This window comes from Achromobacter sp. 46006 (assembly GCF_059761975.1).
The window spans coordinates 1-41,453 of record NZ_JCBANN010000050.1; the positions used below are offsets into that span (position 1 = coordinate 1).

At 70.5% G+C, this 41,453-nt stretch carries 41 protein-coding genes and 1 pseudogene; 23 read left to right on the forward strand and 19 right to left on the reverse strand.

What is annotated here, in order from left to right; translation table 11 throughout:
* Positions 1 to 53: 53 nt before the first annotated feature.
* The gene (locus AC6LKG_RS20100; protein ID WP_498167333.1) at positions 54 to 941 is read right to left on the reverse strand and encodes a DMT family transporter; all 888 of its coding nucleotides are present in this window, start codon (positions 939 to 941) and stop codon (positions 54 to 56) included.
* Positions 932 to 1,666 (reverse strand): GNAT family N-acetyltransferase, encoded by a 735-nt coding sequence (locus AC6LKG_RS20105; protein ID WP_498167335.1) that lies wholly within the window; start codon positions 1,664 to 1,666, stop codon positions 932 to 934. Before AC6LKG_RS20105 ends, AC6LKG_RS20100 begins: the two co-directional genes overlap by 10 nt.
* 112 nt (positions 1,667 to 1,778) lie before the next feature.
* On the opposite strand from AC6LKG_RS20105, the gene pdxR reads away from it, so the two are divergent.
* On the forward strand, positions 1,779 to 3,320 hold the full coding sequence (gene pdxR / locus AC6LKG_RS20110; protein WP_498167337.1) for a MocR-like pyridoxine biosynthesis transcription factor PdxR: 1,542 nt from the start codon (positions 1,779 to 1,781) through the stop codon (positions 3,318 to 3,320).
* A 97-nt stretch (positions 3,321 to 3,417) separates the two neighbouring features.
* On the opposite strand, the gene AC6LKG_RS20115 is transcribed toward pdxR, so the two are convergent.
* On the reverse strand, positions 3,418 to 4,050 hold the full coding sequence (locus AC6LKG_RS20115; protein WP_498167340.1) for a LysE family translocator: 633 nt from the start codon (positions 4,048 to 4,050) through the stop codon (positions 3,418 to 3,420).
* 299 nt (positions 4,051 to 4,349) lie between these two features.
* Between AC6LKG_RS20115 and AC6LKG_RS20120 the strand changes: the two genes are divergently transcribed.
* Positions 4,350 to 5,180: a DUF72 domain-containing protein gene (locus AC6LKG_RS20120; protein ID WP_498167343.1), complete on the forward strand. Its 831-nt coding sequence runs from the start codon at positions 4,350 to 4,352 to the stop codon at positions 5,178 to 5,180.
* 63 nt (positions 5,181 to 5,243) lie between these two features.
* Here AC6LKG_RS20120 and gorA read toward each other — a convergent pair whose 3' ends face one another.
* Positions 5,244 to 6,602 (reverse strand): glutathione-disulfide reductase, encoded by a 1,359-nt coding sequence (gene gorA, locus AC6LKG_RS20125; RefSeq protein ID WP_498167345.1) that lies wholly within the window; start codon positions 6,600 to 6,602, stop codon positions 5,244 to 5,246.
* Positions 6,603 to 6,813: 211 nt separating this feature from the next.
* Between gorA and AC6LKG_RS20130 the strand changes: the two genes are divergently transcribed.
* A complete protein-coding gene (locus tag AC6LKG_RS20130) occupies positions 6,814 to 7,437 on the forward strand; it encodes a LysE family translocator (RefSeq protein ID WP_498167348.1) in 624 nt (207 codons plus the stop codon).
* A gap of 8 nt (positions 7,438 to 7,445) precedes the next feature.
* Here the strand turns inward: AC6LKG_RS20130 and aceE are convergent, their stop codons facing one another.
* On the reverse strand, positions 7,446 to 10,103 hold the full coding sequence (gene aceE, locus AC6LKG_RS20135; RefSeq protein WP_498167351.1) for a pyruvate dehydrogenase (acetyl-transferring), homodimeric type: 2,658 nt from the start codon (positions 10,101 to 10,103) through the stop codon (positions 7,446 to 7,448).
* Positions 10,104 to 10,360: 257 nt separating this feature from the next.
* On the opposite strand from aceE, the gene AC6LKG_RS20140 reads away from it, so the two are divergent.
* Together AC6LKG_RS20140 and AC6LKG_RS20145 are read left to right on the forward strand one after the other, a co-directional pair.
* Positions 10,361 to 10,816, forward strand: a complete 456-nt coding sequence (locus AC6LKG_RS20140) for a MarR family winged helix-turn-helix transcriptional regulator (RefSeq protein WP_498167352.1) — start codon at positions 10,361 to 10,363, stop codon at positions 10,814 to 10,816.
* A 16-nt stretch (positions 10,817 to 10,832) separates the two neighbouring features.
* On the forward strand, positions 10,833 to 11,534 hold the full coding sequence (locus tag AC6LKG_RS20145) for an aspartate/glutamate racemase family protein (RefSeq protein WP_498167355.1): 702 nt from the start codon (positions 10,833 to 10,835) through the stop codon (positions 11,532 to 11,534).
* A 42-nt stretch (positions 11,535 to 11,576) separates the two neighbouring features.
* Here AC6LKG_RS20145 and AC6LKG_RS20150 read toward each other — a convergent pair whose 3' ends face one another.
* Positions 11,577 to 12,287 carry a Crp/Fnr family transcriptional regulator gene (locus tag AC6LKG_RS20150; protein ID WP_498167357.1) on the reverse strand — a complete coding sequence of 237 codons (711 nt, stop codon included), beginning with the start codon at positions 12,285 to 12,287 and terminating at the stop codon, positions 11,577 to 11,579.
* 460 nt (positions 12,288 to 12,747) lie between these two features.
* Between AC6LKG_RS20150 and AC6LKG_RS20155 the strand changes: the two genes are divergently transcribed.
* The 5 genes from AC6LKG_RS20155 to AC6LKG_RS20175 all read left to right on the forward strand — a co-directional run bounded on the left by AC6LKG_RS20155 (position 12,748) and on the right by AC6LKG_RS20175 (position 18,950).
* Complete coding sequence (locus AC6LKG_RS20155) at positions 12,748 to 14,385, forward strand: acyl-CoA synthetase (RefSeq protein WP_498167359.1); 1,638 nt, start codon at positions 12,748 to 12,750, stop codon at positions 14,383 to 14,385.
* A 39-nt stretch (positions 14,386 to 14,424) separates the two neighbouring features.
* On the forward strand, positions 14,425 to 16,194 hold the full coding sequence (locus AC6LKG_RS20160; protein ID WP_498167361.1) for an acyl-CoA dehydrogenase: 1,770 nt from the start codon (positions 14,425 to 14,427) through the stop codon (positions 16,192 to 16,194).
* 199 nt (positions 16,195 to 16,393) lie between these two features.
* Positions 16,394 to 17,407: an ABC transporter substrate-binding protein gene (locus AC6LKG_RS20165; protein WP_498167364.1), complete on the forward strand. Its 1,014-nt coding sequence runs from the start codon at positions 16,394 to 16,396 to the stop codon at positions 17,405 to 17,407.
* Complete coding sequence (locus AC6LKG_RS20170) at positions 17,404 to 18,222, forward strand: ABC transporter permease (protein ID WP_498167367.1); 819 nt, start codon at positions 17,404 to 17,406, stop codon at positions 18,220 to 18,222. The genes AC6LKG_RS20165 and AC6LKG_RS20170 overlap by 4 nt, the downstream gene beginning before the upstream one ends.
* Positions 18,210 to 18,950 (forward strand): ABC transporter ATP-binding protein, encoded by a 741-nt coding sequence (locus AC6LKG_RS20175; RefSeq protein WP_054515850.1) that lies wholly within the window; start codon positions 18,210 to 18,212, stop codon positions 18,948 to 18,950. Before AC6LKG_RS20170 ends, AC6LKG_RS20175 begins: the two co-directional genes overlap by 13 nt.
* 21 nt (positions 18,951 to 18,971) lie before the next feature.
* Here AC6LKG_RS20175 and AC6LKG_RS20180 read toward each other — a convergent pair whose 3' ends face one another.
* The gene (locus AC6LKG_RS20180; protein ID WP_498167368.1) at positions 18,972 to 20,168 is read right to left on the reverse strand and encodes an MFS transporter; all 1,197 of its coding nucleotides are present in this window, start codon (positions 20,166 to 20,168) and stop codon (positions 18,972 to 18,974) included.
* Positions 20,169 to 20,373: 205 nt separating this feature from the next.
* Here AC6LKG_RS20180 and AC6LKG_RS20185 point away from each other — a divergent pair, with 205 nt between their 5' ends.
* Positions 20,374 to 20,832 (forward strand): winged helix-turn-helix transcriptional regulator, encoded by a 459-nt coding sequence (locus AC6LKG_RS20185; RefSeq protein WP_498167370.1) that lies wholly within the window; start codon positions 20,374 to 20,376, stop codon positions 20,830 to 20,832.
* A 56-nt stretch (positions 20,833 to 20,888) separates the two neighbouring features.
* Here the strand turns inward: AC6LKG_RS20185 and AC6LKG_RS20190 are convergent, their stop codons facing one another.
* From AC6LKG_RS20190 to AC6LKG_RS20205, 4 genes are all read right to left on the reverse strand, one after another.
* A complete protein-coding gene (locus AC6LKG_RS20190; protein WP_498167373.1) occupies positions 20,889 to 21,908 on the reverse strand; it encodes a pyridoxamine 5'-phosphate oxidase family protein in 1,020 nt (339 codons plus the stop codon).
* A gap of 43 nt (positions 21,909 to 21,951) precedes the next feature.
* A complete protein-coding gene (locus tag AC6LKG_RS20195; protein WP_498167376.1) occupies positions 21,952 to 22,614 on the reverse strand; it encodes a glutathione S-transferase family protein in 663 nt (220 codons plus the stop codon).
* Positions 22,615 to 22,682: 68 nt separating this feature from the next.
* Entirely contained in the window at positions 22,683 to 23,570 is an 888-nt protein-coding gene (locus tag AC6LKG_RS20200) for a LysR family transcriptional regulator (protein ID WP_498167417.1), read from the reverse strand.
* Position 23,571: 1 nt separating this feature from the next.
* Positions 23,572 to 24,522, reverse strand: a complete 951-nt coding sequence (locus tag AC6LKG_RS20205; protein ID WP_498167419.1) for a LysR substrate-binding domain-containing protein — start codon at positions 24,520 to 24,522, stop codon at positions 23,572 to 23,574.
* A gap of 97 nt (positions 24,523 to 24,619) precedes the next feature.
* Between AC6LKG_RS20205 and AC6LKG_RS20210 the strand changes: the two genes are divergently transcribed.
* On the forward strand, positions 24,620 to 25,957 hold the full coding sequence (locus AC6LKG_RS20210) for an MFS transporter (RefSeq protein ID WP_498167379.1): 1,338 nt from the start codon (positions 24,620 to 24,622) through the stop codon (positions 25,955 to 25,957).
* An 86-nt stretch (positions 25,958 to 26,043) separates the two neighbouring features.
* Here AC6LKG_RS20210 and AC6LKG_RS20215 read toward each other — a convergent pair whose 3' ends face one another.
* The 8 genes from AC6LKG_RS20215 to AC6LKG_RS20250 all read right to left on the reverse strand — a co-directional run bounded on the left by AC6LKG_RS20215 (position 26,044) and on the right by AC6LKG_RS20250 (position 33,953).
* A complete protein-coding gene (locus AC6LKG_RS20215) occupies positions 26,044 to 26,982 on the reverse strand; it encodes an alpha/beta hydrolase family protein (RefSeq protein WP_498167381.1) in 939 nt (312 codons plus the stop codon).
* A 121-nt stretch (positions 26,983 to 27,103) separates the two neighbouring features.
* On the reverse strand, positions 27,104 to 27,922 hold the full coding sequence (locus AC6LKG_RS20220) for a helix-turn-helix transcriptional regulator (protein ID WP_498167384.1): 819 nt from the start codon (positions 27,920 to 27,922) through the stop codon (positions 27,104 to 27,106).
* A gap of 64 nt (positions 27,923 to 27,986) precedes the next feature.
* On the reverse strand, positions 27,987 to 28,946 hold the full coding sequence (locus AC6LKG_RS20225) for a proline dehydrogenase family protein (protein ID WP_498167386.1): 960 nt from the start codon (positions 28,944 to 28,946) through the stop codon (positions 27,987 to 27,989).
* Between the two features lie 86 nt (positions 28,947 to 29,032).
* Positions 29,033 to 29,947 (reverse strand): DMT family transporter, encoded by a 915-nt coding sequence (locus AC6LKG_RS20230; RefSeq protein WP_498167388.1) that lies wholly within the window; start codon positions 29,945 to 29,947, stop codon positions 29,033 to 29,035.
* Between the two features lie 148 nt (positions 29,948 to 30,095).
* Positions 30,096 to 31,343: a D-amino acid dehydrogenase gene (locus tag AC6LKG_RS20235; protein ID WP_498167390.1), complete on the reverse strand. Its 1,248-nt coding sequence runs from the start codon at positions 31,341 to 31,343 to the stop codon at positions 30,096 to 30,098.
* 142 nt (positions 31,344 to 31,485) lie between these two features.
* The gene (locus tag AC6LKG_RS20240; RefSeq protein WP_498167391.1) at positions 31,486 to 31,923 is read right to left on the reverse strand and encodes an Rrf2 family transcriptional regulator; all 438 of its coding nucleotides are present in this window, start codon (positions 31,921 to 31,923) and stop codon (positions 31,486 to 31,488) included.
* A gap of 60 nt (positions 31,924 to 31,983) precedes the next feature.
* On the reverse strand, positions 31,984 to 33,201 hold the full coding sequence (gene hmpA, locus AC6LKG_RS20245; RefSeq protein ID WP_498167393.1) for an NO-inducible flavohemoprotein: 1,218 nt from the start codon (positions 33,199 to 33,201) through the stop codon (positions 31,984 to 31,986).
* 110 nt (positions 33,202 to 33,311) lie between these two features.
* Positions 33,312 to 33,953, reverse strand: a complete 642-nt coding sequence (locus AC6LKG_RS20250) for a 4'-phosphopantetheinyl transferase family protein (protein ID WP_498167396.1) — start codon at positions 33,951 to 33,953, stop codon at positions 33,312 to 33,314.
* A gap of 178 nt (positions 33,954 to 34,131) precedes the next feature.
* On the opposite strand from AC6LKG_RS20250, the gene AC6LKG_RS20255 reads away from it, so the two are divergent.
* The 11 genes and pseudogenes from AC6LKG_RS20255 to AC6LKG_RS20305 form a co-directional block, all read left to right on the forward strand.
* Positions 34,132 to 34,803, forward strand: coding sequence for a beta-ketoacyl synthase chain length factor (locus AC6LKG_RS20255; protein ID WP_498167398.1), 672 nt, complete (start codon positions 34,132 to 34,134; stop codon positions 34,801 to 34,803).
* Entirely contained in the window at positions 34,779 to 35,699 is a 921-nt protein-coding gene (locus AC6LKG_RS20260; protein WP_498167401.1) for a lysophospholipid acyltransferase family protein, read from the forward strand. The genes AC6LKG_RS20255 and AC6LKG_RS20260 overlap by 25 nt, the downstream gene beginning before the upstream one ends.
* Positions 35,680 to 35,940, forward strand: a complete 261-nt coding sequence (locus AC6LKG_RS20265) for a phosphopantetheine-binding protein (protein WP_498167403.1) — start codon at positions 35,680 to 35,682, stop codon at positions 35,938 to 35,940. Before AC6LKG_RS20260 ends, AC6LKG_RS20265 begins: the two co-directional genes overlap by 20 nt.
* 16 nt (positions 35,941 to 35,956) lie before the next feature.
* The gene (locus tag AC6LKG_RS20270) at positions 35,957 to 36,214 is read left to right on the forward strand and encodes an acyl carrier protein (RefSeq protein WP_049077956.1); all 258 of its coding nucleotides are present in this window, start codon (positions 35,957 to 35,959) and stop codon (positions 36,212 to 36,214) included.
* Positions 36,211 to 36,759: a COG4648 family protein gene (locus AC6LKG_RS20275; RefSeq protein WP_498167405.1), complete on the forward strand. Its 549-nt coding sequence runs from the start codon at positions 36,211 to 36,213 to the stop codon at positions 36,757 to 36,759. Before AC6LKG_RS20270 ends, AC6LKG_RS20275 begins: the two co-directional genes overlap by 4 nt.
* Before the next feature lie 3 nt (positions 36,760 to 36,762).
* Positions 36,763 to 38,466, forward strand: coding sequence for an ApeI family dehydratase (locus AC6LKG_RS20280; RefSeq protein ID WP_498167407.1), 1,704 nt, complete (start codon positions 36,763 to 36,765; stop codon positions 38,464 to 38,466).
* Positions 38,453 to 39,205: a glycosyltransferase family 2 protein gene (locus AC6LKG_RS20285; protein ID WP_498167408.1), complete on the forward strand. Its 753-nt coding sequence runs from the start codon at positions 38,453 to 38,455 to the stop codon at positions 39,203 to 39,205. The genes AC6LKG_RS20280 and AC6LKG_RS20285 overlap by 14 nt, the downstream gene beginning before the upstream one ends.
* On the forward strand, positions 39,202 to 40,125 hold the full coding sequence (locus tag AC6LKG_RS20290; RefSeq protein ID WP_498167410.1) for a lysophospholipid acyltransferase family protein: 924 nt from the start codon (positions 39,202 to 39,204) through the stop codon (positions 40,123 to 40,125). The genes AC6LKG_RS20285 and AC6LKG_RS20290 overlap by 4 nt, the downstream gene beginning before the upstream one ends.
* On the forward strand, positions 40,118 to 40,561 hold the full coding sequence (locus AC6LKG_RS20295; protein ID WP_498167412.1) for an acyl-CoA thioesterase: 444 nt from the start codon (positions 40,118 to 40,120) through the stop codon (positions 40,559 to 40,561). The genes AC6LKG_RS20290 and AC6LKG_RS20295 overlap by 8 nt, the downstream gene beginning before the upstream one ends.
* Positions 40,558 to 41,154: an outer membrane lipoprotein carrier protein LolA gene (locus AC6LKG_RS20300; protein ID WP_498167414.1), complete on the forward strand. Its 597-nt coding sequence runs from the start codon at positions 40,558 to 40,560 to the stop codon at positions 41,152 to 41,154. The genes AC6LKG_RS20295 and AC6LKG_RS20300 overlap by 4 nt, the downstream gene beginning before the upstream one ends.
* Positions 41,138 to 41,453: pseudogene (locus tag AC6LKG_RS20305) on the forward strand (hypothetical protein); the annotation flags it as partial. The gene AC6LKG_RS20300 and the pseudogene AC6LKG_RS20305, both read left to right, overlap by 17 nt.

A 41,453-nucleotide genomic window follows, 5' to 3' on the forward strand; every position in this document is an offset into this window, starting at 1 on the left:
CCTCGACTGCGCGAATGTAATTAAGCACCACGCTCGTCCGCCCGGCCGGCCCTTCAGGCCGGAGGCGGGCCCCCCAGGTCCAAGACGATCAGCGCCGCCCCCGCCAGCACCAGCGCGAAGCCCCACCAGTCGGCCACGGCGGGGCGATCGCCCACCAGCGCCATCGCGCCCAGCACGCCGACCACCGGCACCATCAGCGTGGTCAGGGCCGCCACCGTGGCGCTGACCCGTTCGCTCAGCACGAACCACAGCCAATACGCCACCGCCGTGCCCAGCACGATGTGGAACGTCAGCGCTGCCGCCACCCGCGGGCTCCAGCCCTGCGTTGGAAAGGTCTCGCCCGCCAGCAGCACGCCGGCCAGCGCGCAGGCCGCGCCCACCGCCAGTTGCCACGCCGTCACCACGATGCGGTGTCCCATCACCGGCCAGCGCTTCAGGTAGACCGTGCCGGCGGCCCACCCGAAGGCGGCGGTGAGCGGAAACGCCAGGCCGCGCGCGGCGGCCAGGTCGTGATCGGCGAAGATGGCGCGCAGCACCGGCCAGGCCAGCACCGCCACGCCCAGCCCGCCCAACAACAGCGCCAGGCCGCGGCGGCGGTCCAGCCGTTCGCCCAGCACGGCCCAGGCCAGCAGCGCCGACATCATCGGCATGGTGAAGGTCAGCACCGCGGCGCGCGAAGTGCTGGTGCTGAGCTGGGCCCAGGCCACCGCCAGGTTGAACACCGCCACGGCCAGGATGCCGCCGATGACGATGCCCCGCCACGAGGCGCGCGGCGGCAATAGCGGCAAGCCCTTGGCGCGCGCCAGGACCAGCAGCAGCACGGCGCCGCTGCCCAGGCCCAGCAGCCGCAGGGTGAACGGCGGACAGATCGACAGCACGATCTTGACCGCCGGCCAGTTCAAGCCCCAGAACAGCGCCAGCGCAACCGGGATCAGGCGCACGCGGCCCTTTCCCGGGCGATCAGGTCGGCCAGGCCCTGGCGCTGGTTGCCTTCGGCGTCGAAGTTGGCGGGATCGAGCCAGCTTTCGTAGGCGGCGCGCAGCGCCGGCCATTCACTGTCGATGATGGAGAACCAGGCGGTGTCGCGGCTGCGGCCCTTGTAGACCGTGGCCTGGCGGAAGATGCCTTCAAACTGGAAACCCAGCCGCGCGGCGGCGGCGCGCGACGGCGCGTTCAGGCTGTCGCACTTCCATTCGTAGCGGCGGTAGCCCAGCTCGTCGAAGGCGCGGCGCATCAACAGGAACTGCGCCTCGGTGGCGATACGGGTGCGCTTGAGCAGCGGCGAGAACGCCACGAAACCGACTTCGATCACGCCGTTGGCCGGGTCGATGCGCATCAGCGACAGCGAGCCGATCGCGCGGCCGCTGGCCAGGTCGATGACCGCATGGTGCATGGGATCGCTGACGGCATGGGCCTGCGCCTGCTCGGCGAACTGGCGGTAGGCGGCGGCGTCGGCGAACGGGCCGACGCTCATGTAGGTCCAGTCACGGCCGTCGGGCGCCTGGCTGAAAGCGGCATACAGGTCCGCCGCGTGGCGCTCGGCCGACAGCGGCTCCAGCCGGCAATATCGGCCCTTAGCGGGCGCCACGGGCGGGCGCGGGCGCGGGGTCCAGCCGGGCAGGTCGGGGCCGACGGGTTGTTCGAATGCGTTGACGCGGGGTTGCATGCTGCGAGGCCTCTCCAGGTTGGGGACGCCGCCGCCAGCGACGGACGCCCGCCAGGGGAATGCCGTGACGCCGGCCCCCTCTGGCACAGGCTCACAATAGCCAAAGCGTGGCATGATAAAAAGCACCACGTTCCATTTATTTAATAGAGCCATGACCGATCCAGCCGCCCTGCTCTCCAGCCCCCTGGCGCGCGGGCCGGGTGCCCTGCCGCGCCAGCGCCAACTTATCCAGCGGCTCAAGCAGGCCATCCTGGCGGGCCAACTGCCCGCCGGCGGCAAGCTGCCGGCCTCGCGCGTGCTGGCCGACGAACTGGACATCTCGCGCAATACGGTGCTGATCGCCTACGAGCAACTGACCGCCGAAGGCTATGTCGTCGCCGACCGCCAGGGCACCCGCGTGGCGCCCTTGTCGGCCGCCGCCGCCAGCGCCGCCAAACAGGCCTTGCGGCAAGCCGCCGCGCAAGCGGCCGGACAGTCGGGCACAGCCGACGCGCCGGCCTTGCGCACCGCCACGCGGCTGTCGCGCATCGTCTCGACGCGCGCCCCCAACGACGGCTCGCTGCCGCTCACGCCCGGCACGCCGGCGCTGACGCAGTTTCCCATCAATGCCTGGCGCCGGGCCCAGGACCGGGCGCTGCAGGCCGCCCCCGCCGCCACGCTCGCCTATGGCCCGCCGGCCGGCGAGCCGGCCCTGCGCGAAGCCATTGCCCAGTATCTGCGGGTATCGCGCGGCGTGCGCTGCAACGCCTCGCGCATTGTCATCACCGAGGGGGCACAGGGCGCGCTGGCGCTATGCGTGCAACTGCTGACCAATCCGGGCGACACCGCCTGGCTGGAGGAGCCCGGCTACCGCGGCGCCAAGTCCGCCTTCCACGCTGGCGACCTGAATGTGGTGGCGATGCGGGTCGACGGCGACGGCATCGCCATTACCGAGGACGACTGGCGCACCCGGCCGCCGCGCCTGATCCAGACCACGCCGACGCACCAGTACCCGACCGGCGCCGTGCTGTCGCTGGCGCGCCGGCTCGACTTGCTGGCGCGGGCGCGCCGCGCTGGCGCCTGGATCATCGAAGACGACTACGACAGCGAATTCCGCCACCAGGGCGAGCCCATCGCCGCGATGCAGGGACTGCTGCCGGACGCCCCGGTGCTGTATGTCGGCACCTTCAGCAAGACCATGTTCCCGGCGCTGCGGCTCGGCTTCCTGGTGCTGCCCGAGGCGATCGCCGAACCGGCCATGCCGTCGATCACCGAGATGCTGCGCGGCGGCCACCGGCTGGAACAACTGACCATGGCCGCCTTCATCGAAAACGGCCAGTTCTCGCGCCACTTGGGCCGCATGCGGCGCCTGTACCGCGAGCGCCAGGCGGCCCTGCGCGAGGCGCTGGCACAGCACCTGGGCATCGATCACGAAGTGCTGGGCGGCCATAGCGGCCTGCACCTGACGGTGCGGCTACCGCCCGAGGTGCCGGACCGCGCCATCGTCGAACAGGCCCGCAGGCTTGGCATGAATCCCAATGCCCTGTCGGCCTTCGCCATCGCCCCCCGGCCACAGGACAATGGCCTGGTGATCGGCTACGGCAACACCGGCGCCGACCGCTTTCCGGCGCTGGTCCGGCAGTTGGGCAAGCTGGCGGCGGCGCTGCGCGCCTGAATCGCGGCCGGCGGCCCGACGGCCCCGATCCGTGGCCGACGGCTTGCCGGGTGCAGCAGACCGGAAGCGCCAGGGCGCGGTGGCGCAACGCCCCGTTTCAGCGGCGCGAATCCAGCGCCATGCGCACGGCCAGGCCGGCCAGCACGGTGCCCATCAGCCAGCGCTGGATCGCGATCCACAGCGGCCGGCCCGCCAGGAAACCGGCGATGGAGCCGGCCATGAGGGCGATGGCGGCATTGACCGACAGGCTGATGGCCACCTGCGTCAACCCCAGCGCGAGCGACTGGGCGAACACGCTGCCGTGGTCGGGTTGGATGAATTGCGGCAGCAGCGACACGTACAGCACCGCGATCTTGGGATTGAGCAGATTGGTCACCAGGCCCATCGTGAACAGCGTGCGCGCACTGCTGGCCGGCAACTCGCGCACCTGGAACGGCGAGCGGCCGCCCGGGCGCACCGCCTGCCAGGCCAGGTACAGCAGGTAAAACGCGCCGCCGAAGCGCAGCGCATCGTAGGCATAAGGCACCGACATCAGCAGCACGGTCAGGCCGAAGGCCGCGCACAGCACGTAGAAGACGAAACCCACCGCCACGCCGGACAGCGAAATCAGGCCGGCCTTGGGGCCTTGGGAAATCGAGCGCGACACCAGGTAGATCATGTTGGGCCCGGGCGTGAGCACCATGCCCAGGGCGACCAGGGCGAACGTCAGGAGATTGGCGATGTCGGGCATGATGCGCCGGCGCGGGCCGGTCGGTGGTGGGGGGGGAAGATGCACCACGTTATCTGAAATCTGTATCGGAACAGCGGGATTTCTCGCGGCCGCGACGCGCGTGTTGCGCGCCCGCCGCAGGCCGCACCGAGCGGGCGGCGACGGCCCGCGGCGCGGCCCGGATACAACAGCCGCGCCGCAATTAAATGTGGCCGGATGGGAGTGGCGGCCGTACCGGGATACAGTGGTCGGATCGCCCCGCCCGCAGGGCCCGCGCGCGGCGCCGTTGACTGTCGACACGTCCCAGGAAAGGTCCGCCCATGCCACCACGACATCCCTCCCCCGCCGTCCCGCGCGCCGGCGCCATCCGCGTCGGCATCGGCGGCTGGACCTACGCGCCGTGGCGCGGCCCCTTCTACCCCGAAGGCCTGCCGCACGCGCGCGAGCTCGAATACGCCAGCCGGCAGCTCACCGCCATCGAGATCAACGGCACCTATTACAGCAGCCAGAAGCCGGCCACCTTCGCCAAATGGCGCGATGAAACGCCCGATGATTTCGTGTTCTCGCTCAAGGCCTCGCGCTACGCCACCAACCGGCGCGAGCTGGCCGGCGCCGGCGAATCCGTGCACCGCTTCGTGCACGGCGGCATCGCCGAACTGGGTCCCAAGCTGGGGCCGATCGTGTGGCAGTTCGCGCCCACCAAGGCGTTCGACGCCGAGGACTTCGGCGCTTTCCTGGCGCTGCTGCCGGACCAGGTCGACGGCCTGCCGCTGCGCCACGTGATGGACGTGCGTCACGCCAGCTTCGCCTGCCAGGCCTACCTGGCGCTGGCGCGGCGCCACGGCGTGGCCACGGTCTACACCGACAGCGAGGACTTCCCGTCGCTGGCCGACCGCAGCGCCGATTTCGTCTACGCGCGGCTGATGCGCGCCAGCACCGCCTTCAAGGCCGGCTATGCGCCCAAGGTGCTGGATGCGTGGGCAGAGCGCCTGAATACCTGGGCGCGCGGCGGCGACCCGGCCGACCTGCCGCGGGTGGACGCGCGCAAGCCCGCCGCCGCGGCGCGCCCGCGCGATGTATTCGCGTTTTTCATCAACGGCGCCAAGGAACGCGCGCCGGCGGCGGCGCGCGCCATGATCGAACGACTGTAGCCGGCGCGCCATGCCGGCCTGGCGTGGCGCCCCAGGCCGGCCCCGGCCAGGCCGGCAACCGCCTCAGCCGGCGACCGGCGTGCGCAGCGTCACGAACTCTTCGGCCGCGGTCGGGTGGATGCCGATGGTGTCGTCGAACACGCGCTTGGTGGCGCCGGCCTTGAGCGCGATGGCGATGCCCTGCACGATCTCGCCGGCTTCCGGGCCGACCATGTGCACGCCCAGCACCTTGTCGGTGTCGGCGTCGACGATCAGCTTCATCAGGGTCTTTTCCTGCGATTCGGTCAGCGTCAGCTTCATGGGGCGGAAGCGGCTTTCGAACAGCTTGACCGTGTGGCCGGCGGCGCGCGCCTCTTCGGTGGTCATGCCGACGGTGCCGATGTTGGGCAGGCTGAACACGGCGGTCGGGATCAGCTTGTAGTCGACCTTGCGGTATTCCTCGGGGCGGAACAGGCGGCGCGCCACCGCCATGCCCTCGGCCAGCGCCACCGGCGTCAGCGGCACGCGGCCGATGACGTCGCCCAGCGCCAGGATCGACGGTTCGCTGGTGCGGTATTCGTCGTCCACCGCGATGAAGCCCTTCTCATCCAGCTTGACGCCGGTGTTCTCCAGGCCCAGGTTGTCCAGCATCGGCCGGCGGCCGGTGGCGTAGAACACGCAATCGGTCTCGATCACGCTGCCGTCCTTGAGGGTGGCGGCCAGGGTGCCGTCGGCGCGCTTGTCGATGCGCGCCACGTCGGCGTCGAACTTCAGGTCGATGCCCTTCTTGACCAGTTCATCGCGCAGGTGCTCGCGCACCGCCTGGTCGAAACCGCGCAGGAACAGCGGGCCGCGGTAGACCTGGGTGGTCTGCGCGCCCATGCCGTTGAAGATGGAGGCGAACTCGACCGCGATGTAGCCGCCGCCCACCACCAGCACCCGGCGCGGCAGCGCCTTCAGGAAGAAGGCCTCGTTCGAGGTGATGGCGTGTTCCTTGCCGGGGATGTCCGGCACCTGCGGCCAGCCGCCGGTGGCCACCAGGATGTGGGCGGCGGTATAGGACTTGCCATCGACCTCGACGGTGTGCGGGTCCTTGATACGGGCGTGGGCTTCCAGCAGCGTGACGCCGCTATTGACCAGCAGGTTGCGGTAAATGCCGTTAAGACGCTCGATCTCGCGGTTCTTGTTGGCGATCAGCGTGGGCCAGTCGAAGCGGGGTTCGTCCACGCTCCAGCCGAAGCCGTGGGCCTGCTCGAAGTCTTCGCTGTAGTGGGCGCCGTAGACCAGCAGCTTCTTGGGCACGCAGCCCACGTTGACGCAGGTGCCGCCCAGGTAGCGGCTTTCGGCCACCGCCACGCGCGCGCCGAAACCGGCCGCGAAGCGGGCCGCGCGCACGCCGCCGGAGCCCGCGCCGATCACAAACAGGTCGAAATCGAATGCCATGGTGTTTCCTTCGCCGTCCCGCTGCCGGGACGCGTTCACTGTCGGGAGAAGCGCTATTTTGCACCAGTGCGCCGGTGGCCGCCGGCTTGCCCCTGCTATCGGCAGGCCGTCGCGGCGTCGGATTTCGCCGCGGGCACCACAGACGCGCTGCCTTGGGCTACAGTGACCGCCTGGGGCGCCGTTGTCGCCCCGCCTCACCGGAGCACATCCCATGTCGCTTGAAACCTGGTTGGCCTTCCTTGGCGCATCCGCCCTGCTGCTGATGCTGCCCGGCCCCACCATCCTGACCGTCATCAGCTATTCCCTGACCCATGGCAAGCGCGCCCGCCTGCCGCTGGTGCTGGCGGTGGCGCTGGGCGACTCCACCGCCCTGGCGCTGTCGCTGCTGGGCCTGGGCGCGCTGCTGTCGGCGTCGGCCTTCTGGTTCACCGTGGTCAAGACCGTGGGTGGCCTTTACCTGCTGTACCTGGGCTTCAAGCTGCTGCGCGCCGGCGTTTCGCCCGCCACGCTGCCGCAGGCCGGCGCGGCCGGATCGCGCTGGAAGCTGTTCGCCAACACCTACCTGGTGACGGCGCTGAACCCCAAGGGCATCATCTTCTTCGTGGCCTTCCTGCCGCAGTTCATCGACCCGGCCGGCGACGTCACGCGCCAACTGTGGATGCTGTCGGCCACCTTCGTGACCTGCGCGGGCATCAACGCCGCCGCCTACGCCCTGTTCGCCGGCTCGGCGCGCCGCCTGCTGGCGTCGCCGCGCGCGCAGCGCGGCTTCAACCTGGGCGGCGGCACACTGTTGTCGGCCGCCGGAGTCTGGGCATTGCTGGCGCGTCGCGCCTGACACCTACTTCAAGGCAAGGCCGCCGACGCCGCTTCCGGATCCAGGCCGTAACGCCGGATCGCCTCGGCCGCCCGCTCGGCCGGCAATGCGCCCTCGTCCGCCAAGGCCTTGAGCGTGGCCAGCACGATATGGTGCCGGTCCACCTCGAAGAACGCCCGCAGCGCCTGGCGCGTGTCCGAACGGCCGAAGCCGTCGGTGCCCAGCGTCACATAACGGCGCCCGACGAAAGGCCGGATCTGTTCGGCCACGGTTTTCATGTAGTCGGTGGCCGCGATCACCGGCCCCCGCGTATCGGCCAGGCTCGTCTGGACGAAGCCCTGGCGCGCCGCGTCCAGCGGATGCAGGCGATTCCAGCGCTCGGTCTCCTGGCCATCGCGGCGCAGCTCGGCATAGCTGGTGACGCTCCAGACGTCGGCCGCCACGCCGAAGTCCTGTTGCAGCAGGTCGGCGGCGGCCAGGGTCTCGCCCAGGATGGCGCCGCTGCCCAGCAGTTGCGCGCGCCGCTCGCCCGGCGCGCCCTCGCGCAGCCGGTACATGCCCTTGAGGATGCCGGCCTGGGCGCCTTCCGGCATCGGCGGATGCGCGGTCTTCTCGTTGATCAGCGTCAGGTAGTAGAAGATGTCTTCTTCCTCCTGGTACATGCGGCGCATGCCGTCCTGCACGATCACGGCGATCTCGTAGGCATAGGCCGGGTCGTAGGCAATGCACGACGGGATCACCGAGGCCAGCACGTGGCTGTGGCCGTCGTCGTGCTGCAGGCCCTCGCCTTCCAGCGTGGTGCGGCCCGAGGTCGCGCCCAGCAGGAAGCCGCGCGCGCGGATGTCGCCGGCCGCCCAGGCCAGGTCGCCAACGCGCTGGAAGCCGAACATCGAATAGAAGATGTAGAACGGAATCGTTGCCACGCCGTGGGTGCTGTAGGCGGTGGCGGCGGCGATCCACGAGGCCATGGCGCCCGACTCGTTGATGCCTTCCTGCAGGATCTGGCCGCGCCGGTCCTCGCGGTAGACGCTGAGCTGGTCGGCGTCCTGCGGCGTGTACAACTGGCCCACGTGCGAATAGATGCCGACCTGGCGGAACATGCCGTCCATGCCGAAGGTGCGCGATTCGTCGGGCACGATGGGCACCACGCGCGCGCCGATCTGCGGGTCCTTGAGCAGTTGCGCCAGGATGCGCACGAACGCCATGGTGGTGGAGAATTCGCGGCCGTCGCTGCCCTTCAGGTGCGCGGCAAAGGCTTCCAGGCCCGGCGTGGCCTGCGGGCCGGGGCCGGCCGGACGCAGCGGCAGGTGGCCGCCGGCGCGGCGGATGGCGGCTTCCAGGTAGGCCTGTTCGGGGCTGCCGGGTTCCGGCTTGATGTACGGGATATCCTCCAGGCGCTCGTCCGGCACCGGCAGGTCGAAGCGGTCGCGGTAGGCGCGCACCGCCGGGTCGGCCATCTTCTTCTGCTGGTGGTTGGTGTTGGCGGCCTCGCCGGCCGCGCCCATGCCGTAACCCTTGACCGTCTTGGCCAGGATCACCGTGGGCTGGCCGCGATGCGCCAGCGCCGCGGCGTAGGCGGCGTGCATCTTGACCGGATCGTGGCCGCCGCGATTGAGCGCGCCGATCTCCTCGTCGCTCAGGTGCGCCACGCGTTCCAGCAGCACCGGGTCGGCCCCGAAGAAGTGTTCGCGCACATAGGCGCCGCCGCGCGCCTTGAAGACCTGGTATTCGCCGTCCACGCATTCCATCATGCGGCGCCGCAGGCGGCCGTCGTGGTCCTGCGCCAGCAGCGCGTCCCAGCCGCCGCCCCAGATCACCTTGATGACGTTCCAGCCGGCGCCGCGATAGACGCTTTCCAGCTCCTGGATGATCTTGGCGTTGCCGCGCACCGGGCCGTCCAGGCGCTGCAGGTTGCAGTTGACCACGAAGATCAGGTTGTCGAGTTTTTCGCGGCCGGCCATGGCGACGGCCGCCAGCGTCTCGGGCTGGTCCTGCTCGCCGTCGCCCAGGAAGCCCCAGACGCGCCGGTCCTGCGCCGCGATCAGGCCGCGGTCTTCCAGGTAGCGCATGTAGCGCGCCTGGTAGGCCGCCATCAACGGGCCCAGGCCCATCGACACGGTCGGGAACTGCCAGAAGCCGGGCATGGTGCGCGGGTGCGGATACGACGCCAGCCCGCCGCCGATCTCGCGGCGGAAGCGGTCCAGCTCCGCTTCGGACAGGCGCCCTTCCAGGTAGGCGCGGGCGTAGATGCCGGGCGCCGAATGGCCCTGGATGTAGAGCATGTCGCCCAGGTAGTCCGGCGTGGCGGCGCGGAAGAAATGGCGGTAGCCGGTTTCGTACAGCGTGGTGGCCGAGGCGTAGGTGGCGATGTGCCCGCCCACGCCCGAATGCTTGCCGGCGCGCAGCACCATGGCCATGGCGTTCCAGCGCAGGTAGGCATCCAGCCGCGCCTCGATGCGGGTGTCGCCGGGGAACGGCGCCTGGGCCGGCAGGCCGATGGTGTTGACGTAGGGCGTGACGCCGGCCGCGGCATAGCCGCCGCTGCGGGCGCGGTCCTGCTCGATCAGGCGGTCCAGCAGGTAGTGCGTGCGCGGCAGGCCTTCGTGCGCCAGCACCGCCTGCATCGCGTCCAGCCACTCGCTGGTTTCTTCGGGGTCGATGTCGACGCAGTCGATCTCGGGTTCCATGGGCATCCTCCTTGTGGTGCGCAAGCGGCGCCTGGACACGGAAAGGTCGGCGCCATCATTTCACATCGTGAATTGCATTTGCATAATGTGCAATTGCAATCGTAGGGAGGTTTTCGAACAATTGCAAGTGCAACTATTAAGGAAAATGGCGGCTCGCGCGCGGCATGAATGCGCGTGACGGCCCGCCCGCCGCGCGCCACGGCCGCCGGGCCTCTACAATCCGGGACAACGAAATCCCTGGAAAAGGAAGCGACCGCATGGCCACGGGCAAGCCCGACGCGTGGAGCCTCTTTCTCACCGCGCATGCGCTGGTGGTGGAAGAGATCGAAAAACGACTGTCCGCCGCCGGCCTGCCGCCGCTGGCGTGGTACGACGCGCTGTGGGCGCTGGAACGCGCGCCAGACGGCACCGCGCGCATGTTCGAGATGGCCGAGCGCATGGTCATCGCGCGCTACAACCTGACGCGCCTGATGGACCGCATCGAGGCCGCCGGGCTGGTCGAGCGCTTCCGTTCCGACGAGGACCGCCGCGCCACCTACGCCCGCATCACGCCGCAAGGCCTGGCGCTGCGCCGCAAGATGTGGAAGGTGTATGGCCCGGCCATTGACGAACTGTTCCTGTCGCAACTGCCGCCGGCGCAGCAGGACGCCATGGCCGAGCAGTTCCGCCAGATCGCCCGCCACGTGCGGGCCTTGTCCAGAACCACGACCTGACCGCCACGGAGTCCGCATGCCCGCCCGTCCGCCCCTGCACATCGGCATCGTCGCCTGCTCGGCCGAGGGCGCGGCGCTCTGCTACCGCACGATCTGCGCCGAAGGCGCGCAGCGCCTGGGGCCGCACGCGCACCCCGAGGTGTCGCTGCACAGCCTGTCGCTGGCGGACTACGTGGCGTGCCTGGAGCGCAATGACCTGGCCGGCGTCGGCGCGCTGATGCGGACCTCCGCCGACCGGCTGGCGCGCGCCGGCGCGGATTTCCTGATCTGCCCCGACAACACCATCCACCAGGCCCTGGGCCACGTGCTGCCGCAATCGCCGCTGCCGTGGCTGCACATCGCCGAGGAGGTCGCCGCCCGGGCTGCCGCGCGCGGGCTGCGCCGCATCGGCATCCTGGGGACGCGCTGGCTGGTCGACAGCCAGGTCTACCCCGACAAACTGCAGGCGCGCGGCCTGGACTTCGTGCGCCCCGCGCCGGCCGACCGTGACCTGCTGGCGCGCGTCATCATGAACGAACTGGTCTACGGCGTCTTCAAGCCCGAATCAGTGGCCTTGCTGCAAGGCGTGGTGGCGCGGTTGCGCGATGCCGGCTGCGACGCGGTGGTGCTGGGCTGCACCGAACTGCCGCTGGTGCTGAACGACGCCAACTGCGTCTTGCCGACGCTGGACTCGACCCGCATCCTGGCGCGCGCCGCCCTGGACCGCGCGCTGGCCTGACGCCTGAACTGGCGTCCCGCGCCCTCCGGGCCCCGCCCGGGGTCAGAGCTGGTCCAGCCCGTACTGGCGCAGGCGATCCAAATCCACCACCTTGATCTGGTTGTACGACAGCGCCAGCACCCCCTGGTCCGCCAGCGTCTGCAGCGCCTGGTTGACGCGCTGGCGCGACAGGCCGGTCAGGTAGCCCAGTTCTTCCTGTGAAATCGCCAGCGTCAGGTCGGTGGACGGATACAACTGCGGGTTGAACAGTTGCGCCAGCGACTGCGCCACGCGCGCATCGGCGTCCAGCAGGCGATGGTTCTGGATCGAGGCGATGAACTCGCCCATGCGGTCGTTCAGCTGGCCGATGACGAAATGCGAGAACGGCAGGCTGGCGGCCAGCAGCGCATGGAAGGTGGCGGCCGGCACCAGCAGCACCAGCGACGGCTGGATCGCCACCACGTCGTACTTGCGCAGCTCGCGCTTGATGACGCTGCCCTCGCCGAACCAGCCGCCCGGCGGCACTCCCGAGAACGTGCAACTGCGCCCCGACTCGTTGTAGATCGCCAGCTTCAGCAGGCCGCTGTGCACCCCCAGCCAGTAATCCGACGGCGCGTTGCGGCGCGCGATCCAGGCGCCGCTGGCCACATGTTCGGCGCGCGCCGTGGCCAGCACCAACTCCTGGTGCGGCGCGTCCAGCGCGGTGAACCAGGCGCAGCCGCGCAGCAGTCCGGCCAGCTCGGTCGGGGAAACAATGTTTGAAACATCGGACATGGAAAGAACCGTGTAAAACTGCGGATTGGACGCCCGGAAAAAGGTCTGTCATGCAGGCGACAGACACCATTTTCCGGCGGCCGATAAGCTAGGGGGCACCAACCTTCACAGGAGCCTCGCACAGGCAGGTAATCGGCCGCCAGGCCAGGCGTGGTCGCCGCCGCGTGGCTTTGCCACGCAAGGTGAGCGCAACGACGCCTGGCGGCCGATTACCTGCCTGCCCGTAGGGTGAGCGCCAAAATGAGCGCCTCTCTACGTTGCGAATGCTCGCCGTGGTCCCGCCACGACTGCGCTTCGCGCCTTGATAGTCGCTCATTTTGGCACTCATGCGAGGCTCCTGTGAAGGTTGGTGCCCCCTGGCAAGCAGCGGGATTCGCATCCACGATCAAACCGGCGATCCAGATCAAGTTTCCCGCACAAAAGCATATCCGGGCGCCCCCGCGCCCCACAGGAGACAAGCATGAGCAGCCTGTTCGACCACGGCCTGGCACGCCGTGACGCCAACTACGAGCCCCTCACCCCGGTCGACTTCATCGCCCGCGCCGCGCAGGTCTATGGCAACCGCCTGGCCGTGGTGCACGGCGCCGTGCGCCGCACCTGGGCCCAGACCTACGAACGCGCGCAACGCCTGGCCGGCGCGCTGGCCGCCGCCGGCGTCCAGCGCGGCGACACGGTGGCGGTGATGCTGCCGAACATTCCCGCCATGGTCGAGGCGCACTTCGGCGTGCCGATGCTGGGCGCCGTGCTCAACACCCTCAACACGCGCCTGGATACGCCCAGCGTGCTGTTCATGCTGGGCCACGGCGAAGCCCGCGCGCTGATCGTCGACACCGAATACGCCGAGCTGGCGCAGCGCGCCCGCGCCGAATTCCCGCACCTGAAAGTGATCTCGGTGCACGACCTGGACGGCGCCCCGGCCACCCTGCCCGGCGCCACCGACTACGAGGCCTTCCTGGCCGCCGCCCCCGCCACGTTCGACTGGCGCCCGCCGGCCGACGAATGGGACGCGATCGCGCTGAACTACACCTCCGGCACCACCGGCGATCCCAAGGGCGTGGTCTACCACTACCGCGGCGCGTATCTGAACGCCGTCAGCAACATCCTCGAATGGGACATGCCCAAGCATCCGGTCTACCTGTGGACGCTGCCGCTGTTCCACTGCAACGGCTGGTGCTTCGCCTGGACCGTGGCGGCGCGCGCCGGCGTCAACGTCTGCCTGCGCAAATTCGATCCCAAGACCGTGTTCGACCTGATCCGCGCCGAGGGCGTGACCCACTACTGCGGCGCGCCCATCGTGCAAAGCGCGCTGGCCAACGCGCCGGCCGAGCTGCGCGCCGGCATCAGCCACACCGTGCGCACCATGGTGGCCGGCGCCGCGCCCGCGCCGGCGGTGATCGCCAAGATGAAGGAAATCGGCTTCGAGCTGACCCACGTTTATGGCCTGACCGAAGTCTACGGCCCGGCCGCCGTGTGCGCCCCGCAGGAAGCCTGGAACGACCTGGAGGACGAGCAGCGCGCGCTGCTGACCGCGCGCCAGGGCGTGCGCTACCACCTGCAGGCCGGCGTCTCGGTGCGCAACCCCGACACCATGGAGGAAGTGCCGGCCGACGAGCAGACCGTGGGTGAGATCATGTTCCGCGGCAACATCTGCATGAAGGGCTACCTGAAGAACGAACGCGCCACCGACGAGGCCTTCAGCGGCGGCTGGTTCCACACCGGCGACCTGGGCGTGATGACGCCCGACGGCTACATCCGCATCAAGGACCGCAGCAAGGACATCATCATCTCCGGCGGCGAGAACATCTCCAGCATCGAGGTCGAGGACGCCCTCTACCGCCATCCGGCCGTGGCCGCCGTGGCGGTGGTGGCCATGCCCGACCCCAAATGGGGCGAGACGCCCTGCGCCTTCGTCGAACTCAAGCCCGGCCACAGCGCCACCGCCGAAGAGATCATCGCGCACTGCAAGCTGCTGCTGCCCGGCTTCAAGGTGCCGCGCGCGGTGCGCTTTGGCGAACTGCCCAAGACCTCGACCGGCAAGATCCAGAAATTCGAACTGCGCGCCGCGGTGGGTTCCACCCGCGCCATCGACGCCACCTGATTCCCGTTTCCCAGATACCTCGCCCGGAGCTCCGACGCCATGACGTACCAAGCCCCCGTGAAAGACATGCTGTTCGTGCTGAACCATCTTGCCGGCCTGCCGCAGGTGGCGGCGCTGCCGCAATATGCCGAAGCCACGCCCGACACCGCCCAGGCGGTGCTCGAGGAAGCCGCCACCTTCGCCGGCGACGTGCTGGCGCCGCTGAACCACCCCGCCGACCGCGAGCCCAGCGCCTGGCGCGACGGCGCGGTCACCACCTCGCCCGGCTTCAAGCAGGCCTTCCGCCAATACGCCGAAGCCGGCTGGCAAGGCATGACGCACCCGGTCGAATACGGCGGCCAGGGCCTGCCCGGCCTCCTGGGCGCGCCCTGCTCCGAAATGCTCAACGCCGCCAACCTGTCGTTCGCCTTGTGCCCGCTCTTGACCAACGGCGCGGTCGAGGCGCTGCTGACGGCCGGCTCGCCCGAACTGCGCGAACGCTTCATCGGCCCGATGCTGTCGGGCCGGTGGACCGGCACCATGAACCTGACCGAGCCGCAGGCCGGCTCCGACCTGGCGCTGCTGCGCAGCCGCGCGCAGCCGGTTGGCGACGGCACCTACCGCATCTCCGGCACCAAGATATTCATCACCTACGGCGAGCACGACCTGGCCGAGAACATCGTCCACCTGGTGCTGGCGCGCCTGCCGGACGCGCCCGAGGGCGTCAAGGGCATCTCGCTGTTCCTGGTGCCCAAGTTCCTGGTCAACGACGACGGCTCGCTGGGCGCGCGCAACGACGTCGCCTGCGTGTCGATCGAGCACAAGCTGGGCATCAAGGCCAGCCCCACCGCCACGCTGCAGTTCGGCGACGCGGGCGGCGCCATCGGCTACCTGGTGGGCCAGGAAAACCGCGGCCTGGACGCCATGTTCATCATGATGAACGCGGCCCGCTTCGCCGTCGGCGTGCAGGGCATCGCGGTGGCCGACCGCGCCTACCAGCACGCGCTGGCCTACGCCGCCGAACGCGTGCAGAGCCGCCCGGTGGACGGCTCCTCGCGCGACGCCGTGCCCATCATCCGGCACCCGGACGTGCGCCGCATGCTGGGCACCATGCGCGCCCTGACCGAGGCCGGCCGCGCGCTGGCCTACTACACCGCCGGCCACGCCGACCTGGCGCACGCCAGCGCCGATCCGGCGGCGCGCGCCCGCCACCTGGCGGTGCAGGAATTCCTGGTGCCGATCGTCAAGGGCTGGTGCACCGAAGCATCCATCGACGTCGCCAGCCTGGGCGTGCAGGTGCACGGCGGCATGGGCTTCATCGAGGAAACCGGCGCCGCCCAGTACTACCGCGACGCCCGCATCCTCACCATCTACGAAGGCACCACCGCGATCCAGGCCAACGACCTGGTCGGCCGCAAGACGCTGCGCGATGGCGGCGCGGTGGCGCAGGCGCTGATCGAAGAGATCCGCCAGACCGAAGAGGCGCTGCAGGCGCGCAGTGAACCGGCCGCCCGCCTGGTGCTGACGCCGCTGCGCCAGGGCCGCCTGGCGCTGGCCAATACGGTCGATTTCGTGGTCGCCAACGCCGCCGCCCATCCCAACGCGGTATTCGGCTCGGCCGTGCCGTACCTGCTGCTGGCCGGCACGGTGCTGGCCGGATGGCAGATGGCGCGCGCGCTGCTGGTGTCGCTGGACCGCCAGGATGAAGACCCCGCCTTCCACCAGGCCAAGATCGCCACGGCGCAGACTTATGCGTTGCACAAGCTGACCCAGGCGCCCGGCCTGGCGGCGGTGGTGGCCGGCTCGCTCGAATACGCCGTGCAGCCCTGACGCCACCGCGCTTTCCCGCCATGCAAAAGACCGCCCCGGCGGTCTTTTGCATTGGAATGTGGCCCGATTAAACATATAACCAGAAAGAATAAAGAAAATGAGTGAACATATCTAAAATAAATAAGCGGACAAGGGAAACCCTTGCCCGCGGGCAAGCCGCCAGCCGCATCAAGGCGTCGTCGTTCAGGACCTCTCTTCCATGCTCCGCAAGCTGTTCACCGCCGCGCTCGTCGCCGCCACCACGTCCCTCGCTCCCGTCCATGCTGCGCCACCCGCGCTCGAAATCGGCTACCTGCCGATCCTGCCGGATGCGCAATTGTTCGTGGCGCTGGAAGAAGGCACGCTGCAGGCCAAGGGCGCGCCCGCGCCCAAGCTGGTGCAATTTCAGAGCGGCCCTGCCCTGACCCAGGCGCTGCTGGCCGGGCAATTGGACGTCGCCTACGTCGGCATCGGCCCGGCGCTGGTGGCCAGCGCCAAGGGCGCGGGCATCAAGGTGGTGGCCTCCAACATCGTCGAGCAGGTCAATGTGGTGGCGCTGGGCGCGCTGGCGCCGTACTTCGCCTCGGGCGATCCGGCCACCGCCTTCGCCCGCTTCGCCAAGGACAAGGGCAGGAAGCCCGTCATCGCCAGCTATCCCAAGGGCGCGGTGCCCGAAGCCGCCCTGCAATACTGGCTGCGCAACCGCCTCAAGGCCGATCCGGCCAGCCTGGACCTGATCTACCAGGGCGAGGCGCAGATCCAGCAATCGCTGCTGACCGGCGCCATCGACGGCGCCGCCATTCTCGAACCCACCGTCACCACGGTACTGACCCGTCTGCCGCAATCGCGCGTGGTGGCGCGCGGCTCGCAGTTGTTTCCGAACCAGCCCGGCGCGGTGCTGCTGGTGCGCGACAAGCTGATCGCCGAACATCCCGAAGCGGTACAGCAACTGGTCGATGCCCAAGTGGCCGCCACCGCCCTGCTGCGCGACGACCCGGCGCGCACCGCGGCGCACGTGCAGAAATACGTCGGCGGCGGCCGCCTCGACCGCGCGCTGGTGGAAAAGGCCATCCGCAACTCGCATGACCAGTTCGTGGCCGACCCGCACGCCATCGTCGACGCCACCGCCGAATTGCAGACCTTCCAGGCCAGCCTGGGCACGGTCGACACGGCCACCGTCGACGTCAAGCGGCTGTTCGACACCCGCTTCTACGACAAGGCCAAGCAGCCATGAGCCAGACCGCCCCGGCCCTGGCCGCCCCCGCGCCGCAGGCCCGCAAGGGCACACCGCCCTGGTTCGCCGCCGCGCGCCGCGCGGCCTACGGCATCGGCGGGTTGGCCATCTTCATCGCCATCTGGAAGGCCGCGCTGATCTGGCAATGGGCCCCCCCAGGCACCCTGCCCGATCCTTTCGCGCTGCCCGCCACGCTGATCCAGGAATGGCAGTCGGGCCGGCTGCTGCCGGCCATCGGCTCCAGCCTGGTGCACTACTTCTGGGGCCTGGCGGCGGGCACCGCGCTGGGCTTCGGCGTGGGCCTGGCGGCCGCCACGCTGCCGCGCTTCGACCTGGCGCAAGCCTATCTGGCGCGCATCCTGCGGCCGATCCCGCCGCTGGCCTGGGTGGTATTCGCCATCGCCTGGTTCAAGGTCAGCCATGCCGGCGCCGCCTTCGTCATCGCCATCGGCGTGTTCTGGGTCAACTACTTCGCCACCTACAGCGCGGTGCGCAACGTCGACCCGCGCTACTACGAACTGGCGCGCGCCTTCGGCCACGGCGGCTACCTGGCGCGCGCGCTGGGCGTGACGCTGCCGGCCATCGCGCCCGGCGCGCTGTCGGGCGTGCGCACCGGCATCGGCCAGGCCTGGATGACGCTGATCGCCGCCGAACTGCTCGGCGTGCCCGGCATGGGCCAGGAAATGAATGCCGCCGCCGGCGTCGGCGCCTACGACGCGGTGGTGGTCTACATGCTGATCATCTCGCTGGTCTACACGCTCTGCGATCTGGCGTTCTCGACGGTCGAAGGCAAGGTGCTGCAATGGCGTCCGTGATTGAATTCTCGAAACTCTCGTACCGGCATCCGGGCGCCGACGCGCCCGTGATCCAGGGCCTGTCGCTGGCGATCGAGGCCGGCAGTTTCGTGGCCGTGGTGGGCGGCTCGGGCGTCGGCAAATCGACGCTGCTGCGCGCGGCCGCCGGCCTGGCCGACCCCGCCAGCGGCGAAGTGCGCTTCCAGGCGCCCGCGCGCCCTGGCCGCCGCAGCCGCGCCGTGGTGTTCCAGGACAGCCGCCTGATGCCCTGGCGCACGGTCGGTGGCAACGTCGGCTATGGCCTCGAAGGCCTGGGGCTGGATCGGCAGGAACGGCAGCAGCGCATCGACGCCGCGCTGCAACTGACCGGCCTGGGCGACTACGGCCGCCGCTGGCCGCACCAGTTGTCCGGTGGCCAGGCGCAGCGCGTCGGCATCGCCCGCGCCTTGGCGGTCAAGCCCGACCTGCTGCTGATGGACGAACCCTTCAGCGCGGTCGACGCCATCACCCGCCGCAACCTGCAGCAGGAGCTGATCCGCGTGTGGCAGGCCTCCGGCGCGGCGGTGCTGTTCGTCACCCACGACATCGAGGAAGCGGTGTTCCTGGCCGACAAGGTGGTGGTGCTGGGCGGCCGCCCGGCCAACATCGCGGGCAACTACGACATCGACCTGCCGCGCCCGCGCGACCGCGCCGATCCGGCGTTCGCGCGGCAGGTGGCGGCCATCGCCCATACGCTCGAACATCACTGAGCGGACCGCGCCGGCGTCCCTTCACGCCCGGCGGGCAACCGCGCAGCCGGGCGCCGGGGCCGACCGGCGCGGCAGCGTCAACGCCCAGAACAGCATCGCCGCCAGGCTCAGGCCCAGGCCCAGCGCGCATACACCGAGCCAGCCGGCCCGCGCGTAGACGAAGGTCGAGGCGATCGACCCGAGTCCGCTGCCCACCGCGTAGAACATCATGTAGCCGCCGACCAGCCGGCTATGCGCCTGCGCGCTGATGGAAAAGATCATGGCCTGGTTGGTTACGTGCAGCGCCTGCGCCGCGATGTCCAGCGCCAGCACGCCCAGCACCAGCGCCCACAGGCTGCGGTCCAGCAAGGCGATCGGCGCCCACGCCAGGCACAGCAGCGCCAGGCCCGCGCCGGTGGTCAGTTGCGCATGGCCGCGATCGGCCAGCCGCCCCGCCCGCGCCGCCACCAGCACCCCGGCCACGCCCACCAGCCCGAACGCGCCCACCGCGGTGTGCGTCAGTGAATGCGGCGGCGCGCTCAGCGGCAGTACCAGCGCCGTCCAGAATGCGCTGAAGACGGCGAACATCAACAGCGCAATCATGCCGCGCACCTGCAGGACCCGTTCGGTTGCCAGGAGCGTGACCATCGAGCGCAGCAGCGCGCCGTAGCCCAGTCCCGCGGTCGGCAAGGCGCGGCGCGGCAGCCAACGGGCCAGCGCCAGGGCCAGCAGCGCGGCCAGGCCGGCCGACACCAAGTAGACCGCGCGCCATCCCCACAGGTCGGCCACGGCGCCCGCCAGCGTCCGCGCCAGTAACAGGCCGATCACCACTCCGCCCTGCACCGCGCCGACGACCCGCCCGCGCTCGTGCGGCGCGGCCAGCGCGGCCGACAGCGCCAGCAAGCCCTGGGTCATCGCGGTGCCGAGCAGGCCCAGCGCCAGCATCCCGGCCAGCAGCCAGGGCGCGGCGGACGCCAGCGCCACCGCGGCCAGCGCCAGCACCAACAATCCCAACTGCGCCAGCATCAGGCGGCGCCGGTCGAGCAGGTCGCCCAGCGGCACCACCAGCACCAGCGCCAGCGCGCAGCCCAACTGCGTCGCGGTGACGACGATGCCCACCGCGCCCTCGTCCAGGCGGAACTCGCGGCCCATGGCGTCCAGCAGCGGTTGCGCGTAGTACACGTTGGCCACGCTCAAGGCACAGGCCATGGCCAGCAGCAGCACCAGGGCGGCGGGCATGCGGCCGAAGGATGCGGACGCAGATGCCGCGGATGCCGGAGATGAAGGAGATGGCGGAGCAGCAGGGGCAGGATCAGTTCGATCTGGCATCATGGTCTCACGTGGTTTTATTAAAAAACCAGAATGCTAGACCTTGAGGTTTTATAATGCAACCAAACATTCGACATCTCTCCCCGCCGCGATACGCGGCAAAGGTCAGGACGACATGGTCAAACGCACCAGGCTCGAAGGCGCCGCCTGCCCGGTGGCGCGCGCGCTCGACGCCATCGGCGACTGGTGGTCGCTATTGATCGTGCGCGACGCCTTCGACGGCGTGCGCCGCTTCGGCGAATTCCAGAAAAGCCTCGGCGTGGCCAAGAACATCCTCAGCGACCGCCTGCGCACGTTGGTGGCGCACGGAATCCTGGCGGCGGCGCCGGCCTCGGACGGCAGCGCCTACCAGGAATACGTGCTGACGGAAAAAGGCCAGGCGCTGTTTCCCGTCATCGTCGGCCTGCGCCAATGGGGCGAAGACCACTACTACGGCCCCGCCGAGCCACACTCCACGCTCATCGACCGCAAGCGCGGCCAGCCGGTGCAGCGCCTGGAGATCCGCGCCCAGGACGGCCGCGTGCTGGCGCCGGACGACACCGTGGTGCGCAAGGTCGGCGCCGACCGCGCCTGACCCTGGCACACGCCCCCTGCCATTGGCCGACCCGGCGATCGGCCGGCGGCCCCGCATCAGGCCGTGGCGGCCTGCGGCCACTGCCCCGTGGCCAGCGCGGTCGGCGCATAGCCGCCGAAGCGCCAACGCAGCGCCAGCGCGCCCGGCCGGGCCCGCACCCGCCGCACGCGCACGCGCCACAACCGTTCGGCGCCCGCGAAGGCGGCGATCTCCGGACTGTCCAGGATGACCTCCGCGCGGCCCGACACCTGCAGCACGTCGCCGCGCTCGAAATCGATGAACAGCAGTCCGGCGCGGGGATTGAGCATCATGTTGCCCAGGGTGTTGAAAAAGCGGTTGCCGGAAAAATCCGGGATCGTCAGCGTGTCGCCATCGACCCGCACGAACCCCGGCATGCCGCCGCGATGCGAGACATCCACCCGGCGGCCGGCCTCGTCGGTGTCGGCGTACGTCGCCACGAACAACGTATCGGCGCGCGCGATCAGCGCCCGGTCGGCCTCGCCCAGCGCCGTCCGCTCGCGCACCGGCCCAGCAAAACGCAGGGACGGCGAGCGCGAGAAATGGAAATCGCGCGCCTGGATGTACTGCGGGCAGTTGCCGAACGACTCGGCCACCGTGACCGCGAAACGCCTGCCGTCCCACGCGGTGATGCGGCCATTCATGCGGTTGCGGCGGCGCGTATGCAGTTCGATGCCCAGCAGCCCCACCGGCTGGTCCGGCCCCAGGCCGGCGCGCAGCGGATCATCGGCATCCGGCAGCACGGCCACCTGCAGGGTCTGCGGGTCCGGCGACACGGCGAAGCCCGGCTCGCCCTCCAGCACGCCGGCCCAGGGATCGCCCTGGCCGTCGACCGCACCCGCCACCAGAAACGGCAACTGCGCGAAGAAGGCGCGGTGCTGGTCCGGCATGTACGGGCGGATCACCTTGGCGCCCACCTGCGCCATGCGCTCGGCCATGCCGATATGCGCCTGCAACTGGCGTTCGCCGGCGTGCCAGGGCGCCGGTGCGATGACGGCCGGACCGCCAGCCAGCCCGGCATCCGCGGGGCCCGCCGGATTCGTCGTGCTCACGTTCATGTCAGACTCCTTGTGCGCGGGCGCGCCGCGCCCGCCCGGTAACTCACGCCGCCCGCAACCCGACGGGCGACACCGCCATCGGCACGAAGCGCGGCAATGCCTCGATCCGCGCCAGCCAGTCGCGCACCCGCGGATAGGCCGCCAGCGATACGTTGCCTTCCGGCGCGTGCGCCACATAGGTGTAGCAGGCCACGTCGGCGATGGTCGGCGCGGCGCCCGCCAGATAGCCGGTGGCCGCCAGTTCGTGCTCCATCACCGCCAGCAAGGCGTGCGCCCGCGCCAGCGTGGCCGGCACGTCATGCGCGGCGCCGAACACCGTCACCAGCCGCGCCGCGGCCGGGCCGGCCGCCAGCGGGCCGGAAGCGGCCGATAGCCAGCGCTGCACCGCCGCCGCGCCCACCGCGTCCTCGGGCAGCCAGGCCTGGCCGCCGTAGCGCTTGCACAGGTACACCAGGATGGCGGTGGAATCGGCCACCACCACGCCGTTGTCGTCGATCACCGGCACCTGGCCGAAAGCATTCAGCGCCAGGAAGTCGGGGCGCTTATGCGCCCCGCCGCGCAAGTCGACCTCGACATCGCGGTGCGGCACGTCCAGCAGGGACAGCATCAGGGCCACGCGGTGCGAATGGCCGGACAGGGGAAAACTGTAGAACGTCAGGGGAGCGATGGACACGGCACGATCTCGTGAAAGGAAACAGGCGTCCATCTTGAACCCGCGCCGCACGCCGGGGAACGGCCGCGGCGCGCAAGACACCATTGCCGCCCGTGAAAGGATTACGCCGGCAAAGCCGCCAGGTCGCGGCGCAGCGCGTCGACGCAGAAGTCGACAAAGCTGCGCACCTTGGCCGAGCTCTTGCGCCCTTCCGGATACACCACGTGCACCGGCAGCGGCGCCATTTCGTAGTCGCGCAGCACCACCTGCAAAGCGCCGCTGGCCAGGTCGCGCGCCACCTGGTAGGACACCACCTGGGTCAGCCCCCAGCCCTCGCAGGCCGCCGCCACCGCGGCCTGGAACGAGGTCACCGTCAACTGCGAATCCAGCGGCAGGCGCCGCGGCTGGCCGTCCTGCAGGAAACGCCATTGCGCGCCGCGCCCTTCCATCGCCGCCGTGATGGTGCAAAAGCGCGCCAGCGCGTCGGGACTGTCGGGCGTGCCATGGCGCTGCAGGAAGTCGGGCGAAGCGCACACCACGCGCCGCACCTGCCCCACCGGCACCGCCGTCAACGTGGAATCGGGCAAGGCGCCAATCCGCACCGCCACATCCACGCCTTCGTCCAGCAGGTTCACCACGCGGTCCACCAGCAGCGCGCGCACCGAGACCTCGCGATGTTGCCGCAGGTAGCCCATCACCGCCGGCATGACATGCAATTCGCCGAAACGCGCGGGCGCGGTGACATGCAAGGAGCCGCGCGGCGCGGCCATGGCGTCGGCGGCGGCGTCGTCGGCCTGCTCCACCGCTTCGAGGATGCGGCGGCAGTCGGCGGCATAGCGCGCGCCAGCCTCGGTCAGGCGCAGGCTGCGGGTGGTGCGCACCAGCAGCAGCGTGCCCAGCCGGCGCTCCAACGCCGCCACGCTGCGCGTCACGCTCGGCGCCGACATCGCCAGCCGGCGGGCGGCGGCGGCAAAGCCCTGCGCCTCGGCCACCGCCAGGAAGACGCTCATTTCATGAAATCGATTCAAGGCGCTCGGCCTCCTCGGAAGGAATGCGCACCGGCGGCACCGGCATGGCCGGCAGCGCCGCGACACTGTCGCGCACGCAGTGCCGCAGGATATCCGCCAGGGCCGCCACCACCGAAGCGGGCCGGCCTTGCGCGTGGTACAGCGACAGCGCCAACGGCGGCAACGACGGCAGGCCCTGCTCGCCCGGCGCCATCACCCGCAAACCGGCGGGCAACCCCAGCGGCGTGCGCACCATCAGCCCCAGCCCCGCGCCAACCGCCGCCCACAGGCCCGCCAGGCTGGGGCTGATGAAGGCAGAGGTCCAGGCGATGCCCGCGCGGTCCAGCGCATCGGTGGCGCGGCTGCGGAACAGGCAGGGCGCCTCGAACGCCACCAGCGGCAAGACGCCGTCGGTATCGCGCGCCGGGCCTGTCGCGGCCGGACCGATCCAGCACAGTGGTAGTTCGGCCAAGCGCTGGCCATGCGGCCGCGCCGCGTCATGATCCCAGGCCAGCGCCAGGTCCAGTTCGCCGGCCGCCACGCGCTCGAGCAGCTCGGCGTTGCGCGCCACCCGCGCCTCGATCCGCACCTGCGGATGGGCGCGGGCGAACTGACCCAACACTCGCGGCAGCAGGATCTCGCCGAAATCCTCCTGCAGACCCAGACGCACCCGCCCCTGCAAACGCGTGCCGCGCACCGCCACCGAGGCCTGATCGTTCAGTTCCAGCAGCCGGCGCGCGTACGCCAGCATGGTCTCGCCCGCGTCGGTCAGCGCCAGGCCGCGGCCGGCCTTGCGCAGCAGCGGCACGCCGGCCTGTTCCTCGAGCTTTTTCAACTGCGCGCTGACGGCCGAGGTCGAGCGCCCGAGGCGGTCTGCCGCGCGGCCGAAGCTGCCCAGTTCGACCCCCGCGACGAAGCTGCGCAACACGTCTAGGTCAAAGGTGACAGGCCTGATCATCCCGTTTTTCAAAACCTTTAATTGAAAATTTCCTGATTTTCAGAATGATGTTACGGGCGCAGACTTTGCCGCGTCAATCCCGCCTGGAACCTTCATGTCCCTGCCCGCCCCCGTGCTTTCCGTCCCAACGCCTGCCGCGCGCCCCGCCCACCGCTGGAAGGTGCTGGCGGTGGGGGTGGCCGCCAATGTCGCGTTCTCCGCGGCGGCGGCCGGCCTGCCCGCCACCGCCGTCTTCCTGCGCGCCGACTACCGGCTGGACAACGACGCTCTGGGCCTGGCGCTCGGCGTACTCGGCCTGGGCGTGGCGCTGTTCGAACTGCCCTGGGGCCTGCTGGCCGACCGCTGGGGCGACCGGCCGGTGCTGCTGGCCGGCCTCGGCGCGACCGCGGCGGCGCTGGCCTGGATGAGCCTGTGCGCCGCTCCGGCCCACGGCGTCGTGCCCGCCTTGTGGCTGCTGGCGCTGGGCCTGCTGCTGGTGGGCGTGATGGGCGGCAGCGTCAACGGCGCCAGCGGCCGCGCGGTGATGGCATGGTTCGACGAAGGCGAACGCGGCCTGGCGATGAGCATCCGCCAGACCGCCGTGCCCCTGGGCGGTGGCCTGGGCGCGCTGGTGCTGCCGTGGCTGGCGTCGCGGGCCGGCTTCGGCGCGGTGTTCGGCCTGCTGGCCGGCCTGTGCGCGGGGGCCGCGCTGTTGACGCTGGGATGGTTGCGCGAGCCGGACCGCGCGCGGACGACCCTGCCAACCGGCGCCGCCGCGACGTTCCGGCCGCGCGGCCGTACCCTGCCCGCCCCTGCGCCGCGCCGATCCGCAGGCCACGCGCCGGACGCCATTCCGCCGTCCAGCCCGTTGCGCGATGCCCGCGTGTGGCGCGCGGCGGTGGCGATCGGCCTGTTGTGTTGTCCGCAATTCGCGGTGCTGACGTTCGCCACGGTGTTCCTGCACGACTTCAGCGGCGCCGGCATCGCCACGCTGACCACCGTAATGGTGGCGGTGCAACTGGGGGCCATGGTCGCGCGCATCGCCAGCGGCCGCTGGACCGATCGCCATGGCAACCGCCGCGCCTACCTGCGCGGCTGTGTCTGGCTGGGCTGCCTGCTGTTCGCTGCGCTGGCGGCCGCCGCCTGGGCCCAGGGCGCGGTCCCCGGCAACCGCTTGGCGCTGCTGGCCGTGCCAGTGCTGCTGACCGCCGCCGGCATCTGCGCGTCGGCCTGGCATGGCGTGGCCTACACCGAACTGGCCACGCTGGCCGGCGCCGCCCGCGCCGGCACCGCATTGGGACTGGCCAACACCTGCGTCTACCTGGGGCTGTTCCTGACGCCGCTGGCGCTGCCGCGGCTGGTGGCGGCGGCGTCCTGGCCGCTGGCCTGGTTGGCCGCCGGTGGCGCCATGCTGGCGGTCTTGCCGCTGCTGCCGCGGCCGGCACGGCAGTGAGCGCGGCGCGGGCAACCGCCATGGCGAGGTCGCCTCGGACCCGCGCCGTCAACGACCGGCGGCCGGAACCCTCGGCGCCGCGTTCTTCACGCGGACATGCTCGGGCTATCGGCCAGGGACGCCATGCAGTCGCAGCGTATGGGCGTCGCTCCCGCCAGCCGCCGCTCGCCGGACGTGAGCCAGCCCAAGGCGATCGGCCACAGCGAGTCACGGAAGCGCTCATGGAAAAAAGCGAAATGGCCGATCGCCTCCAGCCCCAGCGATGCCGGCGCCAGCCGCAGATGGGTGCGGGCGCTGCCCGTGAAATACGCCAGCAACCGGCCGATGGCGGCCTCGGTGCCGAACTCATCGTCGGTGACGCTGAGCGCCAGGATCGGCGCGGTCACCGCAGCCATCGCGGCCACGCGATGTTCAGCGCCGCCTCGCCCTTCGAACCGAGGCCCCATCAGGCTCCAATCGCGCACCACGCCGCGCGGCGTGTCTTCGAGCCAGCCCAGCCGGCGCCCCGGGAAATAGCCGAAGCAGGCCGCCAGCAGCGGCATGAATACATGCCACTTGGCCAGCATGCGCAGGCGCTGCCCGGCGGCATAGTCGCGCCAGTAGGCGTACTGCGCGCCCATGGTGAAAATGCGCCGCAGCCGCCGCGCCGACGGCGCCAGGCCGGTGACGAAACCGCCGATGCTGTGCGCCACCACATCCACCGGCTGCCCGGGGAAATGCATATCGACATAGCCCAGCACCGCCTCGAAATCCTTCTCGCCCCAGTCCATCCACGACGCCTCGAAGCCGCGCAGCGAGGCCGGACGCGATTCGCCGATGCCGCGATAGTCATAGGTCAGCACGTCCAAGCCATGCTGGTGCAGGTAGGCTGCAAAGCGCGCGTAATAACGGCAACGCACCGACGTGGCGGCGTTGATGACGACCACCGGACGCGGCCCGGCCGGACCCGGTTCGGGATGTCGCCAGACGTAGCCTCCCAGCGCCACGCCGTCGGCCGCGCGCAGCGTGATACGTTGCGTGTCCATATTCACATTCCCTGAAATCAATCAAAAGGTGCGGAAGCACGCTTCCTGAATCGATTAAACCCGCATGAAACTGCGCGCTCAAACGATTATTCGTCGCCCATTGCATGATTTCCAGGAATGTCTAAGCCGATGCCTCCCGGCCCGCCGAACGGCGCAGCGCCCCCGGCGGGCTGCCATAGACCTGCTTGAACACCCGCGTCAGATGCGCCTGGTCGGCAAAGCCCACGGCCAACGCCGCCTCGGCCAGCGGCAGACCGCCGCGCAACAGCGCGCGGGCGCGCGCAACCCGCCAATTGCGCAGCCAGGCCAGCGGCGGCAAGCCGTAGCGCCGCGCGAACCGCTTGACCAGAGTGCTGCGATGGCGGCCCTCGGCCTGGGCCAGCGCCTCCAGGTCGGGCGCGCAGGCCGGATCGTCGCGCATGCGCTGAAGCAGCAGCGCGCACACGTCCGGTTCAGTGGCCTGGGCCGCCGCGGGCGCGGCCGGCGCCTGCCCGTGGGCCGCCAGCAGGCCGAACAGGGCCGCTGACAGGCGGCCGCTGCGCGCAGCGTCGTCGATGGCGTCGGGCGCCAGCGCCGCCAGCCACGCATCGCACAGGCCGGCATCACGGATGACCGGCCCTGGCAGCGCCAGGCCGCCCTCGCGCAGCGCAACGGCATGGTCCTCGAACCAGCCTGGCTCGATATACGCCATGCGATAGGTCAGCAGCCCGGCCGAGGTGCCGCCGGTATGCACCTGCCCGGGCGCAATCACCACCAGATCGCCCTCGCCCGCCTCGAACGGCCGGCCGTGCACGGTGAAGGCACAGCGCCCCCGGGCGATGGAGCCGATCGACCAGGCGTCGTGGAAGTGCGCCTCGTAGCGGAAGGCGCGCAGGTCGGCGATCAGCACGTCGCCGGGCAGGTTCGCGCCGCAATGCCAGATATGTTGGGAAACCGCCATCGGAAAAACGCCTGGGCAGAACTGTCGGAAAGCAGCCGTCCGCGCCGGCCGCCCTGGCGACAGGCTACCCGAAATACCGGTCCCGCGCGTGCAGCGAGCGCGCCAGCAGCCAGGCGTTGCGCGGATGCTCGCCGATGCGGCGCGCGGCGTAGGGCCACCAGTCTTCGCCGAACGGCAGGTACACGCGCACGGCGTAGCCCAACTGGCGCAACGCCAATTGCCAGTCCGGCCGTACGCCGTAGAGCATCTCGAATTCGAACGCCTCAGGCGCCCAGCCGCGCTCGCGCGCCAGCGTCATGATGGCGCCGGCGAGCCGGTCGTCATGGGTGCCGAAGACCGGCAGGAAGCCGGACTCGCGCGCCGCCGGCGACAGCATGATGGCGGCGGCATCCAGATAGGCCTGGTCGATGCGGGCCCGGCCGGCGTGGTCCAGCGCACGTTCCGGGAAGGCGCCCTTGACCAGCCGCAGCGAGGTGCGCTGGCCGATCGCCAGGGCCAGGTCGGCCGGCGTGCCCAGGCGACGCGCCTGCAGCGTCAAGCCGGCGGGCAACCCGGCCCGCAGCAGTTCGCGATGCAGCGCGCAGGTGCGTTGGTGCAGGCCCGAGTCCTCCATGTCCAGCACCACCCAGTCACGACCGCCCGCCGCTGCCTCGCGCGCCGCGACGGCGATGCGCCGCGCATTGCCGCGCCCCAGTTCGTCGCCGCGCATGTAGCCGATGGCGGTGGGATCGATGGACACATGCACGTCCAGCCCGGCCTGCCCCAGCGCGGCGCAAGCCTGCATGGCCTGCCGCGTGTTGTGCTCGATGGCGCCAGCGTCGGCCACGTACTCGCCCAGATAGAACAGCGACGCGCGGATGCCGTGCGCCTCGCGCAGCCGGACGGCGGTGCGCACGGCACCCGCCAGGTCGGCGCCGCCGACGAAGCGCTGCGCCAGCGGCGTGCGCGCGGCCCAGGCGCGCATGGCGCGCCCGACCCGTCGGCTGCGCGCCAACGCGATGGCTGATTTTTGCAAAAGGCTCATGGACGCTCCGGTCAAAGCGCCCCACTATGCGGCCCCGGCCGGGCGGTGTCTTGAACGGGAGTGAATGTGGCGGGCGCCCGCCGCATTCACGCCTTGCCGGCAGCCAGCGCCGCGGCCCGGCCTCGGCCGAACAGCGGCCGCTGCACCGTCTGCGCCAGCAACACGCCGGCCAGCGTCACGGCGCCGCCCAGCAGATGGTAGGAATGCAGTTGCTCGCGCAATAACGCGAACGCGGCCAGCGCGGTGAACAACGGCAGCAGGTTGATGAAGATGTTGCACCGGTTGGGGCCCAGGCGGTGCACCCCCTCGATCCACAGGAACGACAGCAGCACCGACGAGAAGATGCCGGCATACAGGATCAGCGGAACCGTCTTCGCGTCCAGCGCCGCCTGCGCGGCCGGCACCCGCAGATAAAGCGGCAGCATGTACAGCAGCGCGAATGCCGACTGCACGAAGGTCGACTGCCAGGCCGGCAGCGGCACTTTCCAGTGGCGCAGCAGCACACCGTACAGCGCGTAGGAGAATGCCGCCATCAGCATCAGCCCGTCGCCGACGTGGATGCCGTGCTGGAACACGCTCAGCATGTCGCCCTGCCCCACCAGGTACAGCAGGCCCAGGAATGACAACGCGCCCCCCACCGCCATGCCGAAGGTCAGGGGATCGCGCAGGACGACCACGCTCAGCAGCATGCTCAGCAGGGGAATCAGCGCTGTCAGGATGGCCATGTTGGTGGCGGTGGTGGTCTCGGCGGCCCGGTACGACAGCGCCTGGAACAACGCCGCCGACAACGCTCCGTACAGCGCCAGCTTGGGCCAGTGGCGCAGGATGACCTTGCGGTTGCGCCACGCCGGCGCGGCCGTGAACACGCCCATGATCGCCAGCGCCAGGATCAGGCGGTAGAAGGTGATGGCAGTGGGCGAGATGGCGCTGGCCGCCATTTTGGAAACGATGACATTGCCCGCCCAGAACAGGATGGCGAACAATGGAAACAAGTAGGACATGATGGGTTCACTCGCGGATAGGGAATCGGCCATCCGCCCCGCGCGGTGCGCGGACAACGGATGGCCGCTATCGTATTGAGCGTCCCCGCGCCCGTCTCCCGATGAACAGGCACAGGCTATCGCGAAATGGACAAACCCGCAGCCGCCCTCAGGGCCGGAACGGCAGCGCGTCCAGCGGCGCCTCGAGGCCGGCCATCTGCGCCGTCAGCAGCGCGGCGCTGCCACAGGCCAGCGTGAAGCCGAGCGCGCCCTGGCCAATGTTGAGCCACAGGTTGTCGGCCGCCGGGCTGCGTCCGATCAATGGCTTGCCGGTGGGCGTGGCCGGCCGCAACCCGGCCCAGGGAATGGCGGGTTCCAGGTCCAGCGCCGGAAACGCCTCGCGCACCTGCCGCTTGAGCAGCGCGATGCGGGCCGGATCGATCCCGGCGTCGGCGCTGCCGATGTCGACCATGGCGGCGATCCGCAACACCCCGCCGACACGCGCATAGACGATGCGGCGCTCGTAGTCGGTGACGCTGATGCGCGGCGCCACGGTGTCGTCCTCGGCCAGCGGCACGGTCAGGCTGTAGCCCTTGAGCGGATAGAGCGGCACGTCATGCCCCAGCGGCCGCAGCAGCGCCCGCGTGCCGATGCCGGTGGCCAGCACCACCGCATCGGCGCCGATATCGCCGTCGCGCGTGTGCACCGCGACGATGCGGCGCCCTTCGCGCTGCAATCCCGACACCGGATTGGACATGGCGCACTGCACGTTGGTCAGCCCGCGCAGGCGCTCGAACAGCGCCAGCGTGAACTGGCGGCAGTCGCCCGCCTCTTCGCTCGGGGTATAGATGGCCCCCGCCAGGCTGGCGCCCATGCCGGCCAGGGCCGGCTCGCGCGCCAGCGTCTGGGCGGCGTCCAGCACCTGCTGCTCGGCGCCGTGGGCCGCCTGGTAGGCAACCAGGGCGCGCGCCTTGTCCAGCAAGGCCGCGCTGCGATAGGCGATCAACTTGCCATTCTTGAGATGGCCGAATTCCAGGTTTTCCTGCTCCAGCAGCGCGTGCATCGCATCGCGGCTGAGGAACGACAGCGCCTGCAACTGCGCGGTCGATTCGCGCGCCACCGACGCCCGGCAGGCCAAGGCGAAACGCAGGCACCAGCGCCATTGGTGCGGATCCAGCCGCGGCCGGAAACGCAAGGGCGAATCCTCGCGCAACAGCCAGCCCGGCACGCTCGACAGCACGCCGGGTCCGGCCAGCGGGGCCACATAGCTGTAGCTGAGCTGGCCGCCATTGGCGTAGCTCGACACCTCGGCCGGATGGGCGTGGCTGTCGACCAGCACGACGTCATGGCCCTGGCGTGCCAGGAAGTAGGCAGAGGTCACGCCGACGACCCCGGCCCCGATTACGCACACGCGCATATCCTGCATCCAAATAAGAAAATGGCAACGCTCTTATTCTGAAGCGGGGGACGGATGACCGCAAATCACCAAAGCCCCAGCACCCATAACCCGCGCTCATGATCCCGCGGGCAGCGCCCTGTCAGGGCGGCCAAGGCCGCCCTCAGGCGGCGCGGTGCAGCCTGATGATGGCGGCGGCGGTGGGATCGCGCACCAGATCGGCCAGGGAATAGCCATTGAGCGCGTCATAGAACGCCTGCAGGGTCTGCGCCAGCACGCCCGCCAGCCGGCAGGCGCCGTCCAGCGCACAGGGCGGCTCCTGGCAATCGATCAACGGCCCCTGCTGTTCCAGCTCGCGCACCAGATCGCCCAACCGGTATTCGGCGGCGGGGCGTGCCAGCGACAGGCCGCCGCCCTTGCCGCGCGCCGTACTGACCCAACCGCGCTGCGACATGAAGTGCACCACCTTGACCAGGTGGTTGCGCGACAGGTCGAAGCGCGTGGCGATCTCCGGAATGGTGACCGCCGCGGGCCGGTCGCGGCATTGCGTCAGATACATCAGGACGCGCAGGCCGAAGTCGGTGAATCGGGTCAGTTGCATGATCGGGCTGGAAAAATCCCCGGCGCCCCCGGGAAGGAACAGGCCGCCAGGATACACCGCTCAGGTAGGCGCGCCGCCGCTGCCGAACGCCTCGGCATGGATGCGGTCCGCGGCCACGCCCAGGCTGGCCAGCGCCTGGCGCTGGGCGCGCATGAAGCCGGCCGGGCCGCACAGGTAGTAGTCGGCGTCCGGCGCCAGGACCTCATCGCGGATGGCGCGCAGGTCCACCCGGCCCGCATAGTCGTAATCGCGGCCGCGCTGGTCGCCCGGGCCGACCTCTTCGTAGAACACCGCCTTGCGCACATTGCCGCGCGCCGCCGCAATGGCGTTGACGTGGTCTTTCATGGCGTGCACCGAGTGGTTGCGACAGCCATGCACGAAACGGATCGGGCGCGGATCATCGGTCGCCACCAGGTGGTTCAGCATCGAAATCATCGGCGTCAGGCCCACGCCGCCGCTCAGCAGCACTACCGGCGCGGCGCTGTCCTGGCGCAGGTGGAAATCGCCCTGCGGCGGCGCCACGTCCAGCACCCCGCCCTCGCGCAGGCAATCATGCAGGGCATTGGAGACACGCCCTGCCGGACGTTGCGCGCCAGCCGCCTCGCGTTTGACGGAAATCCGCAGGCGATCGCTCCCCGGCGCGTCCGACAGGCTGTACTGGCGCGGCTGCATCAGGCCCAGCTCCGGCACATAGACCCGCACCGACACATATTGACCGGGCAGATAGGCCGGCACCGCGCCGCCGTCGGCGGGCGCCAGGTAGAACGAAGTGATCTCGGCGCTTTCGGGCTGCTTGCCGACCACGCGGAAGGCGCGCCAGCCGGTCCAGCCGCCCGGCCTGGCGGCCGAATCGGCATACAGCCGCGCCTCTTCGGCGATCAGCATGTCGGCCAGTTGGCCGTAGGCGGCGGCCCAGGCGTCCACCAGTGCGTCGGTCGCGGCCGCGCCCAGCACCTCGCGGATCGAGGCCAGCAGGTGCCTGCCGACAATGGGGTAATGCTCGGGGCGGATGCCCAGGCTGACGTGCTTGTGCACGATGCGCGCCAGCACCGGCGCCAGCACCGAGGGGTCATCGATGTGTTCGGCGTAGGCCGCGACCGCGCCGGCCAGCGCCTGCTGCTGCTCGCCACCCGCCTGGTGGCCCTGGTTGAACACATGCCTGAGTTCCGGATTGTGCTCGAACATGCGGGCATAGAAATGGCGGGTCAGCGCCACCCCATGGGTTTTCAGAACCGGCGCCGTGGCTTTGACCAGGGTGCGGATTTGCGGGCTCAACATCGACTGCTCCTTGCGCTACGGAGACCACCGGCACGGTTGCCGGCCTCTCCTTTTTTAAACATGCATTAATAATACATGTTTAAGTGCGTTGCACAAAACCCGTCCGGCCTTCAGCCGCCCCGACCCGTCCATTGGCCCAGTAGCCGGCGCGTCGGCCAGCTACCGGGCGCGGCCGCGCGCCAGTCGATCCGTACCCGTGCCTGGCCGGCGCCGCGCCACGCCGCCGCCATCACCCAGTCGTCTCCGAGCGCCCAAGCGCCCGCCTGCCAGCATCCTGGTGGTGGCCGCAGCGCCAACCGGCCCGCCATGTCCGGCGCCAGGCCGATCGATGCCATGTCGGCCGGAAAATCCAGCCCGGCCGCCTTGACGAAGGCTTCCTTAAGGGTCCAGAGCAGGTAGAAGCGTTCCAGCCGCGATTGCGCATCGGCCCGCGCCAGCCAGGCCCGCTCGGCGTCATCGCAGACCCAGGCGGCCAGCGCGGCGGTATCGCGCGGCCGCAACCGTTCCAGATCCACGCCCACGGCCCAATCGCCCGGCGCCCGCGCGCACAGGGCGTGACCGCCGCTATGGCTCAGGGACAGGGCGTGGCCGCCGGCCGCCTCGCCGGCCCGCACGCATTGCAGCAGCGCGCGGCTGACCCGCCAGTCGTCGCGCGCCCGGGCAGAGCGCAGGGCCTGGGCGCGCCGCGCATCTTCGGGCGAGAGCCACTCCGGACGGTAACTATCGGCGGCGCTTTTGTCAGCCCACCACAAGGAAAGTTCCCGAAACTCCGCGCAACCATGTAACAATTTATTCAAACCAAATGTAAAATATCGGGCGTTTTTACGGCTTTAGTAACGCCTGAAAACAATTAACAGATTTGCGATCAGTGTAAGATCGCGCGCTATGCTGACCTTTTCCATTGCGCAATGGCAGGGTTGGACATCGGGTATGCAAGACGCGAGCAGCTGGTTGCACTGGGCTGAACATCCTTATTGTCCCGTTGGAGAACCCAGCCCGCCGCGCCTCGAATTCCTGCCCCCGATGCAGCGCCGCCGCCTCAGTCCGCTGGCGCGCGCCGCGTTCGAATGCGCCTGGCCGGTCACCCGCGACCATGCCCCCATGCCGCTGGTGTTCGCGTCGCGGCATGGCGAAACCTCGCGCAACTTCGGCCTGCTGCAGGCATTGGCGGCCGGCGAGGCGCTGTCGCCCACCGCGTTCGGCCTGTCGGTGCACAACGCCATTGCCGGACAGTGGTCGATCATACGCCGCGAAACCACCGAATCCGTCGCGCTCTCGGCCGAGGATGACGGATTGGAACACGCCTTCATCGAAGCCGGCCTGCTGCTGGCCGAAGGCCACGACAACGTGCTGGTGGTGCTGGCCGAGGAACGGCCGCCGGCGCCCTACTCGCCCTGGATCGACGACGTGCCCTTTTCCTACGCGGCGGCCTTCCGCCTGCGCGCTGGCAGCGACTGGCGGCTCGAAGCCGCGCCGCGCGCCGACCCCGCGCCGCCGCCCTGGCCGCACGCGCTCAACCTGCTGCGCCACCTCAACCTGCAAACCCCCGGCTGGCGGCACGCCAGCCGCGCCCGCCAATGGCTCTGGACCCGCACGGCATGACGCCCACCAGCCCTACCCCAGCCGCCGCGCAGGCCCGCCAGGACTTCTGGCTATGGCGCCTGGTCGCCACCGGCATGGCCTTCACCATGTTCGGCGTCGGCGGCTTGCTGTTGCGCCTGCTGGTGTTCCCGCCGCAGCGCCTGATCCCCGGCAATGCCGCCGACCGCCAGCGGCGCGCCCGCTGGGCGCTGAACGGCACCTTCCGCTTCTTCATCCGCTTCATGGTGCGCGTGGGCATCCTGACGGTGGACTTCAAGGGCGCCGACCGCCTGGGCCGGCCCGGCCAGATGATCCTGGCCAACCATCCGTCGCTGCTGGACGTGGTGTTCCTGGTGGGCCACGTCAAGAACGCCAACTGCATCGTCAAGCACGGCCTGGCGCGCAATCCGTTCACGCGCGGGCCGGTCAGCAACGCCGGCTACATCACCAACGACGAAAGCTTCGACATGTTCGACCGCGCCGCCGACGTGCTGCGCAACGGCGAAACGCTGATCGTGTTCCCCGAAGGCACGCGCACGCCGCCGGACAGCATGCCGCGCTTTCACCGCGGCGCCTGCGCCATCGCGCTGCGCGGCGCGCGCACGGTGACCCCGGTGGTCATCCGCATGAACCCGCGCAGCCTGACCAAGGGCGAGCCCTGGTACCGCATTCCGCCGTGCCGCATGCGCTACGTCATCGAGGTCGGCGCGGACATCGACCCCGCAACGTGGTCCAATGCGCACCCGCTGCCCATCGCCGGCCGCAAGATGAACGATTACCTGCACGCCTATTTCGATGCCGAGCTGACCCGCGACGCGGCGGCCGGCGCCCCGGGGCCCGTGGGCGGGCCCGACAACGAACAAGCGCGACACGCGCCGCAAGTGGAGTCCAAGCTGGATGAATCAACTGGAAACTGAGCTCAAGACGCTCGTCATCGAATCCCTGGGCCTGGAAGACATCACGCCCGACGACATCGACCGCGAGGCCAGCCTGTTCGGCGACGGACTGGGGCTGGACTCTGTCGATGCGCTGGAACTCGGCCTGGCGCTGCAAAAGCGCTACGGCATCAGCATCGACCCCGAGACGCGCAACATGCGCGAGCACTTCGCCAGCATCGCCAACCTGGCCGAATTCGTCGCGGCGCAGCGTGGCAACTGAGGCGATGGAGTCGACCATGCAAACCCGCGATGAAATCTTCAACACGCTGCGCGACACGCTGAGCGAATTGTTCGAGATCGAGCCCGAGCGCATCACGCCCGAGGCCAACCTGTATACCGACCTCGAGATCGACAGCATCGACGCCATCGACCTGATCGACCACGTACGCCGCCAGACCGGCCGCAAGCTCGACGCCAACGATTTCCGCAGCGTGCGCACCGTCGAGGACGTGGTGCAGGCCATGTGCCAGAAGCAGCAGGACGCCGGCGCATGAAACGCGGCCTGGCGCCCGCGCTGGCCGTGGCCGGCCTGGCCTATCCCTTCGTCGTGTACGCGACGCTGGGCCGGGTCGGCGCGGCCTGGCTGGCGCTGCCGCTGGCCGTGCTGTGGCTGGCGCGCGGGCTGGCCGGGCGCGACGGGCAACCGGGCGCGCGCCTGCTGCCGCTGGCGGCGGTGGCGTTCTGCCTGGTGCTGGCGGTGTCCAATTCAAGCGACTGGCTGCGCTGGTATCCGGTCATGGTCAACGCCATGCTGCTGGCCATCTTCGGCGCCAGCCTGTATCGCGGCCGCCCCGTGGTCGAACGGCTGGCGCGCCTGCGCCATCCCGACCTGCCGGCCGCCGGCGTGCGCTACACCCGCAACGTCACCCGTGTCTGGTGCGGCTTCTTCGCCGTCAACGGCGCCATCGCGGCGGCGCTGGCCGCCTGGGGCCCCTGGAGCTGGTGGACCGCCTACAACGGCGCCATCAGCTACGTGCTGATGGGCCTGTTGATGGGCGGCGAATGGCTGCTGCGGCCGGCCGCGGCAAAGGCGGCCTGAGCAGTGGCCTGGACCGACCTGACGCATCTGCTGCTGCCGCGCGCCGCGGGCGCCGACGACGCGCCCGTTGCTGTCGACCCCGCGCTGGCGCACGCCGATTTCGCCGCGGCGTGCCTGGCCGCCGCCGGCGCGTTGCAGGCGCGGGCCGCCCGCCGCGCCGCGCTCTGGTTCGAAGACGCCGCCGCCCTCGCCATCGCCCTGCATGCCTGCTGGCGCGCCGGCGTGACCGCGGTCCTGCCGGGCGACGCGCGCCCGGAAACCTGCGCCACGCTCGACAGCACCATCGACGCCTGGCTCTGCGACACCGGCCTGCCCCCCACCGCCCGTCCCCAATGGCGCCTGGACACGCTGCGCGACGCGCCACCGCTGGCGCCCGCGCCGCTCGATCCCGAACAGGCGCTGGTGCTGTGCACCTCCGGCTCCAGCGGCGCGCCCAAGCATATCGTCAAGCGCTGGGGCCAGTTGGCGCGCGAGGTCCAGGCCCTGCAGGCGCAATGGCCCGAGGCCGGCGGCCCCGTGCTGGGCAGCGTGTCGGCCCAGCACATGTACGGCCTGCCCTTCCGCGTATTGTGGCCGCTGTGCGCCGGCCGCCCGATCGACCGGCGCCAGCGGCTCTACCCCGAAGACCTGCAACAGGCCAGCCTGCGCCATGGCGCCTGCACCTGGATCGCCAGTCCGGCGCTGCTGCGCCGCCTGGGCGACCGGCTCGACTGGACGCAATTGCGCGGCCGGCTCGGCCGCATCTTTTCGTCAGGTGGCGCGCTGCCACCCGAGGTGTCCGACGACATCGCGCGGCAACTGGGCCTGCGCCCCACCGAGATCTACGGCAGCTCCGAAACCGGCGCCGTGGCCTGGCGCGGCGGCGCCGCCCCCTGGCAGCCCCTGCCCGGTGTGGCCGTCAGCCTGGACGCGCACGGCGCGCTGCGGGTCGACTCGCCCTGGGTCGAGGCCGCCGACGCGCAGACCGCCGACGGCGCCGCATTGACCAGCGGCGGCTTCCAACTGCTGGGCCGGCAGGACCGCATCGTCAAGATCGAGGAAAAGCGCATCGCCCTGCCCATGCTGGAGCAGGCGCTGGCGCGCCATGCCTATGTGGCCGAGGCCCGCGCCGGCCGCGCCGCGGGCGCCGCCCGGCTGACCGCGCTGGTGGCCCTGAGCGCGGCCGGCCTGCACGCGCTGCGCAACCAGGGCCGGCGCGCCGTGGTGGATGCCCTGCGCCAGCACCTGGCGGCGGGCTTCGAATCGCTGGCGATTCCGCGCGCCTGGCGGCTGTGCCGGCAATTGCCCTGGAACAGCCAGGGCAAAATGACGCAGGCCGACTTCGAGGCCGCCGCCGGCGCCCGGCCGCGGCAACCGCTGACCGCCCCCCTTCAAGCCGCCGCCACCGCCGACGAACGCCGCTACCGTCTAGAAATCCCGTGCGACCTGGCTTACTTCGCCGGCCACTTTCCCACCGCCCCGGTGGTGCCCGGCGTGGCGCAGATCGGCTGGGCGCTGTCACTGGCGCAACGCGACCTGCTGCCGGACCTGCGCTTTGCCGGCATGGAAGCGCTGAAATTCCAGCGGCTGCTGCGGCCCGGCGACGTGGCCGAGCTGGCCCTGCGCTGGGACGGCGCCAAGCGCAAACTGTATTTCAGCTACACGCTGGACGCGTCGCCCTGCTCGTCAGGGCGCGTGCTGCACGGAGACGACCATGGTGGCGCATGAACTCTGCGCGGTGATCCCGGTCTACAACCACGGCGCCACGGTGGCCGCGGTGCATGCCCGGCTGGCGGCGCTGGGCCTGCCCTGCGTGCTGGTGGACGATGGCTCCGCGCCCGATTGCGCCGCCATCCTGGACACACTGGCGGCGCTGCCGCGCACGCACCTGGTGCGCCGCGCCGCCAACGGCGGCAAGGGCGCGGCGGTGCAGGACGGGCTGCGCGCCGCGCGCGATCTGGGCTACAGCCACGCGCTGCAGGTGGACGCCGACGGCCAGCATGCCCTGGATGACGCCGCCAGCTTCGCGCAGGCCTCGCGGGCGCGGCCCGACGCGGTCATCTGCGGCACGCCGCTATACGGCGACGACGTGCCGCGCAGCCGCCTCTACGGCCGCTGGCTGACGCGCGTGTGGGTCTGGATCAACACCCTGTCGCTCGACATTCCGGACGCCATGTGCGGCTTTCGCGTCTATCCGCTCGCCCCCGTGCTGCGGGTGATCGACACCACGCAGGTCGGCCGCCGCATGGACTTCGACATCGCCATCCTGGTGCGCCTGCACTGGCGTGGCGTGCCCATGGCCTGGCTGCCCACGCGCGTGGTCTACCCGGAAGGCGGCGTCTCGCACTTCAAGGCCCTGCGCGACAACCTGCTGATCAGCCGCATGCACGCGCGCCTGTTCTTCGGCATGCTGGCGCGCTCGCCGGCGCTGTTGCTGCGTCGCCTCACCGCTGGCGGGCGCCCATGACCGCGGCCGACTCCCACTGGGCCGACCAACCCGAGCGCGGCAGCCCCTTGCTGATGCGCCTGACCGCCTGGGCCGCGCGCCGGGCCGGCCGCCGTGCGGTGGCGCCGGTGGTGTGGCTGGTGGTCCTGTACTTCTATGCGTTCGGCCCGCGCGCCCGCCGCGCCATCGGCGCCTATCAGCGCCGCCTGGCGCGCGCCGGCGGTCCGGCCACGCCGCTGCCGCGCTCGTTCCCGGTCTACCGCCAATACCTGGCGTTCGCGCAGGCGCTGCTGGACAAGCTCGACGTCTGGCAAGGCAAGATCACGCTGGCCGACCTGGACATCCACGACCCCGACGGCCTGCACGCGCAGATGGGTCACGGCCGCGGCCAGATCCTGGTGGGCTCGCACCTGGGCAATATCGAGGTCTGCCGGGCGCTGGCCGAACAATCCGGCCTGCTCAAGCTGAACGTGCTGGTGCATACCAAGCACGCGGCGCAGTTCGGCCGCCTGCTCGACGAGGCCGGCGGCGGCCTGCGCATGATCCAGGTCAGCGAACTGGACGCCGGCGTCATGCTCGACCTGGCCCAGCGCCTGGAGCGCGGCGAATGGCTGGCCATCGCCGGTGACCGCGTGCCGCTCAAGGGCGACCGCAGCACCGAAGTTTCGCTGCTGGGCGATCCCGCGCCGCTGCCGCAAGGCCCCTGGCTGCTGGCGGGCCTGCTGCGCTGCCCGGTCAACCTGCTGTTCTGCACCCGCCACGGCAAGCGCTACCGCGTGTCGATGGAACGCCTGAGCGACGGCATCGAATGGAGCCGCGCCACGCGCCAGGCGCAGATCGCCTTCTGGACCCAGCGCTACGCCGACCGCCTGGGCGCGCATTGCCGCCAGGCGCCGCTGCAATGGTTCAACTTCTACCCTTTCTGGAAAGACGATGCGTAAACGCGGCGCGCTTGGCGCGCAAGTCGATATCCGCGTGCCCTTCTACGACGTCGATTCGATCAACGTCGTCTGGCACGGCCACTACGTCAAATACCTCGAAGAAGCCCGCTGCGCGCTGCTCGACAGCATGGGCTATGGCTATGACGCAATGCGCGCCAGCGGCTATGTCTGGCCGGTGATCGACCTGCAACTGCGCTACGCGCAGGCGGCGCAGTTCGGCCAGCGCCTGGAGGTGCGCGCCGAACTGGTCGAATGGGAACACCGCCTCAAGATCAACTACCTCATCCGCGAAGCCGCCAGCGGCCAGCGCCTGACGCGCGCCAGCTCGGTGCAGGTGGCGGTCTGCATGCGGACCCGCGAGATGCAACTGGTCTCGCCGGCCGCCCTGCTGGACGCGGTGCGGCGCAAACTCGACGCGGCGGAGACGCCCGCATGAAACGCCTGCTGATCTGCCTGGCCCTGGCCATCCTGCCCTGGAGCGCGCGGGCCTTCGACCTCGACGACCTGCAACGGCAACTGCGTGCCGCGCCGGTGGTGCGCGGCCATTTCGTGCAACAGAAATTCCTGCGCTCGCTGCCACAGCCGCTGACCAGCCGTGGCGATTTCACGCTGGCCGCCGGCCGGGGGCTGCTGTGGCTGTTGCGCAGCCCGATCGCCCAGGATCTGCGTATCAGCGCCAGTGGCATCGCCCGCCGCGGCCCCGACGGCGGCTGGCAGGCGCTGCCGCAGCATGCCGGTGCCGGCCGCGAGAACCGGCTGTTCCTGTCGGTGCTGGCAGGCGACACCAGCGGCCTGCGCGAGAGTTTCGACCTGAGCCTGTCGGGCGGCCCGGACGCCTGGCAACTGACGCTCCTGCCGCGCTCCGTGTTGTTGCGCCAGATTTTCGAGAAGATCCAGATCAACGGCGGCAAGCTGGTCGACCGCATCGAACTGCGCGAGGTCCAGGGCGACCGCAGCGTGCTGCAGATGACCGATGCGGCGGCGGCCAATGCCCTGACGCCCGAGGAGCAACGTGCCTTCGCCGATTGAACGCTGGCTGCCGCGGCTGTTCAAGCTGGGGCTGCTGCTGTTGCTGGCCCTGGGCGCCTGGCAGTGCCGCGATGGCTGGCCGGTGTCGGCCAATCTGCTGGAACTGGTGCCGCGGGCCCAGGCCGACGCCACCCGGCGGCTGGCCGAGGCCCGCGTCCAGGAGCCGCTCAGCCGCCAATTGATCGCGCTGGTCGCGGCCCCGGCCGGTGGCGACAGCGCCGCCGCCGCGCGCCTGCTGGCGCAACGCTGGCAGCAAAGCGGCCTGTTTGCGACGGTGCAGGTCGATATCGACGTCGATC

What these genes read in the sequence shown, in the direction of transcription:
- hmpA (WP_498167393.1), bottom strand. Translation starts at nt 33,201, where the DNA reads ATGTTGAGCCCGCAAATCCGCACCCTGGTCAAAGCCACGGCGCCGGTT.
- AC6LKG_RS20130 (WP_498167348.1), top strand. Translation starts at nt 6,814, where the DNA reads ATGTCGCTTGAAACCTGGTTGGCCTTCCTTGGCGCATCCGCCCTGCTG.
- AC6LKG_RS20160 (WP_498167361.1), top strand. Translation starts at nt 14,425, where the DNA reads ATGACGTACCAAGCCCCCGTGAAAGACATGCTGTTCGTGCTGAACCAT.
- AC6LKG_RS20195 (WP_498167376.1), bottom strand. Translation starts at nt 22,614, where the DNA reads ATGGACGCCTGTTTCCTTTCACGAGATCGTGCCGTGTCCATCGCTCCC.
- AC6LKG_RS20175 (WP_054515850.1), top strand. Translation starts at nt 18,210, where the DNA reads ATGGCGTCCGTGATTGAATTCTCGAAACTCTCGTACCGGCATCCGGGC.
- pdxR (WP_498167337.1), top strand. Translation starts at nt 1,779, where the DNA reads ATGATAAAAAGCACCACGTTCCATTTATTTAATAGAGCCATGACCGAT.
- AC6LKG_RS20180 (WP_498167368.1), bottom strand. Translation starts at nt 20,168, where the DNA reads ATGCCCGCCGCCCTGGTGCTGCTGCTGGCCATGGCCTGTGCCTTGAGC.
- AC6LKG_RS20295 (WP_498167412.1), top strand. Translation starts at nt 40,118, where the DNA reads ATGCGTAAACGCGGCGCGCTTGGCGCGCAAGTCGATATCCGCGTGCCC.
- AC6LKG_RS20140 (WP_498167352.1), top strand. Translation starts at nt 10,361, where the DNA reads ATGGCCACGGGCAAGCCCGACGCGTGGAGCCTCTTTCTCACCGCGCAT.
- AC6LKG_RS20200 (WP_498167417.1), bottom strand. Translation starts at nt 23,570, where the DNA reads ATGAGCGTCTTCCTGGCGGTGGCCGAGGCGCAGGGCTTTGCCGCCGCC.
- AC6LKG_RS20285 (WP_498167408.1), top strand. Translation starts at nt 38,453, where the DNA reads ATGGTGGCGCATGAACTCTGCGCGGTGATCCCGGTCTACAACCACGGC.
- AC6LKG_RS20225 (WP_498167386.1), bottom strand. Translation starts at nt 28,946, where the DNA reads ATGAGCCTTTTGCAAAAATCAGCCATCGCGTTGGCGCGCAGCCGACGG.
- AC6LKG_RS20120 (WP_498167343.1), top strand. Translation starts at nt 4,350, where the DNA reads ATGCCACCACGACATCCCTCCCCCGCCGTCCCGCGCGCCGGCGCCATC.
- AC6LKG_RS20190 (WP_498167373.1), bottom strand. Translation starts at nt 21,908, where the DNA reads ATGAACGTGAGCACGACGAATCCGGCGGGCCCCGCGGATGCCGGGCTG.
- AC6LKG_RS20210 (WP_498167379.1), top strand. Translation starts at nt 24,620, where the DNA reads ATGTCCCTGCCCGCCCCCGTGCTTTCCGTCCCAACGCCTGCCGCGCGC.
- AC6LKG_RS20235 (WP_498167390.1), bottom strand. Translation starts at nt 31,343, where the DNA reads ATGCGCGTGTGCGTAATCGGGGCCGGGGTCGTCGGCGTGACCTCTGCC.
- gorA (WP_498167345.1), bottom strand. Translation starts at nt 6,602, where the DNA reads ATGGCATTCGATTTCGACCTGTTTGTGATCGGCGCGGGCTCCGGCGGC.
- AC6LKG_RS20170 (WP_498167367.1), top strand. Translation starts at nt 17,404, where the DNA reads ATGAGCCAGACCGCCCCGGCCCTGGCCGCCCCCGCGCCGCAGGCCCGC.
- AC6LKG_RS20105 (WP_498167335.1), bottom strand. Translation starts at nt 1,666, where the DNA reads ATGCAACCCCGCGTCAACGCATTCGAACAACCCGTCGGCCCCGACCTG.
- AC6LKG_RS20240 (WP_498167391.1), bottom strand. Translation starts at nt 31,923, where the DNA reads ATGCAACTGACCCGATTCACCGACTTCGGCCTGCGCGTCCTGATGTAT.
- AC6LKG_RS20290 (WP_498167410.1), top strand. Translation starts at nt 39,202, where the DNA reads ATGACCGCGGCCGACTCCCACTGGGCCGACCAACCCGAGCGCGGCAGC.
- AC6LKG_RS20220 (WP_498167384.1), bottom strand. Translation starts at nt 27,922, where the DNA reads ATGGCGGTTTCCCAACATATCTGGCATTGCGGCGCGAACCTGCCCGGC.
- AC6LKG_RS20165 (WP_498167364.1), top strand. Translation starts at nt 16,394, where the DNA reads ATGCTCCGCAAGCTGTTCACCGCCGCGCTCGTCGCCGCCACCACGTCC.
- AC6LKG_RS20260 (WP_498167401.1), top strand. Translation starts at nt 34,779, where the DNA reads ATGGCTCTGGACCCGCACGGCATGACGCCCACCAGCCCTACCCCAGCC.
- AC6LKG_RS20150 (WP_498167357.1), bottom strand. Translation starts at nt 12,287, where the DNA reads ATGTCCGATGTTTCAAACATTGTTTCCCCGACCGAGCTGGCCGGACTG.
- AC6LKG_RS20215 (WP_498167381.1), bottom strand. Translation starts at nt 26,982, where the DNA reads ATGGACACGCAACGTATCACGCTGCGCGCGGCCGACGGCGTGGCGCTG.
- AC6LKG_RS20145 (WP_498167355.1), top strand. Translation starts at nt 10,833, where the DNA reads ATGCCCGCCCGTCCGCCCCTGCACATCGGCATCGTCGCCTGCTCGGCC.
- aceE (WP_498167351.1), bottom strand. Translation starts at nt 10,103, where the DNA reads ATGGAACCCGAGATCGACTGCGTCGACATCGACCCCGAAGAAACCAGC.
- AC6LKG_RS20265 (WP_498167403.1), top strand. Translation starts at nt 35,680, where the DNA reads ATGAATCAACTGGAAACTGAGCTCAAGACGCTCGTCATCGAATCCCTG.
- AC6LKG_RS20270 (WP_049077956.1), top strand. Translation starts at nt 35,957, where the DNA reads ATGCAAACCCGCGATGAAATCTTCAACACGCTGCGCGACACGCTGAGC.
- AC6LKG_RS20275 (WP_498167405.1), top strand. Translation starts at nt 36,211, where the DNA reads ATGAAACGCGGCCTGGCGCCCGCGCTGGCCGTGGCCGGCCTGGCCTAT.
- AC6LKG_RS20255 (WP_498167398.1), top strand. Translation starts at nt 34,132, where the DNA reads ATGCAAGACGCGAGCAGCTGGTTGCACTGGGCTGAACATCCTTATTGT.
- AC6LKG_RS20115 (WP_498167340.1), bottom strand. Translation starts at nt 4,050, where the DNA reads ATGCCCGACATCGCCAATCTCCTGACGTTCGCCCTGGTCGCCCTGGGC.
- AC6LKG_RS20230 (WP_498167388.1), bottom strand. Translation starts at nt 29,947, where the DNA reads ATGTCCTACTTGTTTCCATTGTTCGCCATCCTGTTCTGGGCGGGCAAT.
- AC6LKG_RS20155 (WP_498167359.1), top strand. Translation starts at nt 12,748, where the DNA reads ATGAGCAGCCTGTTCGACCACGGCCTGGCACGCCGTGACGCCAACTAC.
- AC6LKG_RS20185 (WP_498167370.1), top strand. Translation starts at nt 20,374, where the DNA reads ATGGTCAAACGCACCAGGCTCGAAGGCGCCGCCTGCCCGGTGGCGCGC.
- AC6LKG_RS20300 (WP_498167414.1), top strand. Translation starts at nt 40,558, where the DNA reads ATGAAACGCCTGCTGATCTGCCTGGCCCTGGCCATCCTGCCCTGGAGC.